Annotated in this window: 53 protein-coding genes and 2 pseudogenes (1 of these 55 running past the window's edge); 28 read left to right on the top strand and 27 right to left on the bottom strand. The window is 47.9% G+C overall.

The genetic code is table 11. The features are described from left to right. The 6 genes and pseudogenes from GMA8713_RS07305 to GMA8713_RS07280 all read left to right on the top strand — a co-directional run. Positions 1-443, top strand: partial view of a substrate-binding domain-containing protein gene (locus tag GMA8713_RS07305; RefSeq protein WP_062707260.1) — the end only. The gene continues 568 nt to the left of window position 1, outside the view; only the last 443 of its 1,011 coding nucleotides appear in the window; the start codon falls outside the window, past its left edge; it ends in the stop codon at positions 441-443. Positions 444-498: 55 nt separating this feature from the next. Then, positions 499-2,632 (top strand): annotated as a pseudogene (locus GMA8713_RS07300) (alpha-galactosidase). A 45-nt stretch (positions 2,633-2,677) separates the two neighbouring features. After that, the gene (locus tag GMA8713_RS07295) at positions 2,678-5,770 is read left to right on the top strand and encodes a beta-galactosidase (protein WP_062707259.1); all 3,093 of its coding nucleotides are present in this window, start codon (positions 2,678-2,680) and stop codon (positions 5,768-5,770) included. Between the two features lie 42 nt (positions 5,771-5,812). Continuing rightward, positions 5,813-6,514: an SDR family oxidoreductase gene (locus tag GMA8713_RS07290; protein ID WP_062707258.1), complete on the top strand. Its 702-nt coding sequence runs from the start codon at positions 5,813-5,815 to the stop codon at positions 6,512-6,514. 230 nt (positions 6,515-6,744) lie between these two features. Next, entirely contained in the window at positions 6,745-7,008 is a 264-nt protein-coding gene (locus GMA8713_RS07285) for a glutathione S-transferase N-terminal domain-containing protein (protein ID WP_062707257.1), read from the top strand. Between the two features lie 179 nt (positions 7,009-7,187). Beyond that, positions 7,188-7,547 carry a diacylglycerol kinase gene (locus GMA8713_RS07280; RefSeq protein ID WP_062707255.1) on the top strand — a complete coding sequence of 120 codons (360 nt, stop codon included), beginning with the start codon at positions 7,188-7,190 and terminating at the stop codon, positions 7,545-7,547. A gap of 143 nt (positions 7,548-7,690) precedes the next feature. Here the strand turns inward: GMA8713_RS07280 and GMA8713_RS07275 are convergent, their stop codons facing one another. Then, complete coding sequence (locus tag GMA8713_RS07275) at positions 7,691-8,473, bottom strand: DUF3047 domain-containing protein (RefSeq protein WP_232314384.1); 783 nt, start codon at positions 8,471-8,473, stop codon at positions 7,691-7,693. A 146-nt stretch (positions 8,474-8,619) separates the two neighbouring features. On the opposite strand from GMA8713_RS07275, the gene GMA8713_RS07270 reads away from it, so the two are divergent. The 3 genes from GMA8713_RS07270 (at position 8,620) to GMA8713_RS07260 (ending at position 12,385) form a co-directional block, all read left to right on the top strand. Continuing rightward, a complete protein-coding gene (locus GMA8713_RS07270; RefSeq protein ID WP_084387672.1) occupies positions 8,620-9,462 on the top strand; it encodes a substrate-binding periplasmic protein in 843 nt (280 codons plus the stop codon). Next, positions 9,459-11,531 (top strand): GGDEF domain-containing phosphodiesterase, encoded by a 2,073-nt coding sequence (locus GMA8713_RS07265; RefSeq protein WP_062707251.1) that lies wholly within the window; start codon positions 9,459-9,461, stop codon positions 11,529-11,531. The genes GMA8713_RS07270 and GMA8713_RS07265 overlap by 4 nt, the downstream gene beginning before the upstream one ends. Before the next feature lie 401 nt (positions 11,532-11,932). Continuing rightward, entirely contained in the window at positions 11,933-12,385 is a 453-nt protein-coding gene (locus GMA8713_RS07260) for a hypothetical protein (protein WP_062707247.1), read from the top strand. A gap of 274 nt (positions 12,386-12,659) precedes the next feature. On the opposite strand, the gene GMA8713_RS07255 is transcribed toward GMA8713_RS07260, so the two are convergent. Next, on the bottom strand, positions 12,660-13,349 hold the full coding sequence (locus GMA8713_RS07255; protein WP_062707243.1) for a hypothetical protein: 690 nt from the start codon (positions 13,347-13,349) through the stop codon (positions 12,660-12,662). 340 nt (positions 13,350-13,689) lie between these two features. Between GMA8713_RS07255 and GMA8713_RS07250 the strand changes: the two genes are divergently transcribed. Together GMA8713_RS07250 and GMA8713_RS07245 are read left to right on the top strand one after the other, a co-directional pair. Then, the gene (locus GMA8713_RS07250) at positions 13,690-14,397 is read left to right on the top strand and encodes a DUF445 family protein (RefSeq protein ID WP_062707242.1); all 708 of its coding nucleotides are present in this window, start codon (positions 13,690-13,692) and stop codon (positions 14,395-14,397) included. Positions 14,398-14,611: 214 nt separating this feature from the next. Next, on the top strand, positions 14,612-15,127 hold the full coding sequence (locus GMA8713_RS07245) for an outer membrane beta-barrel protein (protein WP_062707240.1): 516 nt from the start codon (positions 14,612-14,614) through the stop codon (positions 15,125-15,127). A 78-nt stretch (positions 15,128-15,205) separates the two neighbouring features. On the opposite strand, the gene GMA8713_RS07240 is transcribed toward GMA8713_RS07245, so the two are convergent. The 6 genes from GMA8713_RS07240 to GMA8713_RS07215 all read right to left on the bottom strand — a co-directional run bounded on the left by GMA8713_RS07240 (position 15,206) and on the right by GMA8713_RS07215 (position 20,524). Beyond that, a complete protein-coding gene (locus tag GMA8713_RS07240) occupies positions 15,206-16,957 on the bottom strand; it encodes a bifunctional lysophospholipid acyltransferase family protein/GNAT family N-acetyltransferase (RefSeq protein WP_062707239.1) in 1,752 nt (583 codons plus the stop codon). A gap of 33 nt (positions 16,958-16,990) precedes the next feature. Then, complete coding sequence (locus GMA8713_RS07235) at positions 16,991-17,416, bottom strand: YHS domain-containing (seleno)protein (protein ID WP_062707238.1); 426 nt, start codon at positions 17,414-17,416, stop codon at positions 16,991-16,993. Positions 17,417-17,482: 66 nt separating this feature from the next. Then, positions 17,483-18,238, bottom strand: a complete 756-nt coding sequence (locus GMA8713_RS07230; protein ID WP_062707237.1) for an NRDE family protein — start codon at positions 18,236-18,238, stop codon at positions 17,483-17,485. Next, positions 18,239-18,778, bottom strand: a complete 540-nt coding sequence (locus GMA8713_RS07225) for a DinB family protein (protein ID WP_062707235.1) — start codon at positions 18,776-18,778, stop codon at positions 18,239-18,241. 43 nt (positions 18,779-18,821) lie between these two features. Beyond that, positions 18,822-19,898: a D-alanine--D-alanine ligase gene (locus tag GMA8713_RS07220; protein ID WP_198159473.1), complete on the bottom strand. Its 1,077-nt coding sequence runs from the start codon at positions 19,896-19,898 to the stop codon at positions 18,822-18,824. Positions 19,899-19,945: 47 nt separating this feature from the next. After that, complete coding sequence (locus tag GMA8713_RS07215) at positions 19,946-20,524, bottom strand: DedA family protein (protein ID WP_062707233.1); 579 nt, start codon at positions 20,522-20,524, stop codon at positions 19,946-19,948. A 234-nt stretch (positions 20,525-20,758) separates the two neighbouring features. Here GMA8713_RS07215 and GMA8713_RS07210 point away from each other — a divergent pair, with 234 nt between their 5' ends. From GMA8713_RS07210 to mltC, 4 genes are all read left to right on the top strand, one after another. Next, the gene (locus GMA8713_RS07210) at positions 20,759-21,121 is read left to right on the top strand and encodes a nucleotide pyrophosphohydrolase (protein WP_062707232.1); all 363 of its coding nucleotides are present in this window, start codon (positions 20,759-20,761) and stop codon (positions 21,119-21,121) included. A gap of 180 nt (positions 21,122-21,301) precedes the next feature. Beyond that, on the top strand, positions 21,302-24,685 hold the full coding sequence (locus GMA8713_RS07205; RefSeq protein ID WP_062707231.1) for an EAL domain-containing protein: 3,384 nt from the start codon (positions 21,302-21,304) through the stop codon (positions 24,683-24,685). Between the two features lie 104 nt (positions 24,686-24,789). Then, positions 24,790-25,974 (top strand): L-2-hydroxyglutarate dehydrogenase, encoded by a 1,185-nt coding sequence (gene lhgD, locus GMA8713_RS07200; RefSeq protein WP_062707228.1) that lies wholly within the window; start codon positions 24,790-24,792, stop codon positions 25,972-25,974. Positions 25,975-26,144: 170 nt separating this feature from the next. Then, positions 26,145-27,260 (top strand): membrane-bound lytic murein transglycosylase MltC, encoded by a 1,116-nt coding sequence (gene mltC, locus GMA8713_RS07195; protein ID WP_062707226.1) that lies wholly within the window; start codon positions 26,145-26,147, stop codon positions 27,258-27,260. A 38-nt stretch (positions 27,261-27,298) separates the two neighbouring features. Here the strand turns inward: mltC and GMA8713_RS07190 are convergent, their stop codons facing one another. The 5 genes from GMA8713_RS07190 to GMA8713_RS07165 form a co-directional block, all read right to left on the bottom strand. Beyond that, a complete protein-coding gene (locus GMA8713_RS07190) occupies positions 27,299-27,649 on the bottom strand; it encodes a rhodanese-like domain-containing protein (protein WP_062707224.1) in 351 nt (116 codons plus the stop codon). Between the two features lie 21 nt (positions 27,650-27,670). Next, positions 27,671-28,147, bottom strand: coding sequence for a peptide-methionine (S)-S-oxide reductase (locus GMA8713_RS07185; protein WP_062707400.1), 477 nt, complete (start codon positions 28,145-28,147; stop codon positions 27,671-27,673). A 340-nt stretch (positions 28,148-28,487) separates the two neighbouring features. Then, positions 28,488-28,772, bottom strand: a complete 285-nt coding sequence (locus GMA8713_RS07180) for an antibiotic biosynthesis monooxygenase (RefSeq protein ID WP_062707222.1) — start codon at positions 28,770-28,772, stop codon at positions 28,488-28,490. Between the two features lie 408 nt (positions 28,773-29,180). Then, positions 29,181-31,679, bottom strand: a complete 2,499-nt coding sequence (locus tag GMA8713_RS07170) for an EAL domain-containing protein (RefSeq protein WP_062707219.1) — start codon at positions 31,677-31,679, stop codon at positions 29,181-29,183. Next, complete coding sequence (locus GMA8713_RS07165; RefSeq protein ID WP_198159470.1) at positions 31,679-32,722, bottom strand: substrate-binding domain-containing protein; 1,044 nt, start codon at positions 32,720-32,722, stop codon at positions 31,679-31,681. The genes GMA8713_RS07170 and GMA8713_RS07165 overlap by 1 nt, the downstream gene beginning before the upstream one ends. 211 nt (positions 32,723-32,933) lie before the next feature. On the opposite strand from GMA8713_RS07165, the gene GMA8713_RS07160 reads away from it, so the two are divergent. After that, positions 32,934-33,971, top strand: coding sequence for a substrate-binding domain-containing protein (locus GMA8713_RS07160; protein ID WP_232314387.1), 1,038 nt, complete (start codon positions 32,934-32,936; stop codon positions 33,969-33,971). Positions 33,972-34,282: 311 nt separating this feature from the next. Here GMA8713_RS07160 and GMA8713_RS28025 read toward each other — a convergent pair whose 3' ends face one another. The 5 genes from GMA8713_RS28025 to GMA8713_RS07140 all read right to left on the bottom strand — a co-directional run bounded on the left by GMA8713_RS28025 (position 34,283) and on the right by GMA8713_RS07140 (position 37,100). Next, positions 34,283-34,735 (bottom strand): sensor histidine kinase, encoded by a 453-nt coding sequence (locus GMA8713_RS28025; RefSeq protein WP_232314383.1) that lies wholly within the window; start codon positions 34,733-34,735, stop codon positions 34,283-34,285. Continuing rightward, a complete protein-coding gene (locus GMA8713_RS28020; RefSeq protein ID WP_232314382.1) occupies positions 34,720-35,484 on the bottom strand; it encodes a histidine kinase dimerization/phospho-acceptor domain-containing protein in 765 nt (254 codons plus the stop codon). Before GMA8713_RS28020 ends, GMA8713_RS28025 begins: the two co-directional genes overlap by 16 nt. After that, positions 35,481-36,173, bottom strand: coding sequence for a response regulator transcription factor (locus GMA8713_RS07150; protein ID WP_062707216.1), 693 nt, complete (start codon positions 36,171-36,173; stop codon positions 35,481-35,483). The genes GMA8713_RS28020 and GMA8713_RS07150 overlap by 4 nt, the downstream gene beginning before the upstream one ends. A 33-nt stretch (positions 36,174-36,206) precedes the next feature. Beyond that, positions 36,207-36,470 carry a hypothetical protein gene (locus GMA8713_RS07145; protein ID WP_002536654.1) on the bottom strand — a complete coding sequence of 88 codons (264 nt, stop codon included), beginning with the start codon at positions 36,468-36,470 and terminating at the stop codon, positions 36,207-36,209. A gap of 84 nt (positions 36,471-36,554) precedes the next feature. Further along, positions 36,555-37,100 (bottom strand): PepSY domain-containing protein, encoded by a 546-nt coding sequence (locus GMA8713_RS07140; protein ID WP_062707214.1) that lies wholly within the window; start codon positions 37,098-37,100, stop codon positions 36,555-36,557. Between the two features lie 209 nt (positions 37,101-37,309). Here GMA8713_RS07140 and GMA8713_RS07135 point away from each other — a divergent pair, with 209 nt between their 5' ends. Continuing rightward, entirely contained in the window at positions 37,310-37,816 is a 507-nt protein-coding gene (locus GMA8713_RS07135) for a GNAT family N-acetyltransferase (RefSeq protein ID WP_062707212.1), read from the top strand. 48 nt (positions 37,817-37,864) lie between these two features. Here GMA8713_RS07135 and GMA8713_RS07130 read toward each other — a convergent pair. Beyond that, positions 37,865-40,041, bottom strand: a pseudogene (locus GMA8713_RS07130) (esterase-like activity of phytase family protein). Here GMA8713_RS07130 and GMA8713_RS27270 point away from each other — a divergent pair. The 3 genes from GMA8713_RS27270 (at position 40,040) to GMA8713_RS07120 (ending at position 41,290) form a co-directional block, all read left to right on the top strand. Then, complete coding sequence (locus tag GMA8713_RS27270; protein ID WP_157515518.1) at positions 40,040-40,201, top strand: hypothetical protein; 162 nt, start codon at positions 40,040-40,042, stop codon at positions 40,199-40,201. The pseudogene GMA8713_RS07130 and the gene GMA8713_RS27270 sit on opposite strands and share 2 nt — an antisense overlap. Positions 40,202-40,292: 91 nt before the next feature. Beyond that, complete coding sequence (locus GMA8713_RS07125; protein ID WP_062707210.1) at positions 40,293-40,769, top strand: DUF3291 domain-containing protein; 477 nt, start codon at positions 40,293-40,295, stop codon at positions 40,767-40,769. Positions 40,770-40,936: 167 nt separating this feature from the next. Continuing rightward, entirely contained in the window at positions 40,937-41,290 is a 354-nt protein-coding gene (locus GMA8713_RS07120) for a VOC family protein (RefSeq protein ID WP_062707208.1), read from the top strand. A 349-nt stretch (positions 41,291-41,639) separates the two neighbouring features. Here GMA8713_RS07120 and GMA8713_RS07115 read toward each other — a convergent pair whose 3' ends face one another. The 5 genes from GMA8713_RS07115 to GMA8713_RS07095 are packed head-to-tail and all read right to left on the bottom strand — an operon-like array spanning position 41,640 to position 46,017. Next, on the bottom strand, positions 41,640-42,269 hold the full coding sequence (locus GMA8713_RS07115; RefSeq protein ID WP_062707206.1) for a bifunctional 4-hydroxy-2-oxoglutarate aldolase/2-dehydro-3-deoxy-phosphogluconate aldolase: 630 nt from the start codon (positions 42,267-42,269) through the stop codon (positions 41,640-41,642). 25 nt (positions 42,270-42,294) lie between these two features. Beyond that, positions 42,295-43,248: a sugar kinase gene (locus GMA8713_RS07110; protein WP_084387671.1), complete on the bottom strand. Its 954-nt coding sequence runs from the start codon at positions 43,246-43,248 to the stop codon at positions 42,295-42,297. Between the two features lie 20 nt (positions 43,249-43,268). Beyond that, complete coding sequence (locus GMA8713_RS07105) at positions 43,269-43,661, bottom strand: RidA family protein (RefSeq protein ID WP_062707202.1); 393 nt, start codon at positions 43,659-43,661, stop codon at positions 43,269-43,271. Next, positions 43,658-45,133 carry an N-acyl-D-amino-acid deacylase family protein gene (locus GMA8713_RS07100; protein ID WP_062707200.1) on the bottom strand — a complete coding sequence of 492 codons (1,476 nt, stop codon included), beginning with the start codon at positions 45,131-45,133 and terminating at the stop codon, positions 43,658-43,660. Before GMA8713_RS07100 ends, GMA8713_RS07105 begins: the two co-directional genes overlap by 4 nt. A gap of 20 nt (positions 45,134-45,153) precedes the next feature. After that, complete coding sequence (locus GMA8713_RS07095) at positions 45,154-46,017, bottom strand: MurR/RpiR family transcriptional regulator (protein ID WP_062707198.1); 864 nt, start codon at positions 46,015-46,017, stop codon at positions 45,154-45,156. 165 nt (positions 46,018-46,182) lie between these two features. Between GMA8713_RS07095 and GMA8713_RS07090 the strand changes: the two genes are divergently transcribed. The 6 genes from GMA8713_RS07090 to GMA8713_RS07065 all read left to right on the top strand — a co-directional run bounded on the left by GMA8713_RS07090 (position 46,183) and on the right by GMA8713_RS07065 (position 52,897). Continuing rightward, positions 46,183-47,460 carry an alanine racemase gene (locus GMA8713_RS07090; protein WP_062707196.1) on the top strand — a complete coding sequence of 426 codons (1,278 nt, stop codon included), beginning with the start codon at positions 46,183-46,185 and terminating at the stop codon, positions 47,458-47,460. 450 nt (positions 47,461-47,910) lie between these two features. Next, a complete protein-coding gene (locus GMA8713_RS07085) occupies positions 47,911-48,453 on the top strand; it encodes a TRAP transporter small permease (protein ID WP_062707194.1) in 543 nt (180 codons plus the stop codon). Further along, positions 48,453-49,727 carry a TRAP transporter large permease gene (locus GMA8713_RS07080; RefSeq protein ID WP_062707192.1) on the top strand — a complete coding sequence of 425 codons (1,275 nt, stop codon included), beginning with the start codon at positions 48,453-48,455 and terminating at the stop codon, positions 49,725-49,727. Before GMA8713_RS07085 ends, GMA8713_RS07080 begins: the two co-directional genes overlap by 1 nt. Positions 49,728-49,798: 71 nt before the next feature. Beyond that, a complete protein-coding gene (locus GMA8713_RS07075; RefSeq protein WP_062707190.1) occupies positions 49,799-50,851 on the top strand; it encodes a TRAP transporter substrate-binding protein in 1,053 nt (350 codons plus the stop codon). Between the two features lie 156 nt (positions 50,852-51,007). After that, positions 51,008-52,246, top strand: a complete 1,239-nt coding sequence (locus tag GMA8713_RS07070; RefSeq protein WP_062707188.1) for a DEAD/DEAH box helicase — start codon at positions 51,008-51,010, stop codon at positions 52,244-52,246. A 195-nt stretch (positions 52,247-52,441) separates the two neighbouring features. After that, positions 52,442-52,897, top strand: a complete 456-nt coding sequence (locus GMA8713_RS07065; RefSeq protein WP_062707184.1) for a GNAT family N-acetyltransferase — start codon at positions 52,442-52,444, stop codon at positions 52,895-52,897. 48 nt (positions 52,898-52,945) lie between these two features. Here the strand turns inward: GMA8713_RS07065 and GMA8713_RS07060 are convergent, their stop codons facing one another. The 3 genes from GMA8713_RS07060 to pdxR all read right to left on the bottom strand — a co-directional run bounded on the left by GMA8713_RS07060 (position 52,946) and on the right by pdxR (position 55,671). Then, complete coding sequence (locus GMA8713_RS07060; RefSeq protein ID WP_062707182.1) at positions 52,946-53,428, bottom strand: YehS family protein; 483 nt, start codon at positions 53,426-53,428, stop codon at positions 52,946-52,948. Positions 53,429-53,623: 195 nt separating this feature from the next. Next, positions 53,624-53,872: a DUF3297 family protein gene (locus GMA8713_RS07055; RefSeq protein ID WP_002536576.1), complete on the bottom strand. Its 249-nt coding sequence runs from the start codon at positions 53,870-53,872 to the stop codon at positions 53,624-53,626. Between the two features lie 326 nt (positions 53,873-54,198). After that, positions 54,199-55,671: a MocR-like pyridoxine biosynthesis transcription factor PdxR gene (gene pdxR, locus GMA8713_RS07050; protein ID WP_062707180.1), complete on the bottom strand. Its 1,473-nt coding sequence runs from the start codon at positions 55,669-55,671 to the stop codon at positions 54,199-54,201. Positions 55,672-55,786: 115 nt separating this feature from the next. Between pdxR and GMA8713_RS07045 the strand changes: the two genes are divergently transcribed. Beyond that, entirely contained in the window at positions 55,787-56,563 is a 777-nt protein-coding gene (locus tag GMA8713_RS07045) for an aldolase (protein WP_062707178.1), read from the top strand. A gap of 20 nt (positions 56,564-56,583) precedes the next feature. Continuing rightward, the gene (locus GMA8713_RS07040) at positions 56,584-57,462 is read left to right on the top strand and encodes a dihydrodipicolinate synthase family protein (RefSeq protein WP_062707177.1); all 879 of its coding nucleotides are present in this window, start codon (positions 56,584-56,586) and stop codon (positions 57,460-57,462) included. Positions 57,463-57,671 lie beyond the last annotated feature (209 nt).

The following is a 57,671-nucleotide window of genomic DNA, read 5'->3' as shown; positions in this document are numbered from 1 at the left end:
ATACCGAACAGCGACAGCAAGGCTATGAAGATGCCCTGAATACCTGCCGCGTCACCGATGAAACCCATCCAGTCATGATGGCATTCGATACACCAGAAGAGACCGGCGGTGAGCGTGCTATGGCAGCCCTGTTGGAAGAGAACGACAGTCTCAGCGCCGTGTTTTGCTACAACGATGTCATGGCTGCTGGTGCCATCACTGCGCTGACAGATCGAGGTTATCGTGTGCCGGAAGATGTCTCGGTGGTCGGCTTCGATGACAGCCTTATCGCACGTTATCTCCATCCAAAACTCACATCGGTGCGCTATCCGATTGAAGAAATGGCCGAGCTTGCTGCAGAGCAAGCCATTGCGCTATCAACCAAACAGCCAATGCGCAATGAAAAAGGCAGCTACGCACCTACACTGATTAAAAGAAACTCTGTCACTAAATCAAGCGAGTAACTTCAAAAACAAGTAATTTTTGTGGCGTTTAACGCCACATGAGGGGAATGGATTCATGGCGAAAGTGCCTGTGCAGAGAAACCATGTTGCATCTGAACGTTACGTGCATCTTCAATCATCGCACACTAGCCTAATCCTGATGATGCAACCTGTCCCAGCCATTGTTTACTGGGGCAAGAAAATCAATGCAGATATGCCACTTAATGGCGCTCTTTTCGATCTTCCTGTCCCACAGGCAAGGTTGGACGACGCTATGCCACTGGCGTTGCTCCCAGAACAGGGACGTGGCGACTTCGGAAGCCCTGGCGTTGAAGGACACCGCAACAGCAAAGACTGGGCGCCGGTCTTTGAGGTCATTTCCGTTACCACGACGCATAGCAGTGCCACGATCACCATGAGCGATCCCCGCGCAGGACTTGAAGTGAGATCAACGCTGGTACTGGATGAAGATAGCGATGTGCTGACACTGAACCACAAACTCACCAACACAGGCTCTAAGGATTATTCACTCCACCGACTCGCTCTCACGCTGCCAGTTAACGATGATTTTCTTGATTTAATCAGCTTTCACGGACGTTGGTCCCATGAATTCCAACAGCAACGCCTTTCATTCAAGCACGGCGGATTGATGCAGGAAAACCGCCGAGGACGAACCTCACACGAGTCTTTCCCCGGCTTGATTGCCTTACAAAAAGACACCAATGAATTGCAAGGGGATGTTATTGGGGTGCACCTGGGCTGGAGCGGCAATCATCGTATTCAGGCACAGGTGAAAAGCGACGGAAGAAGGTATCTACAAGCTGAAGCTCTACTGGCACCGGGCGAGATCTCTATTGCGCCGGGCGAAAGCTTCTCTACACCTAACCTGTATGCGGTATTCAGTACTCAAGGACTGAACGGCATGATGCAGCGATTCCACCATTTCGTGCGCAATCAGGTGGTCAACTTCCCGCAAACCGCAATGCGCCCTGTGCATTTCAACACCTGGGAAGGGATCTATTTTGACCACAAGCCGCAACGCATCATGGAGATGGCAACCGCAGTCGCAAGACTTGGCGTAGAGCGTTTTATTCTCGATGACGGCTGGTTCACTAACCGGGATGACGACACACGTGCCTTGGGCGACTGGCAGGTGGACAAACGCAAGTATCCTGAAGGGTTGAAGCCGGTTATCGAACATATTAACCAGCTAGGCATGGAGTTTGGCCTTTGGGTGGAGCCGGAAATGGTCAGCAAGAACTCTGCGCTTTTCCGCGCCCATCCAGACTGGATGCTTGGCATGGATGAGCTGGGTTATCAACAACCGGCTGGCCGGAATCAGTTTGTGCTCGACTTGCAAAACCCTGATGCCTTCGACTACTTGCTGTCGTCCCTCAACAACCTGATGACCGAATACAACATTGGTTATCTTAAGTGGGACATGAACCGCGAGCTGGTGCAACCTGCCCATCAGGGCAATGCGGCTTATCACGGACAAACACTCGCGTTTTACCGATTAATTGATGCGCTTCGGGAGAAGCATCCGTATGTGGAAATAGAATCCTGTGCCTCTGGCGGTGGCCGTGTTGATTTTGAAGTGCTGAAACGTACCCAGAGATTCTGGACATCCGACTGCAATGACGCACTGGAACGCCAAACGATTCAACGCGGCATGCAGTTATTTTTCCCGCCGGAAGTGATGGGCAGCCACATTGGCCCTAGACTCAGCCACACCACAAGGCGCAATCATGATATGTCGCTTCGCGGTATTACCGCACTCTTCGGACACATGGGTGCAGAGCTTGATCCTCAAGGATTGGAAGACTGTGAGATACGTGCATTCTCCAAATACATCGCATTGCATAAGCAATACCGTCCCCTCATTCACAGTGGTAAATCCTATATCCTGCCATCAGTCGATCCTGGCACCCATATATACGGGGTGATGGATGAAAGTGTGGCGTTACTCGCTGTCGTACAGTTGGCCATGCCGGAACATGCGCTCGGCCAGAGACTGCGGTTACACAAAACACTACCGCGTTGAAGTGATCGATGCCCCTGCTGCTTTTAGCAAGACAATGAAGCATCTTCCTGTCTGGATTGAAAAAACTCAGGTCGTTAGCGGTGACCAGCTCAGTCAAATTGGACTAAGCTTGCCAGTAATGGATCCTGAAAGTGCCATGCTGTTGTCCTTTACCGTTGAATTGTAAACGTTCCATGGCCCGCATTGAATAAACGAGTGTGAGAAGCACAACATGACCCGATTTGCAGAGTTGATCCGCCGTCGTCAATGGGAAAATCCGACCGTCACCCAGTTAAACCGACTTCCGGCACATTGCCCCATGGCATCTTATCCCAGTGTCGAAGCTGCACTGGACGACCAATACAACGCCATCCCCGTCTCCCGATGCCGCATTTCGCTTAATGGTGACTGGCAGTTCTCACTTTATGATGCACCTGAATATGTGCCTTCAGAAACCACAAAACGCAAGTTCGACGACACAAGTTGGCGTAAGATCCCCGTGCCCTCCAACTGGCAACTCGAAGACACAACTGACATCCCGATTTACACCAATGTGCAGTACCCCTTTGAGGTCAACCCACCCAAAGTGCCAGAGAAAAACCCAACTGCCGTGTATCGCACTACGTTCCAATTACCGGAAGGCTGGCTGGACGAACAAACTCTGATCTGTTTTGACGGTGTCAGCTCGGCGTTTTACCTCTTCTGTAATGGCCATTTTGTCGGGTACAGCCAAGACAGCCGTCTACCAGCGGAGTTCGACCTCAGTCATTTTGTCACACTGGGCGAAAACCAGATCACCGCAGTCGTACTTCGCTGGAGCGATGGCAGCTACCTCGAAGATCAGGATATGTGGTGGCTTAGCGGTATTTTCCGTGACGTTACCCTGCGCAAAAAGCCTACAAACCAAATCGCAGATTTCAATGTTCAGACATTACTCGACCCAACTCACCACGTCGGCACATTGAATGTCACCACCAAGCTTCATGGCAAGCACAATAAAGTCGCTATTCAGCTTTTCGATGAAGGTACAGATCTCAGTGGACTGGTGATAGCAGAATCCGGTCAACGCGTGATTGACGAACGCGGTGCATGGGGCGATCGCTGCGAACATTCGCTGATTGTTTCCTGCCCGAGGCTTTGGAGCGATGAAGATCCGCACCTTTACCGATTAGTCGTCATGCTGCTGGATGAGAATGACGACCCCGTTGATATCGAAGCCTGCAACGTAGGCTTTCGGCAGGTAGGCATCAGTGATGGTGTTCTGAAAATCAATGACCTTACAGCGCTTATCCGCGGCGTTAACCGTCACGAATTTCACCCTGAAAAAGGGTATGTACAGACAATCGAAGACATCGAAGAAGATCTCAAACTCATCAAGCAATTCAACTTCAATGCCGTACGAACCTCGCATTATCCCAATCATCCTGCTTTCTACAACCTGTGCGATAAGCTTGGGCTTTATGTGGTCGACGAAGCCAATATCGAAACCCATGGCATGGTGCCAATGTGCCAACTGTCTGACAATGCAGAATGGCTGAGTGCATACACTGAACGGGTCACCCGAATGGTCGAGCGCGATAAAAACCATCCTTGCGTCATCATCTGGTCGCTTGGCAACGAGTCCGGTATTGGAAACAACCATCATGCCATGTACCAGTGGGTAAAACAGCGTGACCCAAGCCGCCCGGTGCAGTACGAAGGTGGCGGGGCTGATACTGCGGCCACGGACATCATCTGCCCCATGTATGCCCGCGTCGAGCAGGACCAAACTGACCTTGGCCTACCCAAGTGGGCATTGCCAAAATGGATTGGCCTGCCAAACGAAAACCGTCCTCTGATCCTTTGTGAATACGCCCACGCAATGGGCAATAGTCTCGGCAGTTTTGATAAATACTGGGAAGCATTCCGTCGCTACCCCCGTCTTCAAGGCGGCTTCATTTGGGATTGGGCCGATCAGGGCATATCCCGGAAAGATGATCAAGTTACTCAATGGTGCTATGGCGGTGACTTTGGCGATACACCGAACGATCGCCAGTTCTGTATCAACGGTCTCATGTTCCCCGACAGAACGCCCCACCCCGCTGCTTTCGAAGCCAAGTACCACCAGCAGCGCTTCAGCTTTGCGCTGGAAGGCACCTACCCGCTGATGGTGCTACTTAGCAATGAATACCAGTTCCATGCTCCAGAGAACCTTTCGCTTCGATGGTCAATTCAGGGCAATGGCACACAGGTTGCCAGTGGCGAAGCAGCCCTTCACCTGCTGGCAGGGAAGGATGCTCATATTGAACTCGCCAAGTCCTTGCCATACCCCAAACACAATCAAGAGTACTTCCTGAACCTTGAAATCGTGCTTTCAGCCGATGAACCTTGGGCACCGGAAGGTTCAGTCATTGGATGGGAGCAATTGGTCCTGCCGGTTTACCGCGCGTTGCAATCCCCCGAACAGGCTCCCGACAGATTACCGGATGTGATTGATGAACCCGATCACTGGACGGTAAAAGGTGACCACTTTGAGCTCAACTTTGACAAACAAAGCGGCCATTTGGTGCGTTGGATGATCGACGGCGAAGAGCAACTCCTCGATGCACCGAAGGACAACTTTATCCGCCCACCTATTGACAATGATATTGGTGCGAGTGAAGCCGACCAGCCAGATCCTAATGCCTGGTTTGGTAAGTGGCAGCAATCTGGCCTGTTTGATTTGCGCCATGAGAATCTGTTCAACACCGTCGATGTGCTGTCTGATACGGCGCAAATCCGCTCCCACCATGGTTATTTCATTGGTGGAGCTATGGTGATCAGCACGCTCTGGCGCTATGAAGTCGATCTTTCCGGTACTATCGCGCTGACCGTCGATGTCAACGTGGCGCAGGATATGCCATCACTGCCTCGTGTTGGTCTGGAGCTTGCTTTACCGCTCACTAACTCTGTGGCTTGGTTTGGCCGCGGGCCTTTCGAGAACTACCCAGACCGTAAAGCCGGTGCCATGGTGAGCCGCTATCTCGCCAGCATCGACGACATGCACACGCCTTACATTTTTCCTTCAGAAAATGGGCTGCGCTGTGATGTTCGTCAGTTAGATATCGACAACCTGCGCATTGAGGGCATGTTCCACTTTTCGGTCAGTCGCTACAGTCAGGAAAATCTGGCGGAAGCCAAGCATCAGGAAGAACTGGTGCAGGACGATCATATTTACCTGCGCATTGATGGCTATCACATGGGCGTGGGTGGTGATGACTCATGGAGTCCTAGCGTGCATCCGGAATTCCTACTCGACGCTGCGCATTATCGCTACGCACTGACGCTCTCTATGAAAAGGGATTAAGTTTGTTAACATGGCCATCAAGCTTAGAAACAGGGAATCATGATGGCCAACGCTTCCAAAAACATGCTCATCACGGGTGCTAACCGTGGCATTGGACTCGCACTCACCCAAATCTATCTCAACGCTGGCTGGCAGGTTGATGCCTGTTGCCGGCAACCAGTCGGAGCTGTCACGTTAAACGATCTTGCCGCCAAATATGATTCACTGCGGATTCACGCGTTGGATGTGACTGATCACGCCGCCATTGACGCGCTCTCGCAATTACTCTCCGACAAGCACTACGATATTATTCTCAACAATGCCGGATATTATGGCCCAAAAGGTTATGGTTTTGGTCATGTGGATATGGATGAATGGCGCAAGGTACTTGAAGTCAACACGATTGCGCCACTCAAAATCGCGGAAGCATTTTATTCCCAACTTTTAGCAGCCAAAGGTACCTTCGCGGCAATCTCATCCAAAGTGGGTAGCATCGCGGAAAACACATCAGGTGGCGGATATATCTACCGCTCATCTAAAGCGGCACTTAATTCTGTCGTGAAAAGTCTGTCGAATGATTTATCACCACAGGGCATTATCGCTGTGGCCTTACATCCGGGTTGGGTGCAAACCGAAATGGGCGGGCCAAATGCGTTGATATCAACGGAGGAATCTGCGCACGGACTTTATACGGTCTTAGAGGGCCTTGAAGCAAAAGACAGTGGGCGTTTTCTGAATTACCAAGGCGAAGAAATCCCTTGGTGATTAGGCTTATACCCAAACGACCCGAAGATGCATAATTCAGCGAGTTTGACCGGTGTTGTGATCACGACCTCCCTTTGCAGGTGACTTCACCTCCATCACACGCCCGAAGGGAGGGCCTCAATGCTGGCATCTTCAGGTTGTTTGGGTATATTACATTAGCGTTGAATAAAATAATCAAAAAGACAGGTCTTGTAACGAGCAACACAATACGTAATCAAAAAGGAAGATGTATGCCTGATTTAAATGCTCATAGCCTTTACCACAAAGCCTACTGCCCATTCTGCCTCAAAGTCCGCGCGGCATTGAAGATGATGAATCTTGATGTGGCGTTGGTCGATGCGGGTGCTGATCGAGAAGCTTACCAAGAGCTGGTGAGTAAAGGCGGCCGAGGAATGGTGCCTTGTCTGCGTATTGAGCATGAAAATGGTGCGGTTGAGTGGATGTATGAGTCAGATGACATCATCGAGTACTTTGAAGAGAACTTCGCCAATTAACCATTGGGGCCAGCCAATGTAAAAAGCCGCAATTGCGGCTTTTTTTGTCAGTCTAATTAATAAGCCCATTGCGCCTCACTAACACGCTTTGAACAATGCTATATCAGCTTAAATCATGGCTATTTGGTCGGTTCGCGAGCAAAATAGCGCATTATTAGAGAATTCTGAGATTTCGACATATGAAACCTAATAAGACTGGCCTGAAGCGCGTTCTGTATGCTACCGGGTATTCTTTTCAGGGACTTCGCGCTGCATGGAACAATGAAGCGGCATTTCGACAGGAATTGGTTCTGTTAATTGTGATGACCACCCTTTCGTTCTTTCTCCCTGTGACGAAAGTTGAACAGCTTTTAATGGTGGCATCTTTGTTTATCGTGGTGATTGTTGAGTTGATCAATTCCGCCATTGAAGCCGTCGTCGATCGCATTGGCCCTGAGCGTCATGAACTAAGTGGCCGTGCCAAAGATATTGGCTCTGCCGCTGTCTTTATTTCACTGCTTCTGGTTGTGATCACCTGGGGTTCATTTTTACTGTTCTGACCGATTTAAAAAAAGCAAACTCCTGTCGCCTTTTTGTATTCTGATAAACCCCAGCTTCTAGGGTCTATTGACCTTTGGTGATAATTTTTGCAGCAGTTTGTGGGTTTTTTATGCAAGGCAGAATCGTCTTTAACCTATTGTTTTTAAAGTTTTTCTAAAAAGGTTAGCGGCGTAATATAGGCAGAGGTTTGAGATTGAGAATTGTCGCTATCAGATGTCACTGCAACGATTGAGAGCCTTTTATAGTCCTTCCCGTAAAGGCGTTTGAAATCTTCCCGGACATTTCGGGTCACCGTTACCCATTGATTTTTCTGGTCACCCGACGTGGCGGCCAGCATCTTGAAACGTTTTGGCGCGAAAGGATTTGGCCAGAAGCTGTTCTGCGGTTGGTTTGGCGTCCATACATATACAACAGTTTTGCTGCTCATCATGGTCATACCTGGCACCACAGTTACGGATATTCTCCAGACAAAATCATCCTGCGCTTTAAGCTTCTCATTGTCTGTTGTCGGAAAGGTGTCCACTTTCCATTGCCAGCTCAACCAAGGCGTTTCTGTCAGATCAATCTCCTTTTCCATGATCAGCGCAGAAGCGGCATCCTGGCTTTGCCCATGCAATACCTGTTTATCGATTGATTCGTCATCAATCAGACGATAGATCGTTTCGTTTTTAAATACTTTTGCCCGCCATTCAGAAAGGTCACGAAAATCAAGCATCTCCTTCGCTTCTATCGAGAAATGAAGAACAAATAGCGAGGGCAGCAGTGTGTAAGTCCATCTATGCAAAAATTCATTCCCTCGAAAGCAAAACCAATAAGAACTGACTTCCGATTTTTCTATTTCAACGTAACGACATTTTCTCCAAAGCGATGACTTCTCCTTAAGAATACGCAATACAAACTTAAAACGAGACGTAAAAAAAGTCACCTGAAGTACAAGATATGAGACAAAATTCCCTCTTGTGATTACTTAATATACTCAGAGAAGAACATGTACCTGATGCACTCATATGAAATGAAAGGTTGCTTGATGGAAGCAACTCTAATAAATAAGGCATTGATTTAAGGTAATTTATGCGGAAAATTAGTTTTTTCTTAGGCTTGTTTTTACAACCAGCTTTCGCCTCTACTGAACAACCATTACGTGTGGTCTCCGAGACCCTGCCTCCGTTTCAGGTTATTCATAATAACGGTCAGTTTGGGGGTCGTGCGGTCGAAATGGTTCAGGCGATTTTGGATGAGGCGGACTTTGATTCCCCCATTGATGTTATGCCTTGGGCCAGAGCATATAAAACAGCGCAGAAAGAAAAAAACGTCGCAATATTCTCCATCGCATTCTCTAAAAAACGCAAAGATTTGTTCCATTGGATTGGTGCGTTGTATGCGCTTGAGCGTTCCTCATTAATCGGCCTGAAAAGCCGCACAGAGCTCGCAAAAAACTCCCTCGACGAAGCAAAACAGTTCCGTACCTGCTCAGAGTTGGAAACTTATTCCTATCAATATCTAGTTAACAAAGGGTTTGTTCCGGGCAAAAGCTTACTCACGCTTCGGGGCACACTTTCCGCTATCCAAACTAAGTCTGGCGGTATTGCTCGGCCAGCCAAACACTTGTTACTCCTACAAAACCGCAATTGCGATTATGTTACTGGCCTTTGGTCTGTTTACGCTTTCAGCGAAAACTACAATGATGAGCTGAAAGCCTACTTCTACCTAGGTGACACACAACAGCCTCTGGTCTTGAATCTGGCCATCAGTCTTAGCTCAGATCAAAAGGTGATTGATCGCTTGAGCTCGGCCTACACTACTCTGTTGGAAAACGGAACACTTCATCAAATTTGTTCAAGAGACGACCCCGAAAAAACCTATGAGCTTTCCTGCGCTCCAATTATCCCACCAAGTCGAGCCGAGGATTTATGATTTCCAAGTTATTCGGTACCGAGGCACCACTACTAAGACGGTTTGTTGCGTCTGTCATGCTGTTGAGCATCATCGGCGGCCTGGTGATCAGTATTGTGATTGCAACTGCCAAGCTCAATCACCTCAACACCGAAAAAGAGCAGGCTGCCCGCCTTCAATTGGAAAACATTCTCGATAGCGCAGCTTATGCAGCATTCAACCTCGATTCTGCGCAAGGCCTTTCACTATTAAAAGGGTTTGAAGGTGACCACCTGTTTCAAGCCGTCATCATTTTCGATAACTACGAAGACGTGGTGGCATCCATTGAGCAGCCAAGCGAAGAGGAACATTTAACGGGATGGATGCACTACCTTCTTCCTGTTCATGAGAACTTTACCCTCTCATACCCATTAAGCTTCAAAATTTACAGAGACAGCCAGTTTGTTGACCAACATGTTGGTAACTTGATTGGAAAAGTGAGCTTCCATACCTCCGAGAGCGAGTTTTATGATCTGGTGTCGACGATCTGCCTCTCGACCATGGTCGAGGTGCTATTGATCGCCATTATCCTATCCATTTTTTTCCACAACCAAATTGGGCGACCTCTTACCAAAATCATCCATTCCATCGAAAAAAATGCCAAACTGGAGCGCCAGAAAAACGCCCGTCCACTTGAAATCAATGGTCATGAAAACGATGAGTTCGGTTTACTTGTAAATGCTTACAACAATTCTGTGCAACAGGCTGTCAACTACATGCGTGAGTTGGAATGTGCCAAAGCAGAACTGAAAGCCTTGTCGGAAATCGACCCACTGACCAATGTTTCCAATCGGCGCGCTCTGCTTGGTGAGCTCAATACCCTATGTAACAACGAACACCCTTTCGCGCTTGTCTCTCTTGATATTGATTACTTTGGCGGCTACAACGATGCTAACGGCCACCAGGCGGGAGACATCCTCTTAGTTCGCTTTGCCAACGTACTGAAGCAGCACCTTCCACAGGCCTCTATCAGCCGAACAGGCGGTGATGAATTTGTCTGCATTATTCCATCCCTGTACCATCAGCAGAGCGTCGAAGATTTGCTGATGCCTTTGCTGAATATTGCTGTCAAAGAAGATGTAGTCAGCACACCTTGGCTCTCCACTTCGATCGGCGTGGCTTTTTTCCCGGAAAACGGACAAACCCCCAGGCAGTTGCTACACGCCACAGATATAGCGCTCTATGTTGCTAAAGAAGCCGGACGCCGTTGTATTCGCTTTTACGACAAAGATGCCGATATCGCTCGCAGCAACCGAGAGGCCGTGCGCAAAGCACTGCAGCGTATTATCGAGACTAAAGAGTTCACACTCTACTATCAGCCCAAAGTCAGCATGAAAACAGGGTTGGTCACAGGCTGTGAAGCATTGCTGCGGCTTAACCATAGTGAAAGGCAACAGAGTGTGGCTCACGTGGATATTGTCGAGGAGGCAGAACGCACAGGGCTAATTGTCGCTCTAGGCCGTGAGATCATGCGCAGGGCATTTCTCGATGTCAGCCAGGTCATGGAGCACTTACCTGATGACTTCCGATTCAGTGTGAATGTTTCACCACAACAGCTCACATCTGAAGGTTTTATTGCTGAACTACTTTCTTGCTCGGAAGACAATGATGTACCGCTACAGAGTCTGGACATTGAAATTACCGAATCATCCCAGATGATTAACACTGACTCTACATACAAGGTACGTAACTGGCTCAAAAACGCAGGAGTAACAGTTTCACTGGATGACTTTGGCACTGGCTTTGCCTCTCTCGAATACCTGCTCACCTATGGCTTTGACCAAATTAAGATTGACCGTCAGTTCACCCAGGTACTGCCGGGAGATGACGATGCAAAAGCTATCTTCAATGTCGTCAAATACCTTGCTGACAAGCTCGACATGGCAGTTATCGCCGAAGGTGTAGAAACACTCGATCAGGAAACCTATCTCCTAAACCAAGGCTTTGAGTTAGCTCAGGGCTATTTCTATGCCAAGCCTCTCACCATTGAAGACTTCATGCGGTTTGTCGCCAGTCGCCAGGCCAAACACAGCTCCTGCTTAGATTCGTAGTTTTTCTATTTATTTACACTCCCTCCTACTTGCAGGTTTTCTGCTCACTTGTATCTTCTCTTTTATTATATAAATCAATATGTTGGATACTAAATGTGCGAGTCACAAAAGCGCGACACACTAGAATCCCAACAATCGACCATTAAATAAACCGACAGTTTTGTTTCATTTTATTTACAGTCGTTAAACATTATGTGAATTTTTACTTTTAAAATTTTGCTTCTTGAATAAAGCTTAAGTCAGAAAAATCGTCTTAGACGAATATTGTGATTGAACTTGCAGCTGTAATAAGTACAACAAGCAGGTTATTGAACATTAGGGGAATGGCTCTTTTTCTTGAGTCAAATAAAAATTTGATTAAGCAGAGTGTTTACACTCACTAACAAAATGGGAGATATCCCATGAAAAAAGTAAAATGCTTAGCCATAACATTTTCGAGTTTTTTATTAACAGCTTGTATTGTTAATAATAACCATGATCTCGAATCTGATTTGAATTCAGCATTAAGACAAGGTGGATACTATTATTCCCACTTTGGTATAGATAGAGAGTTAACACGCGAAAAAGTCACGATTGAGGACAAAGAGGCGAGGATTGCCTCAGTATCTCGAGTTACCGTAACAAGAACCCCTGACGGTTCAGTTACTAAGGCATTGAAGCAAAGGGTAAGAGGTAATTATAGGATTGATTGTCAGACAGGCGAACACTTTTGCTTTCTGGTGATAGGTACGTTGATCAACGGACAGAAAGTCGATCAAAGATATCACATGAATAGATCAGGATTACTCGTTAGGGAAAACGGAATATCCAAGCGCTTTATTCATAATGACAGCGAAAGTATTGAACAGCTTTAAGTTTTTATTTTTGGCTAATGTAGCGAGCCTTTAGGTTGGTAATAAATTGATGCACCCAATACATTACCGCCTCTCACTTACTGGCATCATCAGGCAGCGTTGATGGTATCTAGTAAAAAACATGGAAGTTCCTTGTAGTTGGTGTAATTTAATTCAGTGCAAATACTTGCATTTGGACAGGCAATGCTCACTTAGTTGACTCCATACTGCCTGTCCTTTTTTCTTTTCTATCTTTTCATACCCTAACCAACAAACATGTTGTACCCAAATGAGCTTAGATGGGGAAAAATGTCATTGAAGCCACACCATGAACAACTTGGTTAATGTGACGATTGGTACTGTCAGATACCATTTTGGCCATCATATCCTGAATGACAATCATTTTAGCCAGCACTCGTTCGTAGCTGTAATTAGGCGTGCCATCAAGCGCGATGCCATTGCTCAGCAGCATTAACTCATCATTAGTGTCTTTACGTGTATTGAGCATCCAGGCCACCGTTTCCAGGTTTCGGGCGCTGTTATAGAGCTTTTGCTGATCGATGTCGTCCAGAAGGTAAAATTCCAACTGGTTGTTATAGCTCGCACTTATCATGCCCGTAATACCGACCATCAAGGCAAAGACCCTGTCGCCTTCAAACTCCTCAGAAAATGCCAGATACAATGCCTCAACTCCGTCTAAACCACCAAGCTCTGTATAACCTCCTTCAGGTCGCTGCACCGTCATGAACGAATCCAAACGGTCTGAAACTGTCATCTCTGGCGCTTTAGCCAGTTCGCGAGGGTTGCGCTTGTATAGTTTAAGGGCGAGATCGCGGATTGCATGGCGAATTTCCACAATGTGGATATCCGTAATTAGGTCCATGTCAGATTTGGCGAGGTTTTTAAGTTCAAAGGGACGGTTATTCGCACTGCAAGCCATTAATGACAATGCCAACAGCGCCATAATCCCAGCACGAAGCAGCATTTTAACTCTATATCTTATCCATCTAAGCAATGAGTTTAGGCGAGCTCCATCCTTTGGGAAAATGTTCATGCTCAACTCTGAGTTATGTCTCTAACTTCGCGGGATTATTTACGCGTTTTTAACTTCCGTTTGGGTTCAGTTCCGTTTCCAGCCAAAGACCTGAAATAAACTCGATATTACGTCCACAGCTATTTGCAAAATACATTGAACCAAGTTTTTGGCGAGATTCAAGAAAAGCAGTCTTTCTCCTCGCTCATTTGATGTAACAGCCATATTGTTCGTTGTCTTCGCTTTGACTAAAATCATCGCCATTTCCAAGTACACATATTGAGCAAAAACAATGAACAAAAGCTTTTTGACCAATCTTATCGCTGCAGCCGTTTTCGCAGCGGGATACTATTTTGAAGAACCACTGGCACTTTATGGTGGTTTGTTTGCGCTGTCAGGTTCGCTGACCAACTTGTTGGCCGTGCACATGCTGTTTGAAAAGGTGCCGGGGCTGTATGGTTCTGGTGTTATTCAAGCACGTTTTGAGGCGTTTAAGCTTGGCATCAAATCATTGATGATGGATCAGTTCTTCACCCAGGAAAATGTTGATCGTTTCCTGAATAAAGAAATGTCTGGCGGTGCAGCTTTGAACCTTGAACCTGTGATTGAACAAATCGACTTCAATCCAACGTTTGATGGCTTAGTAGAAGTCATCAACAACAGTCCATTTGGTGGCATGCTAGCCATGATGGGCGGTTCGGAAGCACTGGCACCACTGCGTCAGCCATTCGTAGAGAAAATGAAAAACTCAGTGGTCGACATTACTCAGCAGGATAACTTCCGCGAAGCGCTGAAAGGCCAAATTGAACAACCGGAAATGATGGGCGATATCACGGCTAACATCGAGTCTGTCATTGAACAGCGTCTGGATGAACTGACACCGGAAATGGTGAAGGAAATTGTTCAGAAGATGATCCGCGAGCACCTGGGCTGGCTGGTGGTCTGGGGTGGTGTTTTCGGTGGTGTGATTGGTGTGATTTCCGCGCTTGTTGCGGCCTGATAAAGCCTCCATCGATGGATGTTTACGGCACCTTTGGGTGCCGTTTTTGTCACTTCCACAGCAGATTGTTTGGGTACAGCTCACAAATATCTGATCTTGTTGTTAAAAATGGTTATGTTGCCCCGCTTTCCCGCCGATTCATTCCTAAACTGAATTCCATATGTTTTGTCACAAGCTTGTTACTGGTGATTGCTTTTCTATACGGGGTGACCTCATGGCTAAATCCAAGAAACTGATAACGCTGACTGCTCTAAGTGCAGCCCTTTTTGCAACCTCTGCCTCTGCGCTGATACTGCCTATTTCGGTCGGCGCGGATGCGGGTATCACTGATGTGAAATACAAAGGTCGCAGTGCCACTGGTTACTTCTGGGCAATTAACGGTAAGCTGAACATTAATGATTACAGCAGCATCTATACTGGCTATGGCGAAACCACTGCAGATATTCCAGATGAAAACGGCGTGGATCAGAGCTTCACCTCTACGTCGATTCCACTGGCACTTCAAGTGAATGTTCCGATCATTTTGGGTGATATTTATGTGCGCGGCGGGGGTAACTACTACGACAATACCTATGCTCTTGAAAAAGAAGATGGATGGGGTCTGCTGGGTGCTGTGGGTATTAACCTGTCTCCTGGCATTGGCCCTGGCCTGGCAGTAGAACTGACTTATCGTGATGCCGGTAATGCTGAAACCAGTTCAATTAGTGTGGGGGCCAGCCTTAGTTTCTAAAGCTGTCAAATAACCATAGAAAAAAGCGCCGGATGTCGGCGCTTTTTTAATGAGCAATGAATTGAATTTATACCCAAACTACCTGCATGTATTTTGGTGGTAATCGAGATAGGTTTTCGCCTGCTCTTTACCCATATACCGACCCAACGTTTTCACTGGCACATTTCGCAAATCCACCATGATCAAGCCATCCAGTGCATTGTTGAATGCGGGATCCACGTTAAAGCACACCAACTTGCCATTCAGTCCAAGGTACTGCCTCAGTAACACGGGCACACCCAATCCCTGACTCATACGGCCAATCACTCTGGACAACAACTGCAAATCACCCAACCCAGCCAGCATGGAGGTATGCCAAGGCACAGGCGCTGAGGTTTCCAGCGGTGTGGTAGGTTTAACCAGTTGCGCGATATTCTTATCATAGTGATGCACGCTCAGGCTTTCAGCCAGCAAACGACGCGCCGCGAGCGGGTAATCGTTGCTGATGCTGACTGGCCCAAATAAGGTCGTCATATCAGAAAATCTGCTCACATAAGCCGCTATGCCTTTCCAAAGCAACAATAACGCCGACAGGCTTCGCTGATACTTTTCATCAATCACCGAACGGCCCATCTCTAGTGAATTCCCCATGCTTTCAACAAAGCGCTCGTCATATTGGAACAAGCTTCGGGAATAGAGCCCATCCAGCCCTTTATCAGCGACAATTTCCTGCACTTTCCCTAAACGATATGCGCCCACCATCTGTTTCGCTTCCCGATCCCAGATGAACAGGTGCAGGTAATAATCATCATATTCATCGATATCACAAGCCATGCCTGTACCTTCACCGACAGACCGGAAGTTCACTTCGCGTATTCTGCCAATTTCCTGAAGGATGACCGGAATGCTCTCGCTTTCAGTACAGTACACATCAAACTCATTCGACGTAAGAAGCTTGGCTTCCGGAGGCAATGTTGCCAATTCCTGCTCGATTGCATCGACAGATTGTGACGCAATGATAGGCTCACCTGCCTGTTCCAACTCGACAGCTTTTACCGCATTTTCATGGTTCAGGAGGTAAGTATTAAGCCTCAGATAATTCACCAAAGCGTCGTCGTTATCAAAAGAGCGGCACTCTTTCCAAGCGATCGGCTCGCCAATAGAGAGTGGGATGGAATCACCGCGTTTATTGAGCAGTTCACGAGCCAGCATTACTGTACGTAACAGTGGATGAATACGCCCGGCCCGATAGAATTTACGACTGTTCTGGCCACCGATATAAATCGGTAACGCCATCGCTTTGTGCTTTTTCACCAAGGCGGCAACCGAACGGCTCCAGACCTTGTCTTTAAGCTGCCCATCTTCATCGAAGGTAGAGACTTCTCCTGCTGGGAAGATCAGTAGCATGCCGCCTTCGCTAACATGTTGGTGGGCTTCACGTAACGCTCTCAAGTTTGCCTTACGCGCACTTTCCCCTTCAAACACATCGACGCCGATAAAAATATCGCTAAGTTCAGGGATACGTTTCAGGTAGTAATTCGCCAGTACTTTCAAATCAGGCCGCACCTGACGCAGTAGCTTGGCAAGAATCACGCCTTCTACACCACCAAGCGGATGGTTAGCGACAACGACTGTGCTGCCGCTGACTGGAATGTTGTCCACGTCTTCAGTTGAGACCGTGTAGTCAATGCCGAGCACATCTAGAGTGTAAGAGAGAAAATGATCGGTATCGATCCCTTCAGGCCGACGTCGGTAGTGCTTGTCTAAAGCCCGGAGACCTGTGACGGATTCCACTGCTTTTTCAATCACACCAAACGGCGTTTTTCTCGGGATCTGAAAGGGACTGATCATTGATGACTCTCCTTTTTCAGTTAGCAGGTCGGTCTAGCGCTTCGCCCAGTTTTTATCACCAAGTTCAATAAAGCCCGGGATATTTTTTTCCCAAGTTTTCTGAACAGAATCGTCATAATTCAGGTACAGCTTATTATCGACGATCGTCCAGAATTCAGGGTTGCCAGGTGCTAAATCATCTTTCTCAGCAATTGCCCATGCACAGTAGCCACCGTATTGCGGCGCATATTTCTCAGGGTCAGCAAGGAATTTGTCGAGGTTTTCCTGACTTGAAAACAACCAGTCAGCGCCCTGATATTCAGTTTTGAAGTCTGATTTACCTTTGACTGGCGTGCCATCGAAAAAAGACACAGTGTCATAACCACTGACCGCTTTGCTGCTGAAAAAGCCAGTGTAAACATCAGCGGCGAAAGTTAGAGGTGAGAACAACAAAGTAAACAGTAATAGTACGCGAGACATCTTTCACTCCCTTCCATTTATTCAGATTCAGTTGCTAAATAAGAACCTAGTCTCGAAGTAAAAATTTCACCTTTTTTCGCTGGCAACCAAACGCATGTTTGGTACTTTTCGAACTAAAGTTTTTGTCACCGCTGGACCGTTTTGGCAAGGCGACCCATCGACATAAACCATTTCCATTGCACCCGGTGCAGCACTGAGGTGCGTGAAGCTCACGGTATTGGCATCGTCACGGTGCATACAGACAGATTTGTAGCCTGCTTCTGGCACATGGCTCCTGTGAAACGCCCACGCCTTCTCGATGGTTTGCGGTTCCGTCATGATGCTTTTGAACGCCTCTCGCCTTGCAATCATCACTTCTTGGAAAGCTACTGACGAGGAAATCATCGGTTCAACGCTCGGACGTTGAGTAAGCACGTGACCATCCCACTGAAAGGCGATTACATGGCCATGATGCGCATTTAAATCCGGTGCGAAAACCAACAGCGTGAAAGGCGCATAAGATCCCATATGAAGTTCATTGAGCGTACTGACCACTTCTGCCACTGAAGACGAAGGTGCTAGCAGCTTCACAAGCAACCCACGACTTATCAGCGGCAATTCAGGGATATCGCCCTGATAGTAATTCAGCAGGCAAAGTGAGAGTCCATGCTGGTTAGTTACAATCCAGGTGCCGCCACCGTCAGGATCGACGGGCATCAGAAAAACTGTACCTTTGTCCTGAAACTGCTCAGGTGAACGCGCGATCGCTCGGCCTTTCTGCTCATCACGATTAAAGAACACATCGTATCCGTTATCATTCAGCAACCAGCTGACAGTACACATTCACTTTTCTCCACGGAAATGACTAAGAGTGGCTGGCGCAAGACCAAAGGTTTCTGCCACACCGATATTCTGCGCACTGAGGCTGACGCGGATCAACGCGAAATGATGCACAGCATGGCTGGAAACAAATACCAGCTCTCGACCTACAGTAGATGCAGATTTTGCGGCAGCCAGACGGTTTAGGCTCACTTCATGGCGCACATAGAGAGCGGTATTCATGTCAGCGTCACCCAGACTTTCCAACCACTCACAAAGGTGTCTCCACTCTGCAATCGCTATCTCCCGGCTTGTTTCTACAGGATGAGAACGACGGCGAACATCATAATCGATGTCCTGCGCGGAAGCCGCATGCATAACATCCAGAATATGGCGCATGTGTTGGCCGATTGAACTCTGCAAATAAGGTGCTGCAACAAAGTTATATTGGTCATCAGAAAGCTGATATAAAAGCTCAAGCGCCTGCGCCGCCACGTCCAAACACCCCTCTACCTCAACTGCAAATGGTTCATTCAGTGGTGGCTTGGAATCTCTCGCTAACATGGTATTCCCTCAAATAAACAGATTTTTACTACGACTTATTGTTTTAATCGGTGGACGGATAATCACGAACCAGGGCCTTTTCATGGCGCCATGCCCGGTAAAGCGCTAACAGCGATGGAACTTTGTGTCCGGCGTTTCGCTGCAGATTGCCAATCTCGAACAGCATACGATACTGATCCAGCAAGGTACTGAATGCACTTCCGATGCTTGCGCCGCGGTCCCAGATGTGTGCCGCTTCACTGCTGGCACCATTAACTTCCAGCAACACAAAATCCTCGCCACGCATCAGGCTGTTGATATCCCGGAATTTGAGATCAATCCGCCCAAAGTAAAAACCGGGAAAGTCATCAAAAATTTCATCCAAGCGCTCGACTAACGCATCACTGATATAGTCACATCCATCACGGAAAATCGCGCCACGCGAATGACTACCGGCAAAGGCGAGTCGGAAGGTTTCTCCTCTACCCAACACTAAATCCAGTTTGTCTTCATGACGCGTTCGGTATAAATGGGCGAGCTTTCCAGCTCGGGAGTCTTGATCAATCAATTGGGCGAGAGTGCTTTCTCCGTCGCCAACTACAAATGGATTGTATTTAAGGGCCAGGGAAATAATCTGCCCTTTTTTCTGGTCGGGATAACGCACATAAAACACACCCGCTTCAGCGTTATAAGGGGCTTTTTCCTGAAGCATCAAACGGGCACCGTCAGGAAACAGGCGAAGGTATTCTTCCAACTCACCTTTATTTTCCACCAGACGAACACCTGCGCCACGACAGCCCAAATCCGGTTTAGCAACAATAGGAAAGCCCAACCCGGCTTTTTGTAACGCAGTCATTGCCTGATGAGCCTGGGTTTCGGGTGGCATCGCGTTTTTTTCCCACATGATGTAAGGCAACACCCAAGGTTTGGCTATTTCGCCCGCCAAAGACAGAATGGCGTCTTTAGATTCGCCAACCATGCCGCTCAGTTCAATGCCAGGATTTGCCACCAGCGGCAGCCCGAAGCTTTTGTATTTCAGGCCATTCCAAACCCATTGAATGGCGACGGGTGTGTAAAACACCCAACTCGGCCAGAATTCAAAAAACGACACAGGTTTGCCGCTCATATCCAAAGGTGGCATGCCATGGTTAACTGGCAAGGCGGGAGAAGTTTTCTCTTCCACCAATTTTAATCTGTGCAAATCGCTTTCTCCTTTAACTTGCTCCCTGCAGCGCGATTCACTGCAATGAGCAAGAGCACCACAACCGGGATGAGCCCCCAGCTGAGATGACGATTAATCCATTCAATTTCGCCCAGTTGATAAACCAACACGAAAACCAACGCCGTCCAGAGCGCAGTAGCGACCAGCACAGCAGACAAAAACGGCTTCAGCCCAACGCGGAAAAAACCGCTCAGGCAAAAGCCCACAAACCTAAGACCCGGCACAAAGCGGATAAGGAACAAATTTCCAAATGCATGGGCTCGTAATTTCCGGCGTATCATCCTCACGCTCGGTTTGGTCAATAAGATTCCCCTCAGTTTCCTCCATCGACGCGACCACAAACCAAGTGCATAGAGGCCTATATCCCCCGTTGCAATGCCGACAAAAATTGCCGCCAATGCTATAGGCACGGACATGACGCCCTGTGACGCAGCAACACTGGCAGTCACAATGGCTAAATCTTCGAGCAAATAGGACAACAGAATTACTGCGAAGAAGAGTGTCACTGGGGAATAAGTCAGTAATGTAGCGGTGATATCGTTCAAGATAGGCGCCTTATGGGGTATGCACCCTAGCTATGTAGTTCTATTTACAGAATAGACAGGATTGATGGGCATTTACTTTCACAAAGAGACGTAATTCTTATTTTTCATAAAACGGAACAAACAGAGAGATAATTTAGCCACCAAGCATCAATACCTCACATCAGTTTTCCCATACCGCAATCCGTGACAAACTAACCAATTGAACCGCTAAATCTATCAAGGAAAATACCTCTCATGACGGATAAACCTCAAAGCGCCTTTCTTCGATTACAGTCTGACATGGCTGAATTTGCCCGCGAACGCGATTGGGAACAATTTCACAATCCTAAAAATCTGGTGATGGCATTGAGCGGTGAAGTGGGCGAATTGTCTGAACTGTTCCAATGGCTCACACCTGATCAAGCCGATAACTTTCCTCCAGAGAAACGCCAGGCACTGGAACATGAACTAGCAGATATACAACTGTACTTGATCCGCATAGCCGACCGTTGTGGGGTGGATTTAGAAAAAGCCTGTAACGAAAAAATCGAGCACAACCGCAAAAAATACCCACCAGAGAAGTGTTTTGGCCGCGCGGTAAAATACAACGAGCTTTAAGAAAAATGACGTGTCACAGAACGCTGACATCGTTGCTTTCTATCTTGGCTTTTTTCAGCACAAAAATGAGACATCATCTAGACTTTTGAGACAGAACTTTCCCCTCTCTGCGTAGCTTCGCTGTCATCGTTCGCCGATAGGGAAAGTGTATTTATTTGACTCAAAGTAACGGATAAATCAATGACTCCAACGGCAGCGCCGACCGAATCCAAGGACATATTTCCTGAAAACGCCGTTGTACTCCGGGTCACACTTCTTTTTTTGGGATGCCTTTTTCTCGCCTTATTTGCTATTCATTTTCTTAGGCAACCTGGGAGTGCTGCGTTTATTTGGTACACCAATGCCTTCGCTATCGGCATGATTGCCCTTGCGCCTTCATGCCAGCGCCTCGCATTAATTGGCTCTGCCTTTGCCGCCATCCTACTTTCTAACCTGCTATTTGGCGATGAAGTGCTGCAGAGCTTGCAACTCGCCGCTGCTAACAGCACAACGATTGCCCTTGGTAGTATTTCACTCGCCTATATCAGTCGAAATGCAGAACCTTTTCTTTCCATGAAAGCACTGACTTTTTTTGTTTTCTGTACGGTTTTAATCAGCCCAATGGCCGGCGCTATTTTGGGGGGCTGGGTACTCAACCGAGAACTCTCCATTCCATTTGAAGCTGTCGCACCAGCCTGGTATCTGGGTGATGTGGTTGGCATTCTTGCCATCACCCCTCTAATTTATACGGTGCTACAAAACAACAAAGAGTTACCATCCAGCATCTACAAACCAACCACACTGGTAACGATATTTCTTATTGCCGCTTTATCCGGGTGGTTGCTGGCACAAGTCACATTCCCCTTCATTGCTATCGCCATCGCGTTAACCATTGCAGGTGCCGTTTTAGATAGACTCTCAGCATTTTTTACCGCTTTCGTAGTATCAATAACCCTGGACTTACTACTGGTTAATCCCAGTGAAAACCTAACGATATCATCCGGACCCAACGGTACAATGGGCCTACTCTTACCTATCAGCGGCGCAATGTTGCTGGGAACTATTCTTGCAGTAAAATCAGCGCGCCTGCTTCAGATTCAGAAGATGAGCGATGAGCGTGCAGAGTTGTTTTCAAACGCCATGCAATCCTCTGTGATTGGCACTGTGATGGTGCAGCCTGATGGCAGAATGAGTAACGCTAACCAAAGTTTCATCGACCTCGTTGGCTACACCGCCGAAGAGCTTGAAACAAAAACCTTCCGTCAGCTTGTGTTCCATCGCGACAAAGACACAGCCAACGAGCAGCTTCAATTGCTTACACTCAGCGAGATAGATAAATTCCAAGCTGAAGTTCGTCTTACCAAAAAAAGCAAACAGGTGGTTTGGACCCGTATTGGTGTCTCTATTGTCAGGGATAAATGGACAGGGAATACCCTTCAGTTTATTTATCAGGTTCAGAATATTGATAAAGATCGTCGCTTCGATGAAGAGCGGAAATTGTGGTCTAAAAAGTTTGAATTTGCGCTTGGCATCAACCGGACTGCGGTTTATGAAATGGAATGCCACACCAAATTTATACATCTTTCCGAAAATGCCAGTCAGGCCATTGGTATCAAAGCAAGCAATGTAAAACGTCTTTATGAGTGGATGTCACGAATACACCCAGATGACCTCCGCGCATATCAACATACTGTGACATCTAAAGGTGGCCAATTTGGCATCATTGAATACCGATTACTTGATGAAAATGAACGTTACCGCTGGGTAAGGGATCATTGCCAGCCGATAGAACAAGACAGCCTAGGCGTTACTACCAAGGTCATTGGCACCATCACAGATATTGGTGATGAACGTGAGCTGTCGTTGCAAAAATCCTTGGCTGCCAAACAAGCCGAACTGATCAACCAAGTGTGCAATTTTGGTCTTTGGGAGTACAACCCGGAGACTGAAGAGATTTACTGGAACAGCGAAATGTACGCCTTGTATGGGCTGTTGGAAAGCGAAGGCGTCTCCAAATCCCGATGGCGTGACAAAGTCTCTCCTGCAGACAAACACCAGCTCGATGCCATGTTTGATGCTGCGCGAATGCATAACGGGCAGCAGCTCGACCTCAATATACAGGTTCAAAACAGACACGATCAGATGGTTTGCCATCACCTTCTCGCCAGATTGATCCACTCGGAAACGGCTTCAAGACTCGTCGGGCTCTGTCAGGAAACCATCTCCATGGGGGAACGAGTTGCAGTGCCAGAAGAAAAATCGTCGATGGATATGCTCACAAAACTGCCAAATAGACGTGCTTTTGAACACAATCTGCAAGGTCACATTAAAAACCTCAATGACTCACCGGGTAAACACACGCTGGCAGTGATCGAAATCAGTGGACTGAATGCCCTGGCAGAGGCGTTTGGCAACTCAATCAGGGATCAGTTAGCCAAGTCTGCTTGCTCAGTGATCAAGTCCTATGGAATAAAGGCCGTTGCCAGGCTCAACGACAACCAGTTTGCTCTCCTACTACTCAACAAATCGTTAGACGACGCCCAACAATCGCTCGGCGAATTGTCAGAAAAAATCTGTTCATTAAAATACCAACAAGGTGACACTTCTTATCCGTTAGATTGCTCGATTGGTTTAACCGCCGCCGAGGATTTGCAAAGTACGCCATCTCAATTAATTTATCAGGCGCAGGTTGCCCTTGAGTCACTGACTGAAAGCTGCAAACCTGCCATTTCAGTGTTCAACCCATCATTGTTGAATGATCGCATTTCAATCCGCCGGGACCTCCTGTTGCAACGTATTGATATTGCTATCTCAACCAATTCTTTTAGCCTGCTCAGTATGCCCTTGGTACCAAACAGTCAAGAACTGCCGACCTGGTATGAAGTACTCGTTCGCCTCATTACAGAAGAAGGAGATTTGCTGCTTCCTGCTGATTTCTTGCCCGCCGCCGAACCGACAGGCCGATTAATCAGTATCGAACGTTGGGTGTTTAATGAAGTCCTCATGGAGCAGGCAGAAGCGCTGGCAGAAACTGGATTGCATATCGCCATTAATATCTCAACGGGAGCCTTCTACAGTGAAAGCTTTATGAGCTACTGTCTCGAGACAATCAACGACAGTGTTCTCCCCGCCAGCCAAATATGTATTGAAGTAAAAGAGAGCACTTTGCTTATCAATACCGTTCGATCCCAAGATATTGTTTCATCCCTTCGCAAGCTGGGCTGTGAAGTGTCTATCGACAACTTTGGCTCCAAACTCACTTCTTTCGGTTATCTGCGCGAGTTCAATATCAGCCAAGTAAAGATCGATGGAAGCATCATTGCTATGATGAAATCCAGCAATGTCGACAAACACATTATTGACTCCATCAAGGAGGTCGCAGATACCCTGAAAGTTAAAACCTCTGCACATAAGTTAAATAGCGAGGAAGACTTGCGCCTTGTGCGCGAAGCTGGACTGGATTACACCCAGGGTTATGTGTATGGCCAGCCAGTTCCCCTTGGACGCTTGATTTCCTCTTATAAAGCAGGGATTGAAAGTCCCTACGAGAGACGCACAGCTAATAAAAGAAAGTCAGCCGGTTAACAACACTTAGCTTGTATCACAGAGTCACCCCGAATACCTTTCCATCACTGACGAATTAGCATTCAATCAAACTTCTTACCGATGGCTTTATCAGGGATTGATACATGGTGAATTGCGACTATTTGATTATTGGTGCGGGAATCGTCGGGCTCAGCGTCGCTAACGAACTGCAGGAGCGCGAACCGAATGCCAAAGTCGTGGTGGTTGAGAAAGAATCACAACCCGCCAGTCACCAAACCGGTCGCAACAGCGGCGTGATCCATGCTGGTGTCTACTACACGCCCGGCAGTATGAAAGCCCGTTTTTGCAAAGAAGGGAATCAGGCCATCAAAGCCTTCTGCACCGAGCACCACATCCCTTTCGAAGAGTGCGGCAAGCTGCTGGTTGCCACCAGCGACATTGAACTCGAACGTATGGAAGCATTAAAAGTCCGCGCCGCTGACAACGAATTGGAATTCGATGTACTAAGCGCGGACCAGCTTCAGAAAAAAGAACCAGATATCAACGGACTTGGCGCTATCTTTGTCCCTTCGACAGGTATCGTCAGCTACCGCCAAATCTGCGAAAAATTTGGAAGTATGATCAAGGAGAGAGGCGGCGATGTGTTCTACGGTCATCCCGTTGAATACATTCAGGAATCCAAAGATGGCGTGACCGTGGTGGCAGGTGAGCAAACCTTCCATACCGGAAAACTGATTTCCTGCGCAGGCATCATGTCAGACCGCATTGTGCGTATGCTGGGTGAAACACCCGATTTCCAGATGGTGCCGTTTCGGGGCGATTACTACCAGTTGGCGACTGAGCATAATGCCATTATCAGCAGCCTGATTTACCCCATTCCTGATCCCGCCTTGCCCTTCCTCGGTGTTCACCTGACCAAGATGATTGACGGCTCAGTCACTGTTGGTCCGAATGCGGTGTTAAGCCTTGCCCGTGAAGGCTACTCTCGTTTTTCATTCTCTCCGGCTGACGTGGTTGAAATGCTGCAATATCCGGGGTTTTACAAAGTGATTCGACGCAACTTCAAATCAGCGCTGAAAGAGCTTCGCAATGGTTTCTGGAAACCGGGGTATCTCCAAGAAGTGCAGAAGTATTGCCCATCCCTGACCAGTCAGGATTTGCTTTCTTATCCATCAGGTATTCGCGCTCAGGCGGTCTACCAAAACGGCGATTTGGTTGACGATTTTCTGTTCCACAAAACCAAGCACGCCTTGGTGGTTTGCAACGCCCCCTCACCCGCTGCGACATCTTGCTTTCCTATCGCAAAACATATCGTGGAGCAGCTTTAACATTGCACCCGATCAACCTGCTTAAATAATGCGCTAACAGCTTGTGTGTTAGCGCAAAATTTCAGTTTTCAGCCCTGCCCTCACCGACAAATTTCTTTTCTTTTTTTAAGGTCAGGCATAGCATCGTCGCCTCTATTCACTGAGAACAAAAACAACAATCAGAAGTGACGATGAAAAAAGCCATTCTTCTGCTGTCAGCGACTCTGCTTGCTGGCTGCTCGGCAGCGCCCGAAACCCCGGACTGCAACTGCGATAACACACCGCCACCAGTGACCAGCCAACCCGTGTCTGATGCGAACAAAAAGGCAATCAACGCCCTGTTCGCTTACATTGCCAAAGAAGCGAAAAAACAATGGGGTGACGATGAGTATGTCGAGTCCAGCAAACATCGCTATGTGAAGTATCTGGACGGCTACCAAACCCGTGCGCACATCGACTTTGAGGCAGGTAAGATCTACGTTTCTACCGTTGCCCAACGCCAGCCGATGGAGAAGCTGCAAAAAGCCATCGTTCAAACGGTATTAATGCCTGCTGATCCAAAGCACGTCGAGCAGTTTACGGACAAAGATATTGAGCTCACCGGAAAGCCATTTTTCCGTGGCCAGATTGTCGATCAGGAAGGCAAATCAATTGAATGGGAATGGCGTGCAAACCGCTTTGCGGATTACCTCATCGACAACAAGCTGCAAAGTAAAACCATCAAACGCGGCAAAGCTTATTACGTGCAGATTGATATGGTGAAAGACCATTTGGAGCAGCGTGAATACCAGTATGCACACTATGTTCGCGACGCCTCAAAGCGTTATGACATTCCAGAGGATCTGATTTATGCGGTGATCAAAACCGAAAGCAGCTTCAATCCTTATGCGGTCAGCCATGCGGGCGCATACGGGTTAATGCAGGTGATCCCGAAAACAGCAGGCGCAGATGTGTTTAATCTGGTGAAGAAAAAGCCGGGAATGCCGACCAAAGAGTACCTGTTCGATCCGGCGAACAATATCGACACAGGCACAGCCTATTTGCACATTCTTAAAACCCGTTACCTACGCGATGTAAAGAATGCGTCATCGAAGCATTTCAGTATGATTTCCGCCTACAACGGCGGCACGGGCGGTGTTCTGGCGACCTTCCATAACGATCGCAAACAAGCGATGGTAGAGCTTAACCGCAAGTCTCCGCGTCAGGTCTATGATGCCCTGACCACCCAGCATCCGAAAGACGAGGCGAGACGCTACCTGCAGAAGGTGCTCTACTTCCAGAAAGGGTTTAACGAAGGAAAGATTTAGGCGAGCGCCTAAAACGCTCTAGAAAAACGCGAAGTCCACTACTTCGCGTTTTTCATTTCTTCAAAGCCACCTGCATTATGAAGATTGGTGAAGCCTTTGCTCAACAAGTATTGATAGGCTGCACCTGAGCGAACACCACTTCGGCAATACAGCACCAGCGGTGTGTCTTTATCTAAGCTCTGGATGTGTTTATCCAATTCCGTCACCGGGTAATTCAGCGCGCCACTCAAGTGGCCATCATCGAATTCACCCGGCGTGCGAACATCCACCACCATCGCGCCCTGTTCAATCATTTCCCAGCCATACTCTGCGCGCTCGGTTGCCAAAGCCACAGGCACCACCAGCAAGGCGCTACAAAGTGTCAGGGTTAATGCGATTGTTCTGTTCATTCCTTCATCCTTGGCTTTAATCTATTTCTTCTTGTATTTATGTAATAAATCCAGAGGGATATGGCAATAGTCATCAGGGAAACGGGTCAGCCTGTCTTGATGCTCATCATCACTCGGCACATAGTTACTAAGAGGCAAGACTTCCACCGCAATTTTTTCCGCATCTTCCCTGGCCGCAATGAATTCACGGGCAATGGTCAAATGCTCAGGATGATTGCTGTATATGCCTGTGCGGTATTTCTCGCCGACATCTTCGCCTTGCTGGTTCACGCTGTAAGGGTCGATGATTTCAAAGAAATATTCCATCAGCGTCATGACAGAGACCGTGGAAGGGTCGAATTGTGTTCGCACACATTCGGCATAACCGTCATAAGGTGTAGCCGTTGAATCGCTGGTTCCGTTTGCCCGCCCGGCTTCTGTGGATAGCACTCCCGGCAAGTGGCGCATAAATTCCTGAACGCCCCACAGGCAACCGCCTGCAAAGTAAATCTCTTCCAACGGTTTTTCTGGCGATGCTTTTTTCATTGCTGCTGAGTATCTTGTTTGGCTATCAAACGATTCTTGACCACTTCCTAGGGTCTGTTGACCTTTGGTGGTTAAATTTTGTTCTCGCTATAAGCGTTTTGGGTGCGGCGAGGTGTGTGCCGCCTAGTTATTCTAAGCAAATACACCTCAACAAAGTATAAAACGCTTAGAGCAGAACCCTTCGGGCAGCGTTTGTGGGGATTTTATGCTGCGTTATCAGCTTCTCATGTAGGCTAGCTACAGATCGAAGCCTCTGCCTCGCATAAAATCCCCACAAACTGCTGCAAAAATCATCACCAAAGGTCAACAGACCCTAGTGAGAAGCGTGAAAGTCAGGTTCCAGTTCGTACTTTTCATCTTCAGGATACAAACAGGCAATCCCAATCTCTTCGCCAGCAAAGGCCTTAATGCACTCAATATTTTTCCAGTAACTGATCAGCGTAATTTCTGATTTTCCGTCAATGTCACGCTTAAAGATCTGCGCTCCCTGAAAGCCTTCAGTCTCAGACGTTTCCTTCACACCTGTTTCATAAAGATATGAAACAAACCCCTCTTCATGGTGCCTTGGGCAGCGTGCTTTCCATTCCCTTGCAATCATCTTAAACGCCTTGTAATCCTTGGATTTAGAAGACCTTAACACGGAAAAATACCTATTAGTGAAATTTGACCGCTGGTCCTGATAAATCCTCTTCTTAGTCATGCCGCCATCCACTACGATAATCGATCATTCACAAAATCTCTGTCCGGATGGGTCAGGCTTTTGGATTGCCCACACTGGCGGACGGGTGCTGGCTATGGTCAATGTCGCGAAGGGCGTCATCATCAACCCTCATGTGATAACCAACTTCTTGTTTTGGCAGGTGCAATATCCAGTTTTGCCCCCTTGCACCTTGCTTGGGATATACACCGATCAGCGTGGAACCAGTATCACCGTTTCCACCTCACCAACGAAAAACAGCCCTGAAAAGGGCTATTTTTGTCAATAATTCTGACCGCATACTAAATCTTACTTCACTGTTTTAAGCCTGATTTCTTCTCTTTGGACCACCTTATCTGGGGCTTTACCGAGGTAATCCACCCAGTCATCAACTGACAAAGGTTTAGCAAAATAGTAACCTTGCGCTAAAGTGCACTCTAGCTGACGCAAAGTATCAACGTGGGGCTGGGTTTCCACGCCTTCTGCGACCACAGATAAATCCAGCACTTTTGCCAATTTGAGAATCGCTTTTGTAATTTCATAATCAGACGATGAAGAGTTAACGTCTTTGATAAAGCTGCGATCCAACTTGATGTAATCTGCTGACAGATTTTTTAGGACAGAGAGAGAAGAGTACCCTGTACCGAAATCATCAATCGCAATCTTGTAGCCTTTGGCATGAAGTGTTTCGATGGTCCTGACGCAGGTTTCAAAGTCCCGCATCATGTCCCGTTCCGTAATTTCCAGAATCAGTTGGCTCGGCGCACAATCTGTTTTATCGAGGATTGTTTGCAGTTGTTCAGCCAGATCCGTCATGTAGAACATCCTCGCTGAGAAGTTGACGGAGATAAGAATATTGGAAGTATCAACCCCTTCACTTTTCCACTCGCTAATCAACCTAGCGACTTTGCCAAACACCCATTTATCAATATTGACCACCAAGTCTGTTTTTTCTGCAACTTCCAAAAAAGCTGAAGGAGGAAGCAGGCCAAGCTTGGGATGTTGCCATCTCACTAAAGCTTCCGCACCGAGAATACTGCCCGATGTCAAATTTACTTTGGGTTGGAAGAAGACGGTCAGTTCATTTCTACGTATCGCATGATGCAGTCCACGACTTGTTTCAATGATATCATTCACTTCAGTTGTCATTTCGTCCGTATAAATACGGTAACTGTCACGGCCATTGCGTTTGGCATAGTACATTGCCGTATCCGCATTTCGGATCAGAGTCTCACCATCACAGCCATGATCAGGAAACTCACAGATCCCGATACTGGCTGAAACAAAGACGGTACTTTTATCGATGTAATAAGGCTTCTTAATTGCCTTATTGATTCGTTGAGCAATGAATTTCCCTTGCTCCAAGTTGGTTTCGGGCATCAGGATCATAAACTCATCCCCTCCCATACGGGCCACAAAGCCTGAAGTTCCGATCAATCTGGTGAGTTTCTCTGCAACATTCACCAGTAAATTGTCCCCAGCCGCATGGCCTAAAGAGTCATTAATCGTCTTGAACTCATCAATATCCAGATAGAGAAGCAGGAATTTGGTGCCATTTTGCTTAGAGTGAGTAATTTGATTTGTGAGCTCTTTGGTAGCCAACAATCGGTTCGCAAGGTGGGTCAGTGGGTCGTGATGCGCGAGGAAATCGAAATTCTTCTTCTCTTCTGTGATGGCTTGATATGCTTCAGATAGCCGAGCAGCCATGTTGTTGTAAGCACTTTCAATGTGTCCCCATTCATCGGTTCGCCCTAGGTTAATAGGCCGCTTAGTCCCGCTTGAGACTAGGCGGTCAAATCCATCCTTAAGATCATCCAAAGGCTTTTGAATATGTCTACTCACAACGTGATTGATCAGTAAAACAGAGAACAAAAACGCTAAAAGGCTAATGATGATGGCATTAAAACGGGATTCAGTGATCACATCTTCAAGTTGTGAAGTGAGTTGTAATGTTTGCTCTTGAACTCTAGATTCTGTACTTTCCACAAGCTGTAGCAGCCCTGCCTGAGACTGAACAAGTGCATCCATCACGCTCCAACGCTGATCCAGATTCGCCCTGATTTTCCTCAGCGTTGCATGGTATTGATTCAAAGTTTTCCTGATCTTAATTTTTTGCGCTTTGACCTTAGGGGTGGATATATCAAGGTTTTCCAAGTGTAGCTGGAGAATATCTAGTTCTTTTTCCGCCTCAATGAGCAAGACTTTCTCGGTCTCAGGCGTTATGCGGCTATGGATATCACCCAGCATTTTGCCCACTGTCAGAAATGACTCCCGAAGCATGGCGATAATATCTAACTCATTGTTGTAGATAACCACCCTATCCTCACTGAGGTGCTCCAACTTGCTTGCTGCGACTGCAAACTCCAGCAAATTAAGCTGTTTGGCTAACTTAGCATCAATAGCTTTAGATTGTTTCAGGATTCGATTTAACGCTAATGAACTTCCGAGAAATCGGTGAAAATTATCTATAAATGCGTCAATCTTTTTCGAAAACTCCTGATTGGCAGAGAGATCCCTCAACCTTTGGAGTTGAAAATCGATGTTAAACGCCTCTTCCGAAAGTACCGTTTCACTGTACAGGAACGTCTGCTCCAACAGCTTCACACGTGAAGTCAACGCAAAAACGCGGCGACTGATTTCAGAGTTCACAATCAGCTCAGACACGTGACGTGAGGTTTCTGTTTTCAACGTTGATTCGATGTAGAAAAGCGAACGAATAACGATCAAAACAGCAAAGCTCACCATTAAAAGTGACATCAGGCTAGAAATGATCAGTCTTTGAGTAATGCTGGTATTGTTCAAATTCATCATGGCTTCCATATCTTAAGATAGGCTTCGCGATAGCCATTCTTCGGGTCATAGACACCACGTTCTTGCCTGCCAATCAATTGGCTGACGTTTTCAGGAGTCACCATGTGTACCTTGGCAGAATATCCACTTGGGGGAAGTTGGTTGAAAGCCCGGTTCAGTTCATCAGTGATCTGCCACCCATGCAGGTAGAGTGGTTCAGGTACCGTTGCCAATTGAAAGCCACCATTATTGATACGTTTATAGGCTGCGCGGCTTCCGTCACCGGCAGAGATGTTTTGAGGTATCTGAATTTGTTGTTCAACGTTTGTCTCAAGAGAAGGGATGACGTAGTCAATGTAGAGGTCATTGATGGCGAGGATGTGGGTGATATCTCCGCCGTATTTATTCCACAGACTCTCGAACGTCACTGGCATCTGTTCAGCAATTTTATCCAATGGCAGAGCATTAACCTCTAAGACCTCACAGGATGCACAGCGTCTGATGGTGTCAGCCATGGCGTTCGCTTTGATGGTTGCAATTTTGTAGTTGGGGTCTGAAAAGATCAGTGTTTTTGCTCGCCCTCCGGAATTGACGATTGCTAGCATTGCCGCAATCTCAGCTACAGCAAGCGGATCTGTGGTGACATTCATGAAAAGGCCAAGCTCACTGTTGCCGCCGGCTAATTCAGTCGCATGCCAACCGATCACCACTATCCCTTGGCTTTTGGCCACCTTTAGGACTTCTTTATGTTTCTGGGCGTCAATACCACCAAGGATAATCGCGTCAGGTTTGAAGCTGATCGCTTTTTTTATTGCCGCCCCCTGCCGAACCTCAGAACCAAATCCATCAATAAACCTAAGGTCCCAATCAAGGTTTGAAATTGCCTCAGACACCCCTTTTCCAACACCATAGACCCCACCATTTCTCAAGTCAGATGCGACGTAAATGATGTTTTTATTGCTGACAATACTCGGACCAGTCTTGGGACCATCCCAGACATCGTCTTCAGATATCGCCCTATTCACCTTTTCCTTTGCGTAGTCGACGTAATATGTTGTCACCGTTTCCGCAGAGCACGTCGTGACAAAGAAAAATATGATTAAAGTCTTGAATCGGGAAAAAATATAATTACTCAAGGGATGAAACCAGTCCAGTTTATAATTCTCATGTATCATTAATAATTATGTTAATAGAGTTTTTGCAGTTGGTAAACCATAAGGGTGGAAAATGAAAAGAAGTATCAAGGCTGGCCTAGTTTGTGCTTTGTTTGCAATGTCTTTTTCAGTTTTTACTAAAGAAAACGTAAATAATATTAATAATGAAAAGCTTAAGACCTTTCAGCAAACAGTGAGCGAACCTCCTGTGCCATTATTTATTGAAACCTTAAACAAACCTATACGTATTGCAATTATTTATCCTAGTGCAGATATCTCTGATTTTTGGATAAAAAACTTTAAAGCGATGACCAAACGGCTTCTAGCACTCAAAGTGCCCTACGAGGTACATGAATTCACTTCGAAGCAGATAGAACACTCACTACAAACACAGTACACAAAGCAGGTGCTCAGCGCAGAACAACCCTACGATTTTGTTATTTTTGGCCCTTCTGAACTCGATTTGCAGGCTTATAACATTCAGAAATTATCGGCGTCAGACCAGTTCAAGACCTTCATTTGGGCATTCCATACGCCAAACGATGAATGGACAGCTCAACCAGATGCTTGGTTCGACTTTTCCAGTGCCATGGGTGCCGATGTACTTTGTGAGCATGCGATTAAATACCTGGGTAAAGAGGTTGAGTTTGCAGCAAACCGTGGAATTCCTGGCATCACAGACACTCAACGCTCTCAAGGCTTTATTGACTGTGTTGAACAGGAAGGGGATTGGCTGAACATTTATGAGCATTTCGGTCAATATCAGAAACTCGGCGGTGCTGACGGGGTTCGGTTGATACTGAACAACTTTCCTGAAGTGGCGATGATACATAACGCCAATACTGCCATGACGATGGGGGCTGTCGAAGCACTTGGTGAAGCAGGGCGATTGTCTGACATTTATGTGACCGGTTGGGGGGGAACAGCTAAAGAAATCGAAAAAATTCGGGCTGGCGAGCTGGATGCTACCCCAATGCGGATGAGTGACGATTTAGGCGTAGCTACAGCTGAAGCTATTAAATATCACTTGCAGAATAGAGCCTCTGAAGTGCCTTTGATTTATCTTGGGCGTATCACCGTGGTTCACAACCAAATGGAAGAAAGCGAACTAAACCGGTTAACCAGAGAAGCGTTTCGCTACTCAGGCATTGAGTAGAAAATATGTAAAGAACCAGCATTTAAATTCTCAGGTGTGAGAATTTAAATGCTGGTTAAATAATAAATCCGCAATCACAACCCTCCCGGAAATAACAAATTAAATGTCCAATTCAATCATGAAAAAACAAAGGGGTTAATATGAAATAATTTTTATATTAACTCTCTTTGGGACAACAAAACACTTTCTGCTCCATCATATCTAAAAATATAAGTAAGGGCCTCAAGATGTTACGAGATTAAATCCGTTATACCCAAGTAACCTGAAGATGTTTGGGTATGAATTTTTAAAATACCTTTGAAAACATAATTCTAACGGACGGGGATGGACACCCTGACACTTAATCCCGGTAAAGCATCAAACAACTCAATGTTGCCATAATGAAGGCCTGCAACCGCCTTTGCCAGTGACAAACCAAGACCTAGCCCACCATCTGTGCGGCTTTTGTCCACGCGGTAGAGTCGCTCAAATACACGCTCTTTATCTTCATCCTCAATACCTGGGCCATTATCGCTCACTTCGAGCCACACCTTGCCACCTTCCGGTTTTTCGCCGCAGCGTAGGTATATATGGCTACCTGGTGGGCAGTATCGCAGTGCATTCTCAATCAGGTTCGCAACTTGTTGGATAAGCAGTTCACGGTCGCCATTAATCATCAACGGCGAATCCGGTTTCTCCACCACCAGCGTCATCAGTGCATCTTCCGCTACATCGACGTAAATCTCTGCCACTGTCTCTATGACATTGTTCAGGTCGAGTGCCATAAAGCGGCTTCGGCGTGCGCCGGACTCTGGGATATTCGTAGCAATGCATCGAAGATAGACGCCAAACGCTGTGAATCTTCCAGCGCTTTATCAAGCTCTTCGATAAATGTATCCTCGAGGTTTGGCTCAACCCGCTCCGCGTCCTCCCTCAATGTCAGCAGGTTGTGGCGCAAGCGGGTGATAGGCGTTTTCAACTCGTGGGCAATATTGGCTGAAATGTCGCTCATCGCCGCCACTGAACCTTCAAGTCTTGAGAGCATATCGTCAACAGAAACTGAAATGCGCGCCAAATCACTGGTGGTGTACTTAACTTGCGTGCGCGAGGAGAGATCGCCCTCAGCCGCTGCATTAAGCACCTTTTCGATCCGGTTGATGCGTTTTTGGCTGATGCGGCTCATCGCAATGACCAAGGCGACGGTGAAGATCGATACCAGCACACCGGCCAACACAAAACCGGACGCCAGCACAGCGAGAATTTCGTCGTCTTCAATCGGGTCATCATCCACTTCTTTGTGATGGCCCGTGGCAAGCTGCTGAGACTCTTTTACTATCTCGCGGTTTTGGTCTTTCAGTTCATGCTCGACATAAAAGAAGGTCACCGTCGCCATCAGTACCAGACTAATGATCGACACGCTGCCAAACATCAAACCTTGCTGGATCGCAGAGCTCTTCATCCAGGCAGGGAGAACAGCCAGTAACTTTCGCTTGGAAAGGTGGCGATTGAAGAACGCAGTCAGTCTTGCTTTCATTTAGCCTCGCCTTTTTGTTCCAGCTTGTAGCCCACACCGCGCACAGTTTGAATGAGCGTGTCACCGAATGGCTTTTCGAGCTTGTTGCGAAGACGGCTGATATGGGTTTCCACCACACTGGTTTGTGGGTCGAAATGAATATCCCACACATGTTCAAGCAGCATGGTGCGGGTGATCACGCGGCCAGGATGGCGTAGGAAAAGCTCCAGAATACGGAACTCTTTCGGCTGTAAATCGAGTGACTGGCCCTGACGGGTCGCAGAGTGTTCAAACAGGTTCAGTATCACATCGCCATAACTGATTTGTGGGCTGGCTTCTGTCGTTTTCAACACCGCACGGCGGGAAAGCGCAGTGACGCGAGCCAACAGCTCAGAAAACGCGAAAGGCTTGGTGAGGTAATCATCACCACCCGCTTCCAAACCCTGCACGCGATCGTCTACACCGCCTAGGGCGGTCAGAAAGAGAATCGGCGTGCCGACCTGTGCGGCACGCAGCGCTTTTACCAAAGAGAGACCATCCAGCCTTGGCAACATACGATCGACAATCGCCACATCGTAGCTTTCTGCCATACAAAGCGTGAGCGCATGCTTACCATTATCGGTGACTTCAACCTGATGGCCTGCTTCACGCAGGCCTTTTTCTACAAAACTACTGAGACTGGTATCGTCCTCGACCAACAACACGCGCATAGGGACTCTCTCTGTTCGGGATAACATTGCGGCTTACATAGCCGCAATGGGTTCTTCGTCGTTTCTCTTATCTGTTGGGTTGGCAATGTCGTTCGCCATCTTGCGCTGTTGCCATTTTGCCATAATGATGGCGGCAACCCCTGCCATCAAACTGATTCCCAGTGTAACCAGTCCCAGCATAAATAGTAGTGAGAAACTCACAACACCCAGAATTGCCATAGGTGCCTCTTGAACAACACGTTTCACCATCTCTTTTGCGCGTTGCCACATTGATGTGTTTTTGTTTTCGTCGCTCATGTGTACCTCCAATCAGGGACGGCATCGCCCCTACAGATAAATTCGATAATGACGTTTTAGGGTCTGTTGACCTTTGGAGCGGGCTTATTTAGAAGCCATCGCATTGATTCGGGTTTCAACGCGTTTGCCGTTTGCATCCAGAAGCTCAACTTCATAAGAAGGCTGGCCACGGTGGTCATCTTGCTCAATGCTCCAGGCTTTACCGCCTACCTGGGTTTCTGCTTGCATCAGCGCTTGTTCCAGTGACAGGTAAGTCCCGTCTTTGATGCCTGACAGCCAGATCGCATCTTCTACGTCGTCGTCATCGTGATGGTCGTCATGGTCGCGACGGGTTTTCGTCAGGATCACTTCTCCCGTCGTCGCGTTCACCACGGTTTTGATTTCTTCACCGGTTTCACTTGCCAGCTCAATCTCGTATACCGCTTGGCCCATTTCTACGTCGCGTTCTGCTTCAAGTACTACGCCGCCGGTAGCGTTCTTGGCAATCTCAACCCCCTGAACCAGACTAACAGCATCTTCATTCAGAGACTTTGGTGCGTCGCCCGCGTTTGCGGTACCTACCGCCATCAAGGCACTCAAACCGAATACAGCGGAAATAGCAGCAGGCTTAAAGATCATTGTCTTTTTCATTGTGTCATCCTCGTTATTGGTATTCGCGGACAAGGACGTTTCCCTGTCGACGTAGATACTTTAAGTGAGAGGGCTTTCGCCAACTTTTCGCGAACTATACATTTTTGTAAGGTTTGGATTGTCCAGATGTCTTAAATGAGCGCAGAATAGAAACTTAGTTGCACTTCATTCAAAATTTACAATGTAAACAAGGAGGTTAGCTCTCTGGTATGGAAACGGTTTCCCTATTACCACTCAGCCTGTCTGATTGCCCGGCATTATTGGATTTCGAACGCCGTAACAAAACCTGGTTTGAGCAATTCATTCCGCCAAGGCCCTCGGGCTATTTCAATCTGGCTGGGCTCACCGATGCCACTCGTGAACTGGTAGAAAACCAAAGCACTGAAACCCATCTGATGTATGTGATTTACGATGGCGACAAAATCGTTGCCAGAGCTAATATTCATACCATTTACGACGACCATGTTGAGATTGGCTATCGCGTCTGTCAGGAATATTTGGGCAAAGGTATCGCCAAGCGCGCATTACTGGCATTGGTGGAAGTGTGTCGTGAGCAACTTGATGTGGGCTATGTAGTGGGAAAAGTGACTTCGGGTAACCAAGCCTCTATCAAAGTGCTTGAGAACGCCGGGTTTGCTTACCAAAGCAAAGCGTTAAACGCGACGTTGATTCAGGGACAGCACCACGATTTGTTGAGCTACCAGTTAATCCTTTAAAACAAACCGCCGGAATTGCGCCGGCGGTTTGTTTTTTAGGTCGTTGGATTACGGACGCAAGGTCGCAAAATCCAGGGCCTTTCCATCTTTGGAAAGCGGGAAGAAGAAGGTCTCACCGCTGCTGTCATCCACACCGTCATTGTCGGTGACAGCGAATGCTTTACCGTCTTTGGTGATCGCAAAGCCTTCAATTTTATCCGTCACGAAACCACCCTGCGCTTTCAGATCTGGAATGAAGTCATAAACCACTTCTTTACTCACCAATGGCAGCTCCCCGCCCAATGCGGCGGGTTTAGCATCAGCCAGTAACACACGGGTCAGTTGCTTCACTTTCGCCGCGTCACCAATTTGGTTATCACGTTCAATGATGTAAAGCGCGCCTTCGTAGACAGTGATTTCAGACAGTCCTACCCAGCCTTTTGAAGCAGGTTCAGTCGGGTAGCGCACCGCTTTCCACTCACCAGATTTGGTGTTGTATTGCACCAGCTTTACGGTGTTTTCTGGGTCATCTTTCCAACTACGTTGAATCGCAATCCAGAGGTTATCGTCTACACGGGTGATGCCTTCTGAACCGTAGCGTTTTTCCACAGCCAGCAATTCAACGGGGAATTCGACAGTTTCTACAATGTTGCCGTTGGCATCAGTGCGATATAGGGCGTGTGGGATCTCTTTGTCAGTGCGCCCTTCAGAAGCCAACCAGAAACCGCCTTTGCCATCTGTAGTAATCCCTTCCAAATCCAGTTTCTTCGCTGGTTTGCCGTCTTTCATCACAGGAATACGCTTTGTGATTTTGGCTGGCGTGTAAGAAGCCTCGACCACAAAAATCGAAGGCTGGGCTTTATAGAAACTGTCGTTCACGGCATACAAGGTGTTTTCTTTGTTTGGATCCGCAACCAGACCTGACAACGCGCCCCAACCAATGGGCTTGCCATCAACCATCACGGATTCAATTTGAGGGTAAGAGGGGTCTTCATTGCCAATCTGATAAAGCATCACATGAGCACGCACGCCGCCATCTTCAATCAGATCTTTCTCGTTGGCCGTTGCGTTGCCAGCAGACCACGCTGTGGAATCGCAACGGCAGATTCAGGTGCTTTACCTGTGTCTCGGTAAACGCCGACGACTGAGCCTCGCTCAGATAAAACGAAAATGTATTGCTGACCATTGAAAGTACCGACTTCCAGACCTTCCGGCTCTGCGCCTTTGTTACCAGAGCGTTTTTCAGGGTAGTGGCCCGCCATCGCGATGCGGTATTCCAGACCCAGACCCGACTCAAACAGCACATCGCCTTGCTTATTGAAGATGGTGAAACCGCGCGAGCCGCCTTCGTAGTCACCTTCATTGGCAATCACAAAGCGCTCGTCATCCAACCATTTCACCGCATCCGGTTCACGCTTACGGTTCTTCTGGGTGCCATCAAAAGTCAGGGCGCGCTCTTCATCCAGGTCGACGTTATCCAAATCAACTGCGCCGGCAGGGAAATGCGCAATCACCTCACCTTTTTTACCATCCACAATCACCAAGTGGTTGTTCTCTTGCAGGGTGACCACGATTTCGCCAAGGCTGTTGATATCCACAAATTCTGGCTCTGGATCTTCCGGCGCGATGTCGGCTAAGCCTGTCATCGCTACTTTTTTCTGAGCCTCACAAGCAAGCTTGCCGTTTCTAACAGGCACCAGCGCAAGGTGACCGGCTGGGAATTGTGGAAGCACACCATCGTTCAGGTCTTCATCACGCTCATTTTCAATCGCCACAGCGACGAAGCTGCCATCTTTTGCCACGGCAACAGAGTCCGGCTGGCCACCAAGTTCGCACTTTTCTATGCGAACACCTGTGGTCAGATTTCGCTGTTCAAGATAGCCAGACGGCTGAGTGTAACTTTCTGAGGTATTCACGCCGGTGACAAAAGTATCACCCAAAACGTCAATCGAGGTTGGCTCACCATTCAGCGAAACAAAGCCTTTCCCTGTTGGTTTTTTCGGGTTGGTGATATCCAGCATCCCCACGCCTTTCAACGGGCTATCGGTGTAAACCAATGTGTTGCCGTCTTCACTGACAGCAATGATTTCCGCTGAGGTTTCGTGACTTTTTTCTACGCCCGGTGGGATGTTGTTTGCCGTCGACACCGCGCTAATACGCTGGAATGAAGATTGCTCTGCGGCATGCAAACCCGCGCTGACTGACAGTGCCAACACAGAAACGAGTAGGTTGCGCTGCTTACGCATGGGGAAACTCCTTTATAAACCTATCACCAAATTCTGGGACGCTACCTTTACGACTTTAGGTTTCACTTCAATGACGCTCGCATGGCAGTTAGGTGATAGAGGTGAAATTTCGTTCAATACCCGCATTTCCATGTGTGGTAACTTCCACATCACTGCATGAGTGAGACGCACTCCTCGCATCGTCCTAGGGTGACTTTGCCCCTCTGACGATTCGTGGGAGGTTGATAAACAGACAAATTAGGGAGAATGGAATGCACCTTGCCGAGCTAAATATCTCGATTGCCAAAGCCAACATTGACGACCCACTTTTGAAGGACTTTGTCGATAACATTCCTTCCGTTAATGCGACTGCGGAATCGTCTCGTGGGTATGTGTGGCGCTTCAAAGACTCCTACAGTAAGGTGCTCAGCTACCGCCTGTTTGGTAACCCTAATACCCTGATTAACCTCTCTGTTTGGGAGTCCGCCGATGCACTCAAACAGTTTATATTCAAAACCCATCATTCGGACATCATGAAGCGCCGCAATGAATGGTTTGAAAAACCAAGCTCACACAACTTTGTGATGTGGTGGATTCCTGAAGGGCACATCCCTTCTCTGGAAGAAGCAAAAGATAGGCTGGAACATTTACGCGAACACGGTGAGTCAGAATACGCCTTCACTTTTCGGCAATCCTTCGAACCTTCAGATTCAGGTGCAACAAAGGAAACAACTCAAAGCCGAATGTAACCCACTTCACCGCATGGCATTTTGTTTCCGTTTTAAGAAGGTTTGTTTGCAGGAAGTGGCTTTTGATCTCAAAGCGCTTACCCGCCTTGATTTAGGATGGTGCCAACCATCTTGAATGGGTGCGCGGCCGGACATGGTCGCGTTCCTAACGACCTTGGAGTGCGCCAATGAACCAACACGGTAAACTGAACTACGTTGAATTTCCCGCCCGCGACCTGTTAGCCACCAAATCCTTTTTCTCTGAAGCCTTTGGCTGGACCTTCACTGATTACGGTCCTGATTACACCGTCTTTTCTGACCAAGGCTTAGATGGCGGATTCTTCCGCGCGGAGATGTGCTCAGAGACTTCAAACGGCGGCGCACTTTTGGTGTTTTACAGCGAGTCGTTGGAGCAGACAGAAATCAATGTAAAGCAAACTGGCGGCAAGATCGTAAAGCCGATTTTCGAATTCCCGGGTGGCAGGCGTTTTCATTTTACTGAGCCAAGCGGCAACGAGTTTGCCGTCTGGTCAGATAAATAACGGTTGGAGAAACCAAACGGAAAATGCCAGCCACCCAAGTCAACAGACGAGCGTGGCTGGCATTTTTTTGCGGTGTACATACCCAAACGACCTGAAGATGCGCGCATTCAGAGGTCATCAATGCGTTCAATTCGAGGCAAATTTCACGAGGAATAGTCGTTCTATTTCCGTGGGATTTAACGAAGAAGTGGGCGCATTGAGGGCCTCCCTTCGGGCGAGTTGACTGACGCCGTGCTCTTTGTTGTTCCTTTTTGATGGAGATGACTACACCTGCAAAGGAACGCCGTGATCACAACGCCAGTCAATCTCGCTGAATCCTGTATCTTCAGGTTGTTTGGGTATGGTGGCTTTAATCAACTAAAGCGACAGCTTCGCGGATAAGCTTACCAAGTCCATCCCAATCGCCCTCTTTCATCAGCGACCCTGGTACCATCCAGGTCCCACCGCAACAAACCACGCGTTCGATACTTAGGTAATCTTTGACGTTTTTTGGGCTGATCCCACCTGTTGGCATCATCTGAATATCACGGTAAGGCGCTAACAGCGCTTTCACCATCGCAATACCCCCTGAGGCTTCGGCAGGGAAAAACTTCACAAAGTTCATTCCCAGCTCCAGTGCCTGTTCGATTTGGCTTGGGTTGTTGACCCCTGACACCATAGGAAGACCAATCTCCTGACAGTGTTTCACCGTGTTCGGGTTTAAGCCCGGTGCGACGGCAAACAAGGCCCCCGCAGCCAGTGCATCATCCGCCTGTTTTCTGGTAAGCACAGTGCCTGCGCCCACCAGCAAATCTGGCTGGCTTTCACGCATTATTTTAATGGCTTCGGCTGCAGCATCAGTGCGGAAGGTGACTTCTGCTACCGGAAGGCCATTTTCTACCAGCGCTTTTGCTAAAGGCTCAGCATGTTTGATGTCATCAATTTGAATAACCGGTACGACTTTATATTTCGCCAGTTCATTAAAGATTGTTGTGCTCAAAGGTGGGCTCCTGAAAATGTCCTGTTTATGTTCTTTCGAATACTGATGTATCTGGCATGGCGGATTTTTCGATCACCGCACCGGGATACTGAATCACTATAGAGGCTAATTTGTGTGCCAGCGCGGCCCGCGTCGGGATTGGCCATTGCTTGATATATCCTGCCAGGTAGCCAGCAGCAAATGAGTCTCCCGCCGCGCAGGTATCAACCACACGCACGACGCTTTCACCCGCAATGGAAAATTGCTGGGGTGCTGTTCTCTGCAAATCCGTCACGACTGAGCAGGGCTCAGCGCCACGCTTGATCACCACTTCTTGACAACCAAAAGCTTGGCAGCGGGTTGCTATATCTCGATCCCCCCAAACCGCTTCGTCATCATCTTCAGTGATCAGCGCCAGATCGGTTACGCGCAAGCACTCGCCATACCAGTCCTGAACGTCTCCGCCTTGCCAAAGCCGGGGACGATAGTTGTTATCAAACACTATGGTTGTACCATGACGCCGGGCTTCGCGGATGAGTGACAGAAGTTTATTTCGACCTTCAATGGGTAGAATAGCAACGCTGATACCGCTGAAGTACAGCAGATCCAACCCTTCACCTTTGATGATTTTCTCAAGCGGAGAAATATCATCAAAATAGCGTTTAGCAGCACTGTCACTGCGCCAATAGTGAAACGTACGTTCACCCTGAGGGTCGGTTTCCACCAGATATAATCCCGGCATTTTTCCAGGTATACGTGAAACCAGCCCTGTCACGATACCTTCACTCTGCCAGTTTTCTAGCATCTCATCGCTAATGGCGTCGTCACCGAGTGCAGTGGCGAAGCTGACTGTCACTTCATCCTTTGATAACAAGCGGCTTAGGTAGAGCGCAGTATTCAGTGTATCGCCGCCGTAGGATCGCGAAAGAGGCGCTCCACTGAGCTCCACCATACATTCACCCACCAGTGCAACGTGATAACTTTGCTTATTCATTTCCATTGACTCGGTACAGTATCAGGTCAAGCGCGATCTGCTCGGTAGCAGGTTACGTCGACTTCAACTTTCACATCCACAACAAGATCACATACCATGCAGATACGAGCTGGTGGATGATCACCAAAGAACTCTTTGAAGACTTTATTGAAAGACTGGAAATAGCGCGAGTCTGTCAGTACCACTTTCACGTGCACCACATCAGCCAGTGTGTAACCCGCCTCTTCCATGATGTCGACACAGTTCTGAATGGCCAAGCGGGATTGGTCAACAATACCGCCTTCCACCACTTCACCATCAATCATCGGGGTTTGACCGGACACATAAAGAAAACCACCCGCTTCAGTCGCGCGGGAAAAAGGCAGGTGTTGCCCCCCCGTACCCGTGCCGCCTTCTGCGCCATATCTTTTAATTGTCATGAATTTATCTCCATTATTTGGTTGCTAACGGGTTCGGTAAATTTGCGCCGCAGAAAACGGCCATGTCGTCCCTGAACCCCTTTTGATAGTTGGTAACTGATTTTTCCGTTGACCCAGACAGTCTGAATGCCTTTTGCGACCTGCTTAGGCTGATGAAAACTGGCGCTATCACTGATTTCATCTGGGTTGAACAACACGAGATCAGCGAAGTAACCCACTTTTATTTCGCCACGTTTAGTGAGGTTAAAGCGCCCTGCCGACAAGCCTGTCATTTTGTGAATAGCCGTAGTGAGCGGAAAGAGGTTTCTCTCTCGGCAGTAGTAACCCAGTACCCGTGGAAAGGCGCCCCATAATCGGGGATGTGGATGAGGGTCATTCGGTAACCCGTCCGAGCCAATCATGGTGAGCGGATACTGAAGAACGCGCTCCACATCCTGAGCATCCATGTTGTGGTATACCGCGCCCGCAGGCTGAAGTTTCTTCGCAGTCTCCAGAAGGCTCAGATTCAGGTCACTTGCGATAGTGGAGAGCATTTGTCCAGCCAATTCGGGATGAGGATCAGACCAGGTGATAAAGATGGGATACTCGTCAGTCACCTGATTCAAGTCCAGTGTTGAGGAACTGGCAGAATACGGATAACAATCACAGCCAACTTCCTGCTGTTGACGAACCTGTTCTATTTTCCCCAACACTTCGGTGGTGCGTCCCCAGTTGCCGGCTCCTGCACACTTAAGATGAGAAATCACTACTGGCACTTTGGCCGCCATACCTACACGAAAGGCTTCATCCATTGCCCCCAGAATACCTTCAAACTCAGTGCGCAGATGGGTCGTATAGATAGCATTGACCTGCGTAAGCTCTTGGGTCAGCGCCAGTACTTCGCTTTCTTCACAGCTATTGGCACTGGCGTAGGCAAGCCCGGTACTTAACCCCAACGCTCCTTCATGTAGCGCTTGCCTGAGCGCTTTTCTCATCGCTTCAATTTCGTCCGGTGTGGCAGTACGGTAAAGATCATCCATCACGTTGTTCCGCAACGTGGTATGCCCCACTAACGCTGCCACATTTACGGCAGGTTGAGCGTGACTCACAGCCTCGACATAGCTGGCAAACGTTGGATACTTAAAGTCTTTTTGTTCCCCGAGTAGATTCATCGGATCGGGTGGTGCCGTTTTCAGTACCGCCGGAGAAGCACTGATCCCACAGTTGCCGACAATCGTCGTCGTCACACCCTGGGAGATCTTGGGCACACACTCAGGCATACGGATCACATTGGTGTCATCATGCGTATGCACATCAATAAAGCCAGGGCTGAGTACCAGACCATGAGCATCGAAGACTTTGCCGGTATTGGACGTATCAAGCTGGCCTATCGCTACAATTTCATCACCAGCCAGCGCAACGTCAGCCACAAAAGGCGGCTGGTTCTGGCCATCAATGATCGTTGCACCCTTAATTACGCTTTCATATCTCATAGTGGCCTCAATGTTTGGCCTTAGTCTCCCAAAGGTTGCCTGTCTCCGCCGCCCCGGTAAGAATCTAACGCCAGTTTTAGTCTTCTAAGCTTGTCACGCGAACGTCGTTTGTGGGTAACGGCCAATTGCATGGAAATCACATCCACCAGCGCCAGCATCGCGTAACGGGAAGCCGAAGGTTTATAAATAAAATCCGTTTCCTGAGTCGTAATCGGCAACACCAAGTCGCCTATCTCTGCCAGTGGTGAATCCGCCTGGGTGATAACAATAACCTTGAGGTCGTATTTTTTAGCTAACTGCGCGGCATCCAGAATGCCGGGCGTGTAGCCCGTCGTTGACATGATCACCATGACATCACTGCTGTCTGCCGTGGCTGCTACCATGCGTGTCAGTAAACCATCGTGATAGGCCGTAATGGCGTAACCCAAGCGAAACAGCCTGTGCTGCAACTCCTGGGAAATCATAGTGGAGCCTCCCCCCATGCCGACGCTGATGATCTGTCTGGCTCCGTGCAACCAATCCACCGCCTTCTCGATGTCTTTTTCGTCCAGCAGTTTGCGGTTAGCATCCATCGACTGTTTCACGGACTCATAAATACCCTGAATCCCAGTCTGCTCGACGGGATCGATGATGAACCTTTGACCAACCGCGAGGGACTGAGCCAGCTTCATCTTCAAATCACGCACGTTTTTGCAGCCAACAGCCTTGGCAAAACGAGTAATGGTGGCTTCACTGACCTGGGCTTCTTCAGCCAGTTCGGTGATGCTTGCGCTCGCCGCACCCGCCAGATTATCCATGACGCACTTAGCCACTTTCTTTTCAGCATCTCGCAAAGCGTCAAAGCGCTGTGATATCTGCGAAAGGATGTCTACTTCCATCGTCATTCCGATTACCTCGAGCAATATCGTAGCGATTGGCACGTATCGATAAAGTGATTACACGCACAATAACATCGCATTTGTTTGATAGTTTCCAACACGGATAAAATTATATATCATCAAAACCCCAGGTACCACCATAGCTCAACGGTATGTTAAGAGGATGAGGTCATGTCGGAAATAAAGAAGAATTTTGATAGTTATTATCACACATTAGATACACTCCCCTTTGAAAAAGGGGCGAAAGGCGTTCCATTTAGAACTAATCCTGGGGGAAAATACTCCCTCTTAACCGACATTCCTCTACCCGCCGCTGTGGTTTCCGAAACAGCCATCACGCACAACGCTAACTGGATGCAGCGCTTTGCCAATCAAAGCGAGGTATTGCTCGCCCCTCACGGTAAAACCACCATGTCTCCCCAGCTGTTTAAAGCCCAAATCGCTCAAGGAGCTTGGGGGCTGACACTTGCTACTTCCGCTCAGGCACTGGTCGCCGCGGAAGCGGGAGCCAAACGAATTATCCTGGCTAATCAGATTGTTGGATCAGCAAACATCAACGCAGTGTTAGATATCATCGAGCACTATCGCATTGAGGTGTATCCCTGTATCGACAGCCAATACCTGGCTGAACAGTGGCAGGCGGCAGCAAGATCCAGAAATCTAGAGGTCACGCTGTTGGTGGAGCTGGGCGTTGATGGGGGCCGTTGCGGGTGTCGCACCCACGATCAGGTTCAAACGCTGGCACAATACATCGCCCGCTCTTCCCACCTTCAATTTGCGGGTATTGAGTTTTATGAAGGCGTGATTCATGCAGAACATGAAAGCGATGATGTAGAACCTGCAGTCAGGGAGTTTGTATCTGGGGCGGTGGCACTAGCAGAATCCCTCATTCCGCTTTCTGCGCTTGATAAGCCTATTGTGACTGGCGCAGGGTCGGCATGGTATGACGTGGTGGCAGAAGCATTTACCGGGAAGACAAGGCTGACGACCATTATTCGTCCTGGGTGTTACCTCATCCATGATGATGGGATCTACCTGGAAGCCCAAAACGCCGTCATGGAAAGGGCTCAACGGGACAGCAGTGCAGCCTGTCGTCTAGATGGGGATTTGATTTCCGCACTGACCCTATATGCCCACGTCATTTCAGTACCAGAGAAAGACAAAGCCATTATCGGGCTGGGTAAGCGCGACGTCGCCTTTGATGCCGGTCTGCCTAAAGCAATAAGGCTATATCGGGATGGTCAACTACTGCCTCTCCCTGAACTCACCTCGACAGATATTATGGATCAACACCTCTTCCTTGAAGTCATGCAGAAAGACACGCTGCAAGTTGGGGACATATTGGTATTTTCGACCTCGCATCCTTGTTTGACCTTCGACAAATGGCGATATATTGGCGTGGAAACGGAGCCTGACACGATAACTAAGTGGATAACCACTCACTTCTGATCCGTAACTTGCCCATTCACCAACGGTCAATGGACTCTGCACAATATGCGGAGTCCAATTACGCAGACCCAGTTAGCATCTGGTTGATTATCTCTCCCAATAAATTATCTGCGACAAAACCCATACGAAGATCACATTTTCGCAGGAAACTCCCACGAATTCGGACATGTTATTTTTCTTTGCTGACAACCCGTTGTTTCTCTTCAGCGCTTTAATTTCCAACACTTCGACGATGTTACTTTTCTGGCTGGTAAAACTTCACAAAAGCCTTGTAATAAGAATAAACCCTATAAAAACAAGTAACTAACATCCATTTCCCTTATATCATGTTAGAAAGTATCACACATTGATGTTTTTGCGATACACATCACGGCCAAAAACACATTCCAGCATTAAGGTTTTGTTCACTTAGCAATCAAAAGTGCCTTCTTTCATGAATAAGGATGCATCATGAAAACTCCTGAATCGCTACGTCGAACTATCACAGCCATCAAAGGCGGCTTATACAAAATTAACCAGTTTATGGTCGCCGTTCTCATGATCATACTGATTCTGGATGTCTGGCTCGGCGTGCTGGATCGTTACTGGTTGAAACTCCAGCTTGGGTGGGTAGAAGAGCTAGCGCGTTACATTATGATATGGGCCATTTTGATGGCAGTTCCCTGTTGCACCGCCAACCGCGAGCACATGGGACTGACTTTTATAGCCGGCCGACTGCCAGACAGGTTAAGGCTTATCCTTCAGGTCACCTTGAGCGCGCTAACCGCCTCCTTTTTTGCTTACATCTCCTATCTGGGTATTACCTTTGCGGAAAAAGGCGCGAGCCAGCTTTCAACGGTATTCGGTATGCCCATGGCCTATGCGTATGCTGCTGTTCCCGTCACATTTGGGCTTGCTGCACTTCAAGCACTTCTGGTGTTTTTAGAAGACTTTTTCGCTGCCTTATCAGCCGAATACCAAACTCCATCTCTACCGCAGCAGGAGGATATCTGATGGTCGCTTCACTGTTTTTTTTCCTGATGTTTCTGGGCGCTCCGATTGCCATCGCTCTGGGCGTTGCAGGCCTTGTGGGTATGTATGAGATTGGTGGTTCACATTTCACCTCACTGGCTCCCAGCAAGATTTTCAACGGATTAAATATTTTCCCTTTTCTCGCCATGCCATTTTTTATTCTGGCGGGAGAGATCATGAACCACACCGGCATCACCAGTCGTCTGGTGTTTTTGGCTCAGGCATTGGTAGGGCACTTTAGAGGTGGGTTGGCTCACTCCAACATGTTGGCATCGGTCTTTTTCTCCGGGATAACAGGCTCAGCCACAGCAGACGCTGCCGCCTTCGGCCGCACATTGGTTCCTGCGATGGAAAAGGAAGGCTATACCAAAGATTACGCCTGTGCCGTTACTGCAGCGGGTTCCATCATTGGTCCCACCATTCCACCATCCGGCATTATGGTCGTCTATGGTTCACTGATGGGCGTGTCGATTGGCGGCCTATTTGCAACCGGCATCCTCCCTGGGCTCTTAGTGTGTTTCGTCTGTATGGCGATCATTGCTTCCATGGGCAAGCGAAAAGGCTTACCAAAAAATCAGCAACGCGCCTCACTGAAGCAGGTACTGGTGCTGTTTCGTCAATCGGCCCTAGCTTTGTTGATGCCTGTGATAATTCTGGGTGGCATTGTTTTCGGTATCGTAACGCCAACAGAAGCCGCATCTGTCGCCGTGGCTTATGCGTTAATCATCGGCGCCTTTGTCTATCGCAACCTCTCCTTGAATGCCTTCTACCAAATGATAGTGCGAACCGCCCAAATCTCTGGGGTGATTTACCTCATCATTGGCTCGGCTTCCATTTTGGGGTGGTGGCTGAGCTTCAACCAAATTCCACAGATGATTGCGGATTTCTTCATCTCTCTCTCTGACAACCCAAATATCATTCTGGCACTGATTATCCTGTTGCTGCTGACGGTCGGCATGCTGATGGATATCAATGTCATGCTGGTTATTCTTGCGCCGATTCTGGTTCCACTAACCATGGAAATCGGTCTGGACCCACTTCACGCGGGCATCATTTTTGTCCTCGCGCTCAACGTCTCTTTAATGACACCGCCGATTGGCGCCTGTCTGTTTGTCCTGTCCTCAGTAACAGGGGCAAGGATTGAAGGGATTTCCAAAGAGTTAATGCCGTTTCTCATCGGCCAACTGCTCTTACTGTTCTTTATCGCTTATTCACCCGACGTGGTGCTGTACATACCTAGATTGCTTGGCTACTAGTCCTCGCAACCATTCAATGGGTTTTCGTTTCTACGAATACTCATGGAAGCAAACATAACAATGGAGTGATTATGAAACACATCAACAAATCTCTTGTCGCCGCAGCACTTGCTGCCAGCTTGTTGTCCGCACCATTTGCCATGGCAGAAAAGGTGCTCCGTATCGGTCATGACAACAAAGCCGACATCATGGAAAACCCGGCACACGCATTCACTGGCGTATTCAAAAACATTGTGGAAACCGCGACCAATGGTGAAATAAAAGTGCAGGTATTCCCAAGCAATCAGCTAGGTTCGGCTAAAGAACACATCCAGATGGTGCGTGATGGTCAACTACAAGGCACGTTAGCGCCGGTAGGGCCACTTGCAGGGTACTACCCTCGCATTGGTGTACTTGATGTTCCTTTTGCTTTCAAAAGCAACGCAGCGACGTATGAAGTGTTTGATGGTAAATTCGGCCAAACACTGGCGAGAGATATCGAAGGTGAGCTGAAAGATGTAAAAGTACTCGGCTTCCCAGATACAGGCGGTTTCTTCTCTATCACCAACTCCAAGCGCCCTATTGAATCACAGAAGGATTTTAAAGGGCTACGTATCCGCACAATGACCTTACCAACTCACCAGAAGATCATTCAGTCTTTGGGCGCAGAAGCCTACCCATTGGCTTGGGGTGAAGTGTATTCCTCACTGCAAACTGGCGTGATTGACGGTCAAATGAACCCAATACCGACAGTGTCATTTGCCAAATTCAATGAAGTACAGGGTTACCTGACGCTCACCAACCACCTCTTTGCCCCATACACCTTTATGGTCAACAAAGATTTCTATGACGGACTCACAGCAGAGCAACAGGCCATTGTTTCTGATGCGGTAGAAATTGCCCTGAGCTCAAACCGCGGACTCGCGAGACTGATTGAAGCATCCAATGACCGCGGTTTGGATGGGCTGAAAGCGAAGATGAAAGTGAACGCCCTAAGCGATGGTCAACGTCAGGCTATGCGCAATGCAACCCAACCAGGCCTGATTGAATACATTAAAGAAACCCATGGCGAAAAAGGTACTGAATTACTTGAGCTGTTCCTCGCCGAAGTTGATAAAGCCAACCAGAGCGTCTATCTGCAATAGCAATAGCATTACCACAAAGCAGGCATTTTCACTTCTTCCGATGCCTGCTTTTTTCTTTTCCCAATTTCTACGCCACAAAATCAAACCGCTTTTCGTACAATTTTCATAGACTGGCTGGTAGACTTCGCCACCTTTTCCATCACATTGTGACTACCTATGACTTTTTCATCCTTGAACCTCTCACCCACTTTGCTGGCTGCACTGCCTGAAGCGCTTTCATACCCAACCCTGATTCAGGAAAAAGCTATTCCAGTTACACTGAAAGGCTGCGATGTGATTGCCCTTGCACAAACAGGCAGTGGAAAAACACTGGCATTCGGTCTGCCGATGCTCGACCGCATCAGCCCAGACCAGAAAGACATTCAGTCACTGGTGCTAGTCCCAACACGTGAACTGGCCACTCAGGTCACCAAAGCGATTGATGAAATAGCCACGACGATGGGCATCAGAACCGCGATGCTGTGCGGCGGCGGCGCGCCAGAAAACCAAATCGCCGAGCTGGCAAAAAAGCCACAGCTTGTGGTTGCGACCCCAGGCCGCTTACTCGATTTTATCGACAAAGAAGAAGTATCACTTCACGCTTTAAAACTATGGGCGCTTGATGAAGCCGATCGTTTGTTAGAAATGGGGTTCTGGCCAGATGTTCAGCGCCTGATTAACGTGTTGCCTGCCAAGCGACAGACGCTGCTATTTTCAGCCACCATGCCGCAGGCGCTTGAGTCAGCTGCAATGTCTATGCTTTTTAAGCCTGTGCGAATCGAAGCACACCAGAAAAACAGTGTGGTGGAAGAGATTGAAGAACGCCTTTATCTCGTCAACAAAGGCAGTAAAGCCCAGGCATTGATTTCGCTGATCAAACAACATGGCTGGGAGCAGGTGTTGGTGTTTGTCGGTGAACGCGGCAATGCCGATGCGCTGGCGAAGAAACTCACCAAAGCCGGAATGTCAGTGGCGGCGCTCCATGGCGATAAAGATCAAACGGCACGCGAACAAACTCTGGCCGCTTTTAAAGCCAAGAAAGTGAACGTTCTGGTTTCTACTGACCTACTTTCCCGCGGCATTCATATCGACGCGCTGCCTGTGGTGATCAATGCTGATTTACCACCGAACGCGCCTGTCTATGTTCACCGCGTTGGCCGTACAGCCCGTGCTGGCGAAAATGGTTTGGCGCTCTCTTTGGTTTGTCATGGCGAAACCGATTCGCTGAATGCCATCCGCAAGTTAACGGGAAGACCATTGGAACTGCTTTCACTTGAAGGATTCCCAGTGACTGACAAACCTGCAACAGAAGGCGCCAACAGCGAGCGCAAACGTCCGCCTCGCGACAAGAAAGCCAACCGTCGCAGCACCAGCAAACGCTCCATCAAACAATTCAAACCAAAAACGCGGAGCTAGTTTTGCTTCCAGGTCTATCCCCTAGCAGATAGTTCGGTCTTAAACAGAAAGCACTCACTTAGTCGCATTTTGGTACGCCATCTCACAGAGCACCGATAAGACGGTGCTATAAAAAGCTGTCCGTCCATGCTGGCAAGACGCCAAACGTTGTTTTTGCAAAGCACCTCCGTATTAAATGGAAACTTGATAAAACACATGATAGTTCGCGAATATTCGGAAAACGACTGGTCTCGCCTTTGCGAGATTCATGACTTGGCTCGCCTGGATGAGCTTCGAGGGGCTTCACTTGAAGATGCTTTCATACCACTGGAGATAGCGGCAAAGAATGAAGACCTCTTTGATTATCACCTACTGGTTGCAGAGGATAATGATCAGGTTGTCGGGTTTATTGCACATGGTGATGAAGAGATCGCGTGGTTGTACGTTGATCCAACAGCCTATCGTCGTGGTGTTGGCAAAGCATTGGTCAATGCCGTGATTGGCTCACCTGCACGTACTTTCTCTATTGAAGTGTTAAAAGGGAATATTACTGCGCTAAAGTTCTATCAATCTGTTGGGTTTATTGAAACAGGTATTGCTAGCGGCCGCATGCCAGGTAATGAAAAATTCCATGTCACCGTACATACATTGGATAACGCGAAATCTACCTAAAGTGCAAAACACAAAGCCCGGATAACCGGGCTTTGTTTTGATTAGCAATCAGTCTTGGTATTCAGTCTGATCTTCAGGGCGTAGTTTTAGCTGCACACCCATTAGGAAGTTACGTAGGATCTGATCTTTACACTGGCGATAGTGTTTGTTGTCCGGCTTACGGAAAAACGCACTCAGCTCATGTTTGCTCAAGCGGAAGTTCGCCAGTTCGAGGATCTCCAGAATATCTTCCGCTTTCAGGTTCAACGCGATACGCAGTTTCTGAAACACCATGTTGTTGCTAAGATGGGCATCAGGCTGAGGTTGTTCGCCGTCACGTTTACCGCGTTTCAGGTTGATCAAACCGTTCAGAAAAGAAGAAAGCTCGATGCTGTTCATTTTCACGAATGCCTCGTCTTCATCTCTTTTCATCCAAGCCGCTACTTGTTCAAGCGTCACGGTCACATCAGCCAAAGCGAAAATCTCAACGACTTCTTTGTCTTTAAAGTCGAAGGTATAGCGAATACGGCGCAAGATATCATTATTGGTCAAAGCAGATCCTAGTCTTAGGTAGTCCGGCGTAATCAACACGATTTACCGGAGAGGCGGGGGAGTCTATCAGAATTCCAGGCTTGCACCTAAGAGAATCATCCCGCATACAAACACTGCTTTACAGGCAAAAAAAGAGAGCCCAAGTGACCTTGGGCTCTCGTTCTTTTGAATACGTGTCTTGCGACGTTTGATAGCTTAGATGTAGTAAGCTTCAACCGTGCCTTTCAGCGTGATCAGCAATGGCTGGCCACGACGATCCAGTGCTTTAGGTGAAGGAATTTTGATCCAACCTTCGCTGATGCAGTACTCCTCAACATCCGTACGCTCTTTACCGTTGAAGCGAATGCCGATGTCGTGCTGGAAGCATTCTTCGACAAAGTGTGGGCTGCGTGGGTTACCAGAAAGATGGTCTGGCAGCGCTGGCTTTGAAGTTGTGTCGTTCATTGTATTGACCTGATGTCATTTGAAAGTGCGCCATTGTAGAACATAGCTAACTCAGCGCTCAAGCAACACATCAGTTAGCTTTTATCTGATTCGCTAAAAGCATTGAGGCAAACGCGCGTAAACGAATGTATGCCTAGGGTCTGTTGACCTTTGGTGGTTAAATTTTGTTCTCGCTCTAAGCGTTTGTGGGGAATTTCTGCTGCGTTATCAGCTTCTCATGTGGGCTAGCTACACATCGAAGCCTCTGCCTTGCATAAACTCCCCACAAACTGCTGCAAAAATCATCACCAAAGATCAACAGCCCTTAGCAACAAACGACGCCTTTTTCACTTAAATTGTTCAGCAAACTGCTCCAAAGAAAACGTGATTTCATGCTCTGTCAGTGCGCCAAACCCAAATCGTAAATGCGTGGGGTATGTTGCATCAACATCTGAAAAGAGTTTACTGCCTGGCAAAACGGGGAAATTTGATGAAAAGCCTCCCGACTTACCGTCACCAACGGTTTTGGGCAGTTGGGAAATGTCTATCCAAAGTGCCAATCCACCCGGCGGTACCCGATACAAAACGTTATCGCCGAAAATACGTTTCAATTCATTCGCAGCATGATCACGTCGAGCTTGATATAACCTACGGACTTTACGTATATGCTTTTTCACATCACCAGACTGCATTAGATCGGCGACTGCCAGTTCAGTTACCGTGCTGCCCTGCCTATCAATAAGGGTAATCTCTTCAGCAACACGATGGATGAATGTTGGGGAAGACACCATGTAACCAAGCCTTAGTCCTGGGGCAAACACTTTAGATAACGACCCGATATGGATAACGTTTTCGCTATTGGGAAGACTGGCTAGCGGTGGAATGGGGCGACTCTCATAGTGAAACTCATGATCATAATCGTCTTCCAATACGGCAAATCCATGCAGCTTAGACAACTGAAGGAGCTTAAGGCGCCTGTCCATTGATAGACTGACTGTCGTCGGGTACTGATGATGTGGTGTGGTATAGACAGCCCCGACTGGATAACGCGATAAAATCTTTTCCAGGTGTTCGACATCAAGACCACGTTCATCTTGTTGACATCTAACAACGTCAAATCCGTTTGATTCAAATGCTGCCACTGCCGGTGAGTAAGAAAGGGACTCAACCACCAATACACCTTTTGCAGGATCCAGTACCTTGGATGAGAGATAAATTGCCATTTGGCTGCCACGAACAACACATATCTGGTCTGTCGTGACATTCATAAATCTATCCATATTGAGCATACGCTGGAGCGATTGGCGTAACGCGTCAGTCCCCCTTGGATCGCCATAGCCCAAATAGGACTGCCGGCTCGTTTGAACAATCGCTCGGCGAAAAGCACGCGACAGCAGTTCAAAGGGTATCAGTCTAGTATCAGGCACTCCATCATTGATAGACGCAGAACCCATAACATGATGGGATGAAAGCAGCTTCGCTTCAAAAGAATCCCCCGTAGGAAAAGACCCTTGCGCGCGACTGACTAACTCTTGGTTCTCACAGGACAAGGACAACTCGGGCAACATGTCAGCCACATAGGTTCCACGACGTGGTTTGGAGATCAACCAACCTTGTGACTCCAACTCTTCATAGACTTGTTGAACAGTTTTGCGGTTAACCCCCAATTGCAGTGCTAACGTCCTAGAGCCGGGCATCATGTGGCCAGACGCTAGACGCCCCGAACGAATATCTTCCGAGATCTGATTACTCAGGCTTGTATGAATAGACTCCCCACCTTTGCGCATGAGCCAAATCTTCGTCTGCCAAGGACGTAACAAACACACCTCCATCTGGACCAGTAAAGAAAGAGAAACTGGCTGTTAATCAGGGTCCAGAGAACCACTATTGTGAGAGTGAAATTTGGGAGATGCAATAGTCATAGGAGGAAAGATCATGAGGACCGATGCATTCAGTAAACAAGCCTTAATGGAAATGGCAAAGACCAACATGAAGGCACATATTCCTGATCTCGATTTAACTGATCGGCAGAAGCTCGCATTAACTTGTCGGATTTTATTCACAAAAGGCCATGACTCAGGACTGGCAGGACAAATCACCTGCCGCTCAGATAAACCCGATACCTTTATTACCCAAAGATTTGGCTTAGGGTTTGATGAGATCACCGCAGATAATCTTCTCGAAGTGGACCAAGATCTGGAACCACTCGACCAAAAAGGGATGGCAAACCCGGCTAATCGCTTTCATACCTGGGTGTACAAAGAACACCCAGAAGTCAATTGCATCATACACACGCACCCTACGCATGTGGCAGCACTCTCTATGCTCAAGATCCCTCTGACTGTGTCTCATATGGATACATGTGGTCTCTACAATGACTGCGCCTTCCTTGCAGACTGGCCAGGTGTCCCTGTTGGCAACGAAGAAGGGGTTCTCATTTCAAATGCACTTGGAAACAACCGGGCTATTTTGCTGGCTCACCATGGTCAGTTAGTTACGGGAAAAACCATAGAAGAGGCATGTAACCTCGCCATTTTGATTGAGCGCGCTGCAAAACTGCAATTACTCGCCATGGCAGCAGGGCAGATACAACAAATACAGCCCGCACTGGCCAATGAAGCCCACGACTGGGTATCCACCGACAAACGAAACAAAGTGAATTTTGCTTACTACGTGCGACAAGTACTTAAGACACATCCCGACTGTATTTAAGCCCAACAGAGGACAACAACGTGAAACTATCCGGTATTATTTCTTACCCAATTACACCGTTCAGCGCGGATGAGCGGAGCATCAATTTTGACGTGCTTGGTGAAACACTGGAGCTTCTTCTCCAAAATGGAAGCGATGCCATCGCACCATTAGGCAGTACTGGAGAAAGTGCGTACCTAAGCCTAGAGGAATGGCGACAAGTCGCTGACTTCACAGTTAAAAAAGTCGCTGGAAGAGTCCCCGTCATTGTTGGTATTTCTGAGTTAACCACCCTGCAAGCCATCAGCAAAGCAAGATATGCCCAGTCTATTGGCGCAGATGCTGTGATGATTATCCCTGTCTCATACTGGAAGCTGACTGACCAAGAAATATTTAATTATTACAAAGAGATATCTGACGCTATCACCTTACCTATCATGGTATACAATAATCCAGCAACCAGCGGTATTGATATGTCACCTGAGTTGCTCGTTAATATGTTCCATGAGATAGACAATGTCACCATGGTGAAAGAGAGTAGCGGGGACATTCAGCGGATGCACAAGTTGTTTACGCTGAGTTCTGGCAAGCTTCCGTTCTTTAATGGCAGCAATCCTCTTGCCCTTGAAGCCCTTTGTGCGGGTGCATCGGGCTGGTGTACTGCCGCACCAAACCTTATTGGCCAAGAGCCCCAAGCGCTTTACCAGAGTGTTGCCGCCGGCAAGCTTGATGAAGCAAGAGAGATATTTTACCGACAACTCCCCATGTTGCGTTTTATTGTTGCTGGTGGCATACCCAAAGCCATTAAAGCAGGGTTGGCACTAAAAGGCATTGCTGCAGGTTTACCCCGCCGCCCTCTGAGAGGCGCGACAGTCTCAGAAACAAAGTTTCTGAAGTCTCTCATGGAAACTCACAGTTAATCTGAAAAAAGACGCCGTTCGAACAAGAACATTAGGCCTCTGGCTAAGAGGCCTATTTATTGCGCTTGTAGATTAATGTACGCTAAATAGCTGTTCCTAATAGTAGATCTCAAAGGTAAGAGAAACTCAGTCCAGTTTGCGCGATCTGATCTATCGCCAAACAGAGAAAACCCACAAAAAGGACTGAGTAATGGCCATCATAGCACCGA

It is taken from the genome of Grimontia marina (genome assembly GCF_900060185.1).
Taxonomy (GTDB): Bacteria; Pseudomonadota; Gammaproteobacteria; order Enterobacterales; family Vibrionaceae; genus Enterovibrio; species Enterovibrio marinus.
The sequence above is the reverse complement of the archived record's forward strand: the minus strand, read 5'-3'. Positions and strand labels throughout refer to the sequence as shown.

Bases quoted from the DNA above. Each gene is read 5' to 3' on its own strand.
- GMA8713_RS07295 (WP_062707259.1), top strand. From the start codon at position 2,678: ATGACCCGATTTGCAGAGTTGATCCGCCGTCGTCAATGGGAAAATCCG.
- GMA8713_RS07290 (WP_062707258.1), top strand. From the start codon at position 5,813: ATGGCCAACGCTTCCAAAAACATGCTCATCACGGGTGCTAACCGTGGC.
- GMA8713_RS07285 (WP_062707257.1), top strand. From the start codon at position 6,745: ATGCCTGATTTAAATGCTCATAGCCTTTACCACAAAGCCTACTGCCCA.
- GMA8713_RS07280 (WP_062707255.1), top strand. From the start codon at position 7,188: ATGAAACCTAATAAGACTGGCCTGAAGCGCGTTCTGTATGCTACCGGG.
- GMA8713_RS07270 (WP_084387672.1), top strand. From the start codon at position 8,620: ATGCGGAAAATTAGTTTTTTCTTAGGCTTGTTTTTACAACCAGCTTTC.
- GMA8713_RS07265 (WP_062707251.1), top strand. From the start codon at position 9,459: ATGATTTCCAAGTTATTCGGTACCGAGGCACCACTACTAAGACGGTTT.
- GMA8713_RS07260 (WP_062707247.1), top strand. From the start codon at position 11,933: ATGAAAAAAGTAAAATGCTTAGCCATAACATTTTCGAGTTTTTTATTA.
- GMA8713_RS07255 (WP_062707243.1), bottom strand. From the start codon at position 13,349: ATGCTGCTTCGTGCTGGGATTATGGCGCTGTTGGCATTGTCATTAATG.
- GMA8713_RS07250 (WP_062707242.1), top strand. From the start codon at position 13,690: ATGAACAAAAGCTTTTTGACCAATCTTATCGCTGCAGCCGTTTTCGCA.
- GMA8713_RS07245 (WP_062707240.1), top strand. From the start codon at position 14,612: ATGGCTAAATCCAAGAAACTGATAACGCTGACTGCTCTAAGTGCAGCC.
- GMA8713_RS07240 (WP_062707239.1), bottom strand. From the start codon at position 16,957: ATGATCAGTCCCTTTCAGATCCCGAGAAAAACGCCGTTTGGTGTGATT.
- GMA8713_RS07235 (WP_062707238.1), bottom strand. From the start codon at position 17,416: ATGTCTCGCGTACTATTACTGTTTACTTTGTTGTTCTCACCTCTAACT.
- GMA8713_RS07230 (WP_062707237.1), bottom strand. From the start codon at position 18,238: ATGTGTACTGTCAGCTGGTTGCTGAATGATAACGGATACGATGTGTTC.
- GMA8713_RS07225 (WP_062707235.1), bottom strand. From the start codon at position 18,778: ATGTTAGCGAGAGATTCCAAGCCACCACTGAATGAACCATTTGCAGTT.
- GMA8713_RS07220 (WP_198159473.1), bottom strand. From the start codon at position 19,898: ATGCCACCTTTGGATATGAGCGGCAAACCTGTGTCGTTTTTTGAATTC.
- GMA8713_RS07210 (WP_062707232.1), top strand. From the start codon at position 20,759: ATGACGGATAAACCTCAAAGCGCCTTTCTTCGATTACAGTCTGACATG.
- GMA8713_RS07205 (WP_062707231.1), top strand. From the start codon at position 21,302: ATGACTCCAACGGCAGCGCCGACCGAATCCAAGGACATATTTCCTGAA.
- lhgD (WP_062707228.1), top strand. From the start codon at position 24,790: ATGGTGAATTGCGACTATTTGATTATTGGTGCGGGAATCGTCGGGCTC.
- mltC (WP_062707226.1), top strand. From the start codon at position 26,145: ATGAAAAAAGCCATTCTTCTGCTGTCAGCGACTCTGCTTGCTGGCTGC.
- GMA8713_RS07190 (WP_062707224.1), bottom strand. From the start codon at position 27,649: ATGAACAGAACAATCGCATTAACCCTGACACTTTGTAGCGCCTTGCTG.
- GMA8713_RS07180 (WP_062707222.1), bottom strand. From the start codon at position 28,772: ATGATTGCAAGGGAATGGAAAGCACGCTGCCCAAGGCACCATGAAGAG.
- GMA8713_RS07170 (WP_062707219.1), bottom strand. From the start codon at position 31,679: ATGAATTTGAACAATACCAGCATTACTCAAAGACTGATCATTTCTAGC.
- GMA8713_RS07160 (WP_232314387.1), top strand. From the start codon at position 32,934: ATGTCTTTTTCAGTTTTTACTAAAGAAAACGTAAATAATATTAATAAT.
- GMA8713_RS28025 (WP_232314383.1), bottom strand. From the start codon at position 34,735: ATGGCACTCGACCTGAACAATGTCATAGAGACAGTGGCAGAGATTTAC.
- GMA8713_RS28020 (WP_232314382.1), bottom strand. From the start codon at position 35,484: ATGAAAGCAAGACTGACTGCGTTCTTCAATCGCCACCTTTCCAAGCGA.
- GMA8713_RS07150 (WP_062707216.1), bottom strand. From the start codon at position 36,173: ATGCGCGTGTTGTTGGTCGAGGACGATACCAGTCTCAGTAGTTTTGTA.
- GMA8713_RS07145 (WP_002536654.1), bottom strand. From the start codon at position 36,470: ATGAGCGACGAAAACAAAAACACATCAATGTGGCAACGCGCAAAAGAG.
- GMA8713_RS07140 (WP_062707214.1), bottom strand. From the start codon at position 37,100: ATGAAAAAGACAATGATCTTTAAGCCTGCTGCTATTTCCGCTGTATTC.
- GMA8713_RS07135 (WP_062707212.1), top strand. From the start codon at position 37,310: ATGGAAACGGTTTCCCTATTACCACTCAGCCTGTCTGATTGCCCGGCA.
- GMA8713_RS27270 (WP_157515518.1), top strand. From the start codon at position 40,040: ATGGGGAAACTCCTTTATAAACCTATCACCAAATTCTGGGACGCTACC.
- GMA8713_RS07125 (WP_062707210.1), top strand. From the start codon at position 40,293: ATGCACCTTGCCGAGCTAAATATCTCGATTGCCAAAGCCAACATTGAC.
- GMA8713_RS07120 (WP_062707208.1), top strand. From the start codon at position 40,937: ATGAACCAACACGGTAAACTGAACTACGTTGAATTTCCCGCCCGCGAC.
- GMA8713_RS07110 (WP_084387671.1), bottom strand. From the start codon at position 43,248: ATGGAAATGAATAAGCAAAGTTATCACGTTGCACTGGTGGGTGAATGT.
- GMA8713_RS07105 (WP_062707202.1), bottom strand. From the start codon at position 43,661: ATGACAATTAAAAGATATGGCGCAGAAGGCGGCACGGGTACGGGGGGG.
- GMA8713_RS07100 (WP_062707200.1), bottom strand. From the start codon at position 45,133: ATGAGATATGAAAGCGTAATTAAGGGTGCAACGATCATTGATGGCCAG.
- GMA8713_RS07095 (WP_062707198.1), bottom strand. From the start codon at position 46,017: ATGACGATGGAAGTAGACATCCTTTCGCAGATATCACAGCGCTTTGAC.
- GMA8713_RS07090 (WP_062707196.1), top strand. From the start codon at position 46,183: ATGTCGGAAATAAAGAAGAATTTTGATAGTTATTATCACACATTAGAT.
- GMA8713_RS07085 (WP_062707194.1), top strand. From the start codon at position 47,911: ATGAAAACTCCTGAATCGCTACGTCGAACTATCACAGCCATCAAAGGC.
- GMA8713_RS07080 (WP_062707192.1), top strand. From the start codon at position 48,453: ATGGTCGCTTCACTGTTTTTTTTCCTGATGTTTCTGGGCGCTCCGATT.
- GMA8713_RS07075 (WP_062707190.1), top strand. From the start codon at position 49,799: ATGAAACACATCAACAAATCTCTTGTCGCCGCAGCACTTGCTGCCAGC.
- GMA8713_RS07070 (WP_062707188.1), top strand. From the start codon at position 51,008: ATGACTTTTTCATCCTTGAACCTCTCACCCACTTTGCTGGCTGCACTG.
- GMA8713_RS07065 (WP_062707184.1), top strand. From the start codon at position 52,442: ATGATAGTTCGCGAATATTCGGAAAACGACTGGTCTCGCCTTTGCGAG.
- GMA8713_RS07055 (WP_002536576.1), bottom strand. From the start codon at position 53,872: ATGAACGACACAACTTCAAAGCCAGCGCTGCCAGACCATCTTTCTGGT.
- GMA8713_RS07045 (WP_062707178.1), top strand. From the start codon at position 55,787: ATGAGGACCGATGCATTCAGTAAACAAGCCTTAATGGAAATGGCAAAG.